This window comes from Bacteroidales bacterium (genome assembly GCA_031275285.1).
Classification (GTDB): Bacteria; Bacteroidota; Bacteroidia; order Bacteroidales; family UBA4181; genus JAIRLS01.
Window position 1 is genome coordinate 1 of the sequence record JAISOY010000102.1, and the last position, 50,492, is coordinate 50,492.

Annotated in this window: 40 protein-coding genes and 1 tRNA gene; 23 read left to right on the plus strand and 18 right to left on the minus strand. The window is 41.3% G+C overall.

Annotated features, from left to right (window positions below):
- Both LBQ60_10985 and LBQ60_10990 read left to right on the plus strand, forming a co-directional pair.
- The coding region (locus LBQ60_10985) for a glycoside hydrolase family 92 protein (protein ID MDR2038435.1) at window positions 1–1,163 on the plus strand (1,163 nt) is incomplete at its 5' end.
- A gap of 438 nt (window positions 1,164–1,601) precedes the next feature.
- Window positions 1,602–2,936 (plus strand): PQQ-like beta-propeller repeat protein, encoded by a 1,335-nt coding sequence (locus LBQ60_10990; protein ID MDR2038436.1) that lies wholly within the window; start codon window positions 1,602–1,604, stop codon window positions 2,934–2,936.
- Window positions 2,937–2,957: 21 nt separating this feature from the next.
- Here the strand turns inward: LBQ60_10990 and LBQ60_10995 are convergent, their stop codons facing one another.
- The 6 genes from LBQ60_10995 to LBQ60_11020 all read right to left on the minus strand — a co-directional run bounded on the left by LBQ60_10995 (window position 2,958) and on the right by LBQ60_11020 (window position 10,167).
- Complete coding sequence (locus tag LBQ60_10995) at window positions 2,958–3,509, minus strand: hypothetical protein (protein MDR2038437.1); 552 nt, start codon at window positions 3,507–3,509, stop codon at window positions 2,958–2,960.
- A gap of 67 nt (window positions 3,510–3,576) precedes the next feature.
- Window positions 3,577–3,870 carry a hypothetical protein gene (locus LBQ60_11000; protein MDR2038438.1) on the minus strand — a complete coding sequence of 98 codons (294 nt, stop codon included), beginning with the start codon at window positions 3,868–3,870 and terminating at the stop codon, window positions 3,577–3,579.
- A gap of 79 nt (window positions 3,871–3,949) precedes the next feature.
- The gene (locus LBQ60_11005) at window positions 3,950–7,084 is read right to left on the minus strand and encodes an efflux RND transporter permease subunit (GenBank protein ID MDR2038439.1); all 3,135 of its coding nucleotides are present in this window, start codon (window positions 7,082–7,084) and stop codon (window positions 3,950–3,952) included.
- Window positions 7,085–7,126: 42 nt separating this feature from the next.
- The gene (locus LBQ60_11010) at window positions 7,127–8,185 is read right to left on the minus strand and encodes an efflux RND transporter periplasmic adaptor subunit (GenBank protein MDR2038440.1); all 1,059 of its coding nucleotides are present in this window, start codon (window positions 8,183–8,185) and stop codon (window positions 7,127–7,129) included.
- A gap of 37 nt (window positions 8,186–8,222) precedes the next feature.
- Window positions 8,223–9,575: a TolC family protein gene (locus tag LBQ60_11015; GenBank protein ID MDR2038441.1), complete on the minus strand. Its 1,353-nt coding sequence runs from the start codon at window positions 9,573–9,575 to the stop codon at window positions 8,223–8,225.
- 4 nt (window positions 9,576–9,579) lie between these two features.
- A complete protein-coding gene (locus LBQ60_11020; protein MDR2038442.1) occupies window positions 9,580–10,167 on the minus strand; it encodes a TetR/AcrR family transcriptional regulator in 588 nt (195 codons plus the stop codon).
- 201 nt (window positions 10,168–10,368) lie between these two features.
- On the opposite strand from LBQ60_11020, the gene LBQ60_11025 reads away from it, so the two are divergent.
- The 5 genes from LBQ60_11025 (at window position 10,369) to LBQ60_11045 (ending at window position 14,933) form a co-directional block, all read left to right on the plus strand.
- A complete protein-coding gene (locus tag LBQ60_11025) occupies window positions 10,369–11,289 on the plus strand; it encodes a helix-turn-helix domain-containing protein (protein MDR2038443.1) in 921 nt (306 codons plus the stop codon).
- 514 nt (window positions 11,290–11,803) lie between these two features.
- Window positions 11,804–12,514, plus strand: coding sequence for a DUF6261 family protein (locus tag LBQ60_11030; GenBank protein MDR2038444.1), 711 nt, complete (start codon window positions 11,804–11,806; stop codon window positions 12,512–12,514).
- 169 nt (window positions 12,515–12,683) lie between these two features.
- The gene (locus tag LBQ60_11035; protein MDR2038445.1) at window positions 12,684–13,577 is read left to right on the plus strand and encodes an effector binding domain-containing protein; all 894 of its coding nucleotides are present in this window, start codon (window positions 12,684–12,686) and stop codon (window positions 13,575–13,577) included.
- A 10-nt stretch (window positions 13,578–13,587) separates the two neighbouring features.
- The gene (locus tag LBQ60_11040) at window positions 13,588–14,532 is read left to right on the plus strand and encodes a YafY family transcriptional regulator (GenBank protein ID MDR2038446.1); all 945 of its coding nucleotides are present in this window, start codon (window positions 13,588–13,590) and stop codon (window positions 14,530–14,532) included.
- Window positions 14,529–14,933 (plus strand): VOC family protein, encoded by a 405-nt coding sequence (locus tag LBQ60_11045; GenBank protein MDR2038447.1) that lies wholly within the window; start codon window positions 14,529–14,531, stop codon window positions 14,931–14,933. Before LBQ60_11040 ends, LBQ60_11045 begins: the two co-directional genes overlap by 4 nt.
- A gap of 245 nt (window positions 14,934–15,178) precedes the next feature.
- Here LBQ60_11045 and LBQ60_11050 read toward each other — a convergent pair whose 3' ends face one another.
- A complete protein-coding gene (locus LBQ60_11050) occupies window positions 15,179–15,613 on the minus strand; it encodes a VOC family protein (protein MDR2038448.1) in 435 nt (144 codons plus the stop codon).
- A gap of 208 nt (window positions 15,614–15,821) precedes the next feature.
- On the opposite strand from LBQ60_11050, the gene LBQ60_11055 reads away from it, so the two are divergent.
- Together LBQ60_11055 and LBQ60_11060 are read left to right on the plus strand one after the other, a co-directional pair.
- Window positions 15,822–16,586, plus strand: a complete 765-nt coding sequence (locus LBQ60_11055) for an AraC family transcriptional regulator (protein ID MDR2038449.1) — start codon at window positions 15,822–15,824, stop codon at window positions 16,584–16,586.
- Between the two features lie 69 nt (window positions 16,587–16,655).
- On the plus strand, window positions 16,656–17,123 hold the full coding sequence (locus LBQ60_11060; protein MDR2038450.1) for an AraC family ligand binding domain-containing protein: 468 nt from the start codon (window positions 16,656–16,658) through the stop codon (window positions 17,121–17,123).
- A 96-nt stretch (window positions 17,124–17,219) separates the two neighbouring features.
- Here LBQ60_11060 and LBQ60_11065 read toward each other — a convergent pair whose 3' ends face one another.
- The 3 genes from LBQ60_11065 to LBQ60_11075 form a co-directional block, all read right to left on the minus strand.
- Entirely contained in the window at window positions 17,220–17,615 is a 396-nt protein-coding gene (locus tag LBQ60_11065) for a PaaI family thioesterase (protein ID MDR2038451.1), read from the minus strand.
- A 2-nt stretch (window positions 17,616–17,617) separates the two neighbouring features.
- Window positions 17,618–19,741, minus strand: coding sequence for an alpha-L-fucosidase (locus tag LBQ60_11070; protein ID MDR2038452.1), 2,124 nt, complete (start codon window positions 19,739–19,741; stop codon window positions 17,618–17,620).
- A 79-nt stretch (window positions 19,742–19,820) separates the two neighbouring features.
- A complete protein-coding gene (locus LBQ60_11075; GenBank protein ID MDR2038453.1) occupies window positions 19,821–20,648 on the minus strand; it encodes a universal stress protein in 828 nt (275 codons plus the stop codon).
- Window positions 20,649–20,940: 292 nt separating this feature from the next.
- On the opposite strand from LBQ60_11075, the gene LBQ60_11080 reads away from it, so the two are divergent.
- Genes LBQ60_11080 through LBQ60_11090 form a run of 3 tightly spaced genes read left to right on the plus strand, consistent with a single transcriptional unit; the run spans window position 20,941 to window position 25,206 of the window.
- Window positions 20,941–22,212, plus strand: a complete 1,272-nt coding sequence (locus tag LBQ60_11080; protein MDR2038454.1) for a 2-oxo acid dehydrogenase subunit E2 — start codon at window positions 20,941–20,943, stop codon at window positions 22,210–22,212.
- Window positions 22,213–22,257: 45 nt separating this feature from the next.
- Window positions 22,258–22,698 (plus strand): hypothetical protein, encoded by a 441-nt coding sequence (locus LBQ60_11085; GenBank protein ID MDR2038455.1) that lies wholly within the window; start codon window positions 22,258–22,260, stop codon window positions 22,696–22,698.
- A gap of 36 nt (window positions 22,699–22,734) precedes the next feature.
- Entirely contained in the window at window positions 22,735–25,206 is a 2,472-nt protein-coding gene (locus LBQ60_11090; GenBank protein MDR2038456.1) for a dehydrogenase, read from the plus strand.
- Between the two features lie 72 nt (window positions 25,207–25,278).
- Here LBQ60_11090 and LBQ60_11095 read toward each other — a convergent pair whose 3' ends face one another.
- The gene (locus LBQ60_11095; GenBank protein ID MDR2038457.1) at window positions 25,279–29,787 is read right to left on the minus strand and encodes a translocation/assembly module TamB; all 4,509 of its coding nucleotides are present in this window, start codon (window positions 29,785–29,787) and stop codon (window positions 25,279–25,281) included.
- A 388-nt stretch (window positions 29,788–30,175) separates the two neighbouring features.
- On the opposite strand from LBQ60_11095, the gene purQ reads away from it, so the two are divergent.
- Window positions 30,176–30,859 carry a phosphoribosylformylglycinamidine synthase I gene (gene purQ, locus LBQ60_11100; protein MDR2038458.1) on the plus strand — a complete coding sequence of 228 codons (684 nt, stop codon included), beginning with the start codon at window positions 30,176–30,178 and terminating at the stop codon, window positions 30,857–30,859.
- An 8-nt stretch (window positions 30,860–30,867) separates the two neighbouring features.
- On the opposite strand, the gene LBQ60_11105 is transcribed toward purQ, so the two are convergent.
- Window positions 30,868–31,470 (minus strand): SIS domain-containing protein, encoded by a 603-nt coding sequence (locus tag LBQ60_11105; protein ID MDR2038459.1) that lies wholly within the window; start codon window positions 31,468–31,470, stop codon window positions 30,868–30,870.
- Between the two features lie 389 nt (window positions 31,471–31,859).
- Between LBQ60_11105 and LBQ60_11110 the strand changes: the two genes are divergently transcribed.
- Window positions 31,860–33,776, plus strand: a complete 1,917-nt coding sequence (locus LBQ60_11110) for a glycoside hydrolase family 127 protein (protein MDR2038460.1) — start codon at window positions 31,860–31,862, stop codon at window positions 33,774–33,776.
- 903 nt (window positions 33,777–34,679) lie between these two features.
- Here the strand turns inward: LBQ60_11110 and LBQ60_11115 are convergent.
- From LBQ60_11115 to LBQ60_11140, 6 genes are all read right to left on the minus strand, one after another.
- Complete coding sequence (locus LBQ60_11115; protein MDR2038461.1) at window positions 34,680–35,093, minus strand: hypothetical protein; 414 nt, start codon at window positions 35,091–35,093, stop codon at window positions 34,680–34,682.
- Between the two features lie 246 nt (window positions 35,094–35,339).
- Complete coding sequence (locus LBQ60_11120; GenBank protein ID MDR2038462.1) at window positions 35,340–35,801, minus strand: carboxypeptidase-like regulatory domain-containing protein; 462 nt, start codon at window positions 35,799–35,801, stop codon at window positions 35,340–35,342.
- A 122-nt stretch (window positions 35,802–35,923) separates the two neighbouring features.
- On the minus strand, window positions 35,924–36,100 hold the full coding sequence (locus LBQ60_11125) for a hypothetical protein (protein ID MDR2038463.1): 177 nt from the start codon (window positions 36,098–36,100) through the stop codon (window positions 35,924–35,926).
- 197 nt (window positions 36,101–36,297) lie between these two features.
- Window positions 36,298–36,636, minus strand: coding sequence for a hypothetical protein (locus tag LBQ60_11130; GenBank protein ID MDR2038464.1), 339 nt, complete (start codon window positions 36,634–36,636; stop codon window positions 36,298–36,300).
- A gap of 125 nt (window positions 36,637–36,761) precedes the next feature.
- The gene (locus LBQ60_11135; protein ID MDR2038465.1) at window positions 36,762–37,445 is read right to left on the minus strand and encodes a type III secretion system effector protein; all 684 of its coding nucleotides are present in this window, start codon (window positions 37,443–37,445) and stop codon (window positions 36,762–36,764) included.
- A gap of 44 nt (window positions 37,446–37,489) precedes the next feature.
- Window positions 37,490–40,747 carry a glycoside hydrolase family 2 gene (locus tag LBQ60_11140; GenBank protein ID MDR2038466.1) on the minus strand — a complete coding sequence of 1,086 codons (3,258 nt, stop codon included), beginning with the start codon at window positions 40,745–40,747 and terminating at the stop codon, window positions 37,490–37,492.
- A 202-nt stretch (window positions 40,748–40,949) separates the two neighbouring features.
- Between LBQ60_11140 and LBQ60_11145 the strand changes: the two genes are divergently transcribed.
- The 9 genes from LBQ60_11145 to LBQ60_11185 all read left to right on the plus strand — a co-directional run bounded on the left by LBQ60_11145 (window position 40,950) and on the right by LBQ60_11185 (window position 49,981).
- A complete protein-coding gene (locus tag LBQ60_11145) occupies window positions 40,950–42,095 on the plus strand; it encodes a glycoside hydrolase family protein (protein MDR2038467.1) in 1,146 nt (381 codons plus the stop codon).
- Window positions 42,096–42,255: 160 nt separating this feature from the next.
- Window positions 42,256–42,328: transfer RNA gene (locus LBQ60_11150), tRNA-Lys, on the plus strand.
- A gap of 490 nt (window positions 42,329–42,818) precedes the next feature.
- Window positions 42,819–43,481, plus strand: a complete 663-nt coding sequence (locus LBQ60_11155; protein ID MDR2038468.1) for a hypothetical protein — start codon at window positions 42,819–42,821, stop codon at window positions 43,479–43,481.
- Window positions 43,482–43,507: 26 nt separating this feature from the next.
- On the plus strand, window positions 43,508–44,128 hold the full coding sequence (locus tag LBQ60_11160) for a PorT family protein (GenBank protein ID MDR2038469.1): 621 nt from the start codon (window positions 43,508–43,510) through the stop codon (window positions 44,126–44,128).
- Between the two features lie 28 nt (window positions 44,129–44,156).
- A complete protein-coding gene (locus LBQ60_11165) occupies window positions 44,157–45,248 on the plus strand; it encodes a histidine kinase (GenBank protein ID MDR2038470.1) in 1,092 nt (363 codons plus the stop codon).
- A complete protein-coding gene (locus LBQ60_11170; protein MDR2038471.1) occupies window positions 45,249–45,971 on the plus strand; it encodes a LytTR family DNA-binding domain-containing protein in 723 nt (240 codons plus the stop codon).
- A 346-nt stretch (window positions 45,972–46,317) separates the two neighbouring features.
- Window positions 46,318–46,740 carry a DUF3788 domain-containing protein gene (locus tag LBQ60_11175; protein ID MDR2038472.1) on the plus strand — a complete coding sequence of 141 codons (423 nt, stop codon included), beginning with the start codon at window positions 46,318–46,320 and terminating at the stop codon, window positions 46,738–46,740.
- A gap of 72 nt (window positions 46,741–46,812) precedes the next feature.
- On the plus strand, window positions 46,813–49,236 hold the full coding sequence (locus tag LBQ60_11180; protein ID MDR2038473.1) for an ABC transporter permease: 2,424 nt from the start codon (window positions 46,813–46,815) through the stop codon (window positions 49,234–49,236).
- Between the two features lie 346 nt (window positions 49,237–49,582).
- Entirely contained in the window at window positions 49,583–49,981 is a 399-nt protein-coding gene (locus tag LBQ60_11185) for a hypothetical protein (GenBank protein MDR2038474.1), read from the plus strand.
- Window positions 49,982–50,492: the final 511 nt, after the last annotated feature.

A 50,492-nucleotide genomic window follows, 5' to 3' on the forward strand; every position in this document is an offset into this window, starting at 1 on the left:
CCATATTCAGTGGGTGGGATGTATTCAGAAGCCAGTTTCCATTACAGACAATCATTAATCCACGTATGGTAAATGATGAGATAAACTCATTGATAAACCTGGCCGAATTAAGTGGGAAAGAATATCTGGAAAGATGGGAAATAATGAACTCTTATTCCGGTTGTATGATCGGTAACCCGGCAGTTTCCGTGATCCTGGATGCATACCGGAAAAATATCCGAGAATGGGATAAAGATATGGCCCTGGAATATTGCTTGAATACCGTCAATAAATTTGGAAACGGGGATTTAGGATATACGCCGAACTCCATATCTCATACCCTTGAGTATGCATACTCGGACTGGTGTGTGGGTGAATTTGCCGGATTGTTAAATAAGAAAGATCTTGCAGAGGCCTATCTCCGGAAATCCCTAAACTATCATAACATATGGAATGACTCTATTCAATGGTTTGTAGGAAGGAAAAAAGAAGGAAAGTTTGGGGAATGGAGAGGAGAAACCAGTCATGATTTATATTGTGTTGAATCGAATCCGTTGCAGCAGGGATGGTTTGTTCCTCATGATATCTATGGATTTATCGATTTGCTGGGGTACCGGAAATTTATAAATAAACTTACAGCATTCTTTGATCATACTCCGGATGATTTTCTCTGGAATGATTACTACAATCATCCGAACGAGCCCGTACACCATGTACCGTTTATGTTTGCCTATACCGGAAATGCATGGCTCACTCAAAAATGGACACGTAAAATATGTTCGGGAGCATACGGAACAGATGTGATGGGACTTTGCGGCAACGAAGACGTAGGACAGATGAGCGCCTGGTACATTTTGGCAGCTATGGGGTTACATCCGGTGAATCCCGGAGATAACATATACATTCTGACCTCTCCGGTATTCGAGGAGATAAATATACAATTGGATCCGGACTTTTATACGGGAAAAAGGTTTTCGATTAAAGCCCTCAACAATAGTCCGGAAAATGTTTATATCCAACAGGCAACGTTAAATGGCGCACCTCTGGACAGGGCCTGGATCACTCATGATGAACTGGCAAAAGGAGGACAACTGGAATTTGTCATGGGACCTGCCCCCAACTATGAATTCGGGAAAGAAAACCTGCCCCCTTCATACGGGAAAAATAAATGGTCCGTAGATTGATCATCTTTACCATGGCTTGCACGCGTTTTTCCTAAAATCCACATTCATGTAAAACAAGTAGAGAACGTTGATTGGAACCGGGCTTACGGGTTCATTGAAAGTAATATGTAATTACTTATGTGAGGGCTTCGTCGTTCCGCTCTAAAATAGCTTTTTGGACAACCCTGTCCGGGTAGTGGTATGAACATATTGCAGGCCTTAATTATGCGCTGATATAAGGTGGTGTATTAAAACGAAAAAATATATTTTAAAGACGAATTTTATCCAATCTTAAATATTGAACTTTGAATCATGAACTTTCATGTATTCGTTTTCAGGGTTTATATTTTCGTTTTGAAGCCGAAGGTGAGTGTTTAATTCATCCTTCTTATTACTTTTGGGTAGCTATTATAGATGATCACGATATATTAAGCCATTAACATTAAAAGAAAACAACCCATGAAAATAAAGTATCTTTTTACAGCCATTGCAGCATTGTATATTTCTTCTTTTTGTCCGGTAGTAACGGCTCAGGATTGGCCCCAGTTCCTTGGTCCCGACAGGGATAGCAAGTCACCCCAGAAAGGTTTGTTAAGAAGCTGGCCTGAAAGCGGCCCCGAAGTATTGTGGTCGGTCGATGTCGGCATAGGATATGGCGGTCCCGTTGTCAAAAACGGCAAAGTATACCTGCTCGACCGGGATGATGAAACGGGCGATATCATGCGGTGTTTTGATCTTAAAACAGGCGAAGAACTCTGGAAATTCAGTTACGATTCCCCGGGATCCGTATCATTTCCCGGCTCACGAAGCGTGCCGGTTGTTGATGATAATCATGTTTATTCTTGTGGTCCTTACGGCGATTTGTACTGTATCAGCATCAACACGCAAAAGCCTGTTTGGAATAAAAATGTATGGAAAGACTTTGGCGGAGAAAAAATACCGGTATGGGCAATATCACAGTGTCCTTTTATTTATGGGGATCTGCTTATTATCGCCTCGCAGGCTCCGGATGCGGGTGTAGTGGCTTATAATAAACTTACCGGCAATGTTGTCTGGAAAACCCCTAACCTTGGGAATGAGACCTATGTAAGTCCTAAAGTGCTGAAAATTCATGGGGAAGACCAAGTCGTTATGGTTACTTCATCTACGAATCGTTTCGCAAACCGCGATGCGGCACTTACACCGGGTAATGTGGTCGGTCTGGACCCTCTTACAGGAAAGATCCTATGGAAATATTCGGAATGGGACTGCCATATTTCGGTACCATGTCCGGTTGCTGCCGGGGATAATAAGCTCCTGATCGTTGGCGGTTATGAGCGCGGTGCAACCATGATACAGGTGAATAAGAAAGCCGATGGTACATTTGACACATCTGAAATCTTTACTACGCTGGAATTTGGTGACCAGACAAAACCCCCTCTTTTCCACAACGGTTACTTTTACGCAATGTTCCGTACCAATCAGAAACGTGATGGTCTTGTATGCATGGATAAGGACGGGAAAATCATGTGGAAGACCGGACGAAACCCCAATTTCGACCGCGGCAGTATGATCCTTGCCGACGGTTTACTTCTGGCGACCGATGGTCTCAAAACCCTTTACCTGATAGAACCCGACCCGACCGCTTTCAAGGAGATATCAAAAGCGGATGTCCTTTCGGAAGGAGGTGCTAATACCGAAGGAATGTCAAGGGCCGGGGGAAGCACACAAAACTGGGCTCCGATCGCTTTGGCAGACGGTAAATTGTTGGTCCGCGACCAGGCCAGAATGGTTTGCGTAAAAGTTGCCGAATAAATTGTGACGCATTGGTACGGATCATAAACTTTTTTTGCTATACACCTTAAAGTATTGCATTACTGCCTCCTCCAGTTCCTCAAACGAACAATCCAGACCCCTGTTTGAGAAACAGACAGGGGTTCCGTAATAATGCAGCTTGAGTACCATGGAGCGCTTTTTAATGTTGGACGGTTCTCGGGCAATATACTTTTCGGGATTCCGTAATTTTACGGCAATATAATTGCGTTTCTTGCTTTCCGCATCGGGGACAATTTTAATATTTGTGATATCTTCCCAACGGATCACACCATAATTGTGTCCGGTAGAAATATCGTTCATCCCTCGTTTCGAGATGAAAAAACCGATGAAATTTTCCCTGTGCAGGTTGATGATCCCATAAAGGAAAAAGAACCAACCTCCTATTCCCACAAGTCCGAACAACATTAAAAAGAATTTCCTCGGACCCGGGATAAATCCCGCACTAAAGTAAAAGGCGGCGATAACGACCAGCAGATGTAAGACCAGCATGATATGCATCCCAATTGTTTTCTGCTTTTTTATCCTGAATGTTTTTACGGGTAACTGTTCCATGTCAATTTTTGATTTTTAAAAGTTCCGGATTCAAAGCTGACCTTGAATCCGAAACCTTGAAATTATATCAGATCATTTTTTCTACGTTCAGTACAAATGCACGTAATCCCTGTTGTTCGGTCTGGTTATCGAGCTTGTGGAGCAGGTCGAGCAGTTGGTCTACTTTTCCGTCTTCCACCATGGTCCAGATAACGCCGTTCAGGGTCGGCCATGCATGATCACCATAATGTGGTTCTCCCGTATTGGAGCCCCGTCCCGCTACATTGTCCCAATGTGTGAACCCGCGTATTTTGCAGTATTCCATAACAGCGATAATGGATTCGTAATAGGCCTGATTGAATGATATGAATATTGCTTTCATTTTATTTTTACTTTATCAGATGAATGGAAAGGTGCGAAATAAAGACTGCTTTCTGGCTTTCGCTAACCTTTCGTGTTTTTTATTTTTCTACTCCCAGCTGATGGAGTATTTCAAGCTGTATGTTCTTCTGAGGGTTCCTTTTTTCACGGATCCTGGCGAATATGCAGTACACAACAGGTATCAATACCAGTGTTACCAGGGTGGATATGGAAAGTCCCCATGCCACGGTCATCCCCATTGAACGCCACATTTCAGAACCTTCACCGCGACCGAGTGCCAACGGTAACATCCCCAAAACAGTGGTGAGTGTGGTCATCAGGATCGGGCGTAGACGTGATTTTCCGCCTGTAACCACGGCTTCGGCAATGCCCATGCCTCTTTCACGACACAGTTTGATATAGTCGATCAGTACGATACCGTTCTTGACCACGATACCCATGAGGATCAACAAACCGACTAATGCCATAACCCCCAGTGATGTCCCTGTTACGGATAGTCCCAGGAATACTCCCGTGAAGGCGAATGGTATGGAGAACATGATGACAAATGGGTCGACCAATGATTCGAACTGTGCAGCCATAACAATGAATACAAGAATGATGATCAATACCAGCAAGGTGAAAAGATCGGAAAATGTATCCTGTTGGTCTTCGTAGCTACCGCCGATATTCAAGGTGATATCGGATGGGATCTCCATTTGTGAAATCTCATTTTGTGCCAGTTCTACTATTTCGCTGAGCGCTACTCCCTGGCTGGCGTTGGCGGTTACAGTCACCACACGTTCGCGGTCTTTACGTTCTATGGTAGGAGGTGTCATCCGTTCTGCCACTGTTCCCAGTTCGCGCACTGTAATCCCTTTGCCTGCCGTATTGTACACCTTGATATTTTCGATGTCTTCTACTTTTGTCCGGAATTCCGGGGCGTAACGGATACGGATATCGTATTCTTCGCCGTCTTCTCGTAGGTAAGAAGCCACGGAACCATTCACACGGTTGCGGACATAACCCGAAACGGTAGTGGCATTCAGGCCGTTCAACGCCAGCTTTTCACGATCGAAATCAATCTGTATCTCGGGGATATAGTCGCCTCGACTGATGCTCACATCGGCACATTCCGGCAGGGCTTTCATCCGTTGTGCCAGCTCGTTGGCTACGGCATCGGAAAAGCTGAAATCGAATCCGTATATGTCCACTTCCACTCCGGTTTGTCCACCCATACTGCTCGATCCACCGGCTGTTACCTGATAGGTTTTCAGTTCGGTGTATTTTTCCAGGTCTTGACGCATCAGGTCGGCTATTTCGGTTAACCCGCGTTCGCGTTCTTCTATGCTCACCAACGAAATATTATAGCTGATAATGTGTGTGCCATTATCGCTCATATTGGCAAATGTATTGTCGGAATCAGCCTGTCCCAGCGAAAAGTTGATCACATTTATTTCCGGATATTTTTCCCGGAACTCCTTATTTACCTGCATGGCGATTTCCCGTGTAATGGATTGGGTAGTTCCGACAGGCAGTTCGAGCGATACGGAAAGGCGGGCGTTATCCTGTGTCGGGAAGAATTCTGTTTTGATCGTGGGTAACAGCATCAAGCTTCCGAAGAATGCTGCAAAAGCAATAGATACAACTGATTTCCGGTGGTTTACCGACCATTTCAATAGTCTGCCGTAACCGTTTTCCAATGCTGAAAGTGCTTTTTCAATAGGAGTGAAGAATAAGATATAAAGTTTTCCTTTTTTATTATCGAGGCGCAGCATCTTCGAACTCATCATCGGTATCAACGTAATGGCTGATGTGGTGGAGATGATCATAATGATACTGACGATCCAACCCAATTGGCGGAACATTTCTCCTGCCAGCCCCGAGATCATCGTCAACGGCAGGAATACGGCCAACATGGTAAGTGTAGAGGCAATTACCGATAGCATCACTTCTTTGGTGGCGTATATGGAAGCCTGCTTCGGGCTGCTGCCCCGCTGGATGTGTGTGGTGATGTTCTCCAATACCACAATAGCGTCGTCCACCACCATTCCAATGGCCAGCGACAAAGCCGACATAGAGATGATATTCAGGGTACTGCCGGTCACAAGAAGGTAAATGAACGCGCCTATCAATGATATGGGAATAGTGATAGCGATGATAATAGTAGCACGCCAGCGTCCCAGGAAAACAAAGACGACAAGTACGACGATCAACAGGGTGAACCCGATCGTTTCGATCAGCGAGTTCATGGTGTTCAGGATGTTGGTGGAAGTATCGATCACCACCCCGATTTCGATGTCGGAAGGAAGATCTTTCTGTAACTTCGGTAAAGCTTCATGTACCTTTTGTGCAATATCTACCGAATTAGCTCCTGATTGTTTCTGTATGATAATGGTAGCTCCCCGTACTCCGTTCGTATAGGATTCCTGGGCGCGTTCCTGCACCGAATCTTCCACTTTTGCCACATCACGCAGATAGATCGCATTTCCGTTTTTACTTCCGATGACGAGGTCGAGCATTTCATCGGCAGTCACAAATTCGCTTTGCATGCGCAACGAATAGGTGTTGGTGCCGAAATCGACGGTTCCTCCAGGGGTATTCCTGTTTTCTGCCGCTATGATGGATGATATGGTCTCGATGCTGATACCATAGGATTCCAATTTATACGGGTCGCAATAGACATTGACTTCACGCTGTGCAGCACCACTGATGGAAACAGTTCCCACGCCGCTGATGCGTCCCAGGGGATTGGCTATTTTGTCGTCGAGGATCTTGTACAAAGCGTTTGTGCTTTCGTCGGCGGTTGCCGAAAGGATAAGTATCGGGATATCGTCGGCGCCGAACTTAAAAAGTATGGGATTATCGGAATCGTCGGGCAACGATGATTTCACCAGGTCAAGTTTGTCGCGTACATCGTTGGTGGCTTCGGTAATATCGATGCCGTTCTCAAATTCGAGGGAGATCACCGAAATATTTTCCTTTGACTGGGAGGTGATGTGTTTCAGGTCACTTAGGCTATTTAAAGCGTTTTCCAGCGGTTTGGTCACATTCATTTCTACGTCGCTGGCACTGGCGCCGGCATAGGTGGTCATTACCATAATGGAATTTTCTTCCATATCGGGTAGAAGGCTTACCGATAATCGTGTGTAGGAGAATACACCCAGTATCATTATCGCCACAAAAACGAGGGCTGTGGTGACAGGTTTCTTTACTGCTCCTGAAGTTATACTCATGACTCTTCTTTTTAACTGTTTTTATTTTCCGGAACGGATACTTTAGTTGTTGTAATGGCTTGCCGTAAGATTTTCCGGCGTTTCATCAACAATTTCGACGCGTGTTCCCGTATTGAGCCTGCTTTGTCCTGTTATGGCTACTATTTCTCCGTCTGTCAGGCCGTCGAGTACTTCGAATTCAGTACCGATACGTTGTCCGAGTTCTACTTTCCGGTATTCGGCAACACCATTGTTGATGACATATACATAACGGTCGGCTGAGCCGGATTGCTTGCTCACAGCCCTGTCGGGAACGATCACACGGTTTTCGCTTCCATAGTTAAAGGTCACACGGGCGAACATTCCGGGACGTACACGTTCATCGCTGTTGCTGATCTGTACTTCGACAAGGAAGGTATGTGTATCGGGATCAATGCTCGGATAAACGAGTTTAACGGTTCCTTTGAATACTTCATCGCCATACACATCCAGTTGTATTTCCACGTTCATTCCCTTTTTAACCCTGGTATATAGCGATTCGGATACACCCACGATGATCTTTACGGGACGGATCTGTTCCACAATGTAGATGGGAGCGCCCATGGAAAACATATCTCCGTTGTCATAGTTACGCTGGGTGATGATCCCGTCGATCGGACTTACCAGCGAAGTATTTTCCATCAGGTTTTCGTATGACTGCCTTGAAAGGTCGTAGGCCAGTTTCTGTTTGTCCCAGTTCGATTTTGAGGTTCCACCTACCTGGTACAGCCGGTCGACACGTTCGAATTCCTGGCGGTCATTTTCCATCTGCAGTTTGGCCTGGTTCAGGTTTACAGCATCCATATCCACCAGCTTTTGTCCTGCTTTCACATGGTCGCCGACTTCGGCATATACTTTTTTAATACGTACTGAAGTCTGAGGGGCAATGTTATTGGTTACCTCAGCCTGTACGGTGGCATTGAAAGTTCCTTTCTGGTCAATATCGCGGGCAGACACATCGACGACGCGTACTTTGATCATCTCTTCGCTGTTATCACTGTCTTCAGTGACATTTCTTCCTCCGCATGATGTCACCAGGAGCGTAACGGAGAAAACGGTTATTGTTTTTACTAAAGTTTTCATTTCTATACTTATTAAATTATTATCAATTTTTCATTCTTCATTTTTCATTTTCAACTCCTGTTCCCATTATCTTTTCAAGACTTGATTTGGCTATCAGGTAATTATAGATAGACTGGTTGAGGTTGAGACGCGCTTGCGTCATCGATAATTGAGAGTCGTTGATATCTAGCAAAGTACCTTCACCCGATTCATAACGTGTCATGGTGATCTCATACCCTTTTTCCGATTCCTTAACGCCGGCAAGCGCCGAGTGGTACTGTTTGATACAGGTAGACATCTGGTCGAACGATTGTTTGAGGCTTACCTGAAGGTTACGTTCTGTATCGGTACGTTGTAATTCCAGTTGTCCGAGATTGATTTTTGCCTGTTTGATGTCCGAATTCCTTTTACCTCCTGAGAAAATCGGGATATTCAGTGAAACTCCCACATAGGAGTATGGATCCCACCTGTAATTGCGAAATTTGAAATCGTTATTGGTAGAATTCATCATGTACGAGAACTGGGCATTCAGCGTTGGGTAATTCTGTGCTTTCTGCATTTTTTCCGTTTCTTCCAGTTGTTTGATCTGGATATCCAATTGTTTCAGGCTGCTGTTATTTTCGAGCGACAAGCCGGCAGCAAGATCTTCCGGTCCCAGTTCATGTTCAAAATCAGAAAGAGATCCTTCGCATGAAATATTAATTGCCAGGTCAAGACCCATTACGGCTTTTAGTTGCCAGTTTGCCAGTATCAGTGAATTCTGGGCGTCATACATACTGGGCTCGGCATTTTTCACACTTACGTTGGCGCGTATCAGGTCGTATTCCGCCGAAAGCCCTTCTTTGAATTTCCTTTCAATGTCGACATAGTTCCTGACGGCATTATCGTAGGCATCCTTGTAAACCCCGTATGAATCGCGGGCCAGCAATACTGTGTAATATGACTGTTTTACCTGGTCGATCAGGTCGATACGTGATGAGCGTGCTTTTTCGACCGATAGCTCTACATTCTGGGCTGAAATTTTAAGGCTTTTCCACAACGATGGCGAAACCAGAGGCATAGAAGCTGCTACACCTCCCGACCAGCTGTTGTCGCGCCCGACTTCAATTCCTTCGGACACGCCCATTCCATCCATATACATTACTTGTTTTGACAGGGTGCGCTGGTAACTTCCCGTAAGGTCCACCTGTGGGAACAGCGATGCATAGGTTCCTTTTTTTGCATATCCCTGCTTGGTGATCTCTTGGTCGGCCACCTGTACGGTCAGGTTTTCGCTCATGGCGATTTTAAGGGCGTCATCGAGCGTAAGCTTTAGGGTGTCGTCCGGTGCCTGTGCGTATATCCCTATTGCAGGGAACAATGCCGTCAATGCGACATATACGATGGTTTTCATTAATTTTCTATTTTTCATGGCTTTATGAATATATTTTTTGGTTGATATTTGCTACATGATAGATATCTGAATATTGTTGCAATTCGGCAATTCCTTTTTCTGTGCATATTCCGCGCAGAAAAGTGAAAGTAAGTGCAGGCTGATAATTGTAATTGTTTTCAAATTGGATCAGAAATATGGAACTGATGACATCATAATTCTGATCGGGAAGGAAAACTCCTGATTTTTTACCTTCCTCGAAAAGGGTACGGCACTTCTCACTGAAATGGACTTTTTTGCTTTCCAGATATTTACAGGCATCATCGTAATTGACTATATTTTTGTAAAATGCAGGACAAAATGCATGAAGGAAATTGGATATATTGAGACTGACGAGAATGAGGTGTTCCAAAGGTGAACGGGATTGTTTCTCTACTCCGTTGATTGTTTTCATCAGATGCTCTGCCGATGTTTTCACCACTTCCAATACCAGTTCTTCTTTACTTTCGAAGTTTTCATAAATGGTCCTTTTCGAAATATTCAGGCTTTTTGCAACCTGGTCCATACTGATCCCTTTTATACCATACCTGGCATAAAGGGTACTTGCTGTATTTATAATTCTGTCTTTCATTTCCATGGTTAATTTGTTTGTTACAAAGTTCAGTGGAAAACATGGAAACCGAAATGGTTTAAACTGATAATAATTTGTCCATTTTTTCAATAAATGATTGAAATAGAGATGTTTTTGTTTGTAATTGATAATAATTTGTCCATTTTTGACTATTGTCCGGTTGCAAATAATTCTATTTCTTTGTAGATATAAAAAAGCAAAATGGAAGAGTGTAAAAGAGTGAATTATTCAGACTTTCTTAAGAATCTGAAATTTACCGATGAAGAAGTTAATACCTATAATGATGAGCTGACTGTAGTAATGATGAGGAAGCTGGCTGACGAACACACCACCCGTCACCTGATGCCTTTCCAGCTTGAAGCATTTACCGTAATGTTGGTGCAGGAAGGTGAATTTAATATGACCGTGGATTACATTCCTTACCGGCTTAAAAAGAACATGATCTCCGTTATAGTCGGTATTCATGTCACCAACAGCGTATATGCTTCCGAAGATTTTAAGGGCTACCATGTAGTAGTAAACAGGGAGTTTTTCCGGAGTGTTGTTAAAGATGAAGAATTTCCCTCACCAAAGATGCTCCAATCGCAAAGATTGAATCCTGTTTCCAAACTGGATGACGATGAATTTAACCTCCTTCTGGGAATTGTTGAAAGGCTCCGGAATAATATCCGCAGGAAAGAACACCATTCTCAGCATGTTCTCGTGAGAAACGAATTAAGTAACCTGACGGCCGAAATAAGGGAAATCAAATTGCGGAAACTATCTGAAGAAACTTCTTATCGGACTCCCAATCATTACGAAGAACTGACAATGCAGTTTTTCGAGTTGGTATTTCACAATTACAAAACGGAACACGAAGTTGCTTTTTATGCCAACGAACTATGTATTACACCTGTTTATCTTTCACGAACCATAAAACAGGCAACAGGAAAAACTCCCATTAAACTTATCGGTGAAGTTATCATGAGTGAAGCAAAGATACTGCTTCGCAATCTCAACCTGTCTGTCCAGCAAATATCCGAAGAACTGAACTTCTCCGATCAGGCCTCATTCAGCAAGTTTTTTAAGAAACATACGGGTAAGTCGCCGTTAGAGTTCAGGAAAGAAGCTACCGGGCAGTAATTTTGTATATCTTCAATGTCGGATATGATGGACCATCAGGGTTATCCGGCTTTTCTTTCCGGATTTCGAACATTTGGAAGACAACCGTCGATTTGATTCCTCATATATAGAGGTTGTTTGAGCTATTGTCTATATTGCGATAATCAATCAATATTCCCTATAAATTCCGAAGAGAAAACATATTCATCATCTGATTGTTCGGCGGCTTTATTGTACAATTTTATAAAAGTAACAGGATCCCTTTCCGAATATTCTTTTGCTGTATGAAAAAGACAATAGGCATAAAAATAAGGAATATAATGATGTCCGGCATTATTCCCGAATAAACGCATTGGAGCCTGTCAGCTTAGTCGGCAAATGGTTGAAAAGAGTAGTGTTTCGGTTAAATATAAGAATGTTTACGCTTATCTTTTAAAAGGGAAAATAAAAAAATCCATTCATTTTGTTTAACATTTAAGAATAAACCCGTATATTTGCTGCGATAGACAAATACAAACTATTAAAGCAACTTACCATGAGATGCAAACGAATCAGAACTGAAAATCTGCGTAATGAAGAATGGTTTCAACTTCACACTGAATTTAAGGATGTTGTTGAACAGTATACACCCCAAGCGCTGAAAATCGAACAACCATTCAACGATTTCCTGACCTTTTATACCAATGCCGGTGAAGCATTGAAAATCATCCGTAAAAATGCTGCCACCGAGCAGATGGCTGAGGCTGATAACGCGCGAGACAGCCTGTTCCGGGGATTTGCCGATTCCGTGAAATCCTACCATAACCATTTCGACGGCACCAGACGGGAAGCTGCCGGCCGCCTGCAGATCATTCTCGACCAGTACGGGGATATTGCCCGTATGCCCTACAATCAGGAAACAACTTCCATCAATAATTTCCTGCAGGATATCTATATCAGGGCCGACGAGGTGGACATCCTGAGATTATCCGACCTGGCCAGCCAGCTGGATACAGAAAATAAGGCATTCGATGCGCTGATGAAGGATCATGATGATGAAACAGCCGTCAGTACCAGTCAGCATATGAAAGAGGTACGTGTGGAAGCCGATCGGTGCTACTGTGATGTGCTCGACCGCATCGATGCGTTGATACTCATCAACGGGGAAGAAGTTTATGCGCCGTTTGTAAAAGACCATACCGTTTGTGCGGAACAATTCGAAAATATACTGGCACAACGTAATAAGGGACGTGTAAAAAAAGGTTGAAAGGCCGGCGGAGAATCATCGTTAATCTTTCATGTGAAAAGTTGTTTTTTGGTTGTAAGGTTTCATTTTTATCGGACGCATAAAAAATAAACAGATCATTTTCCTACTGACATACTGTTGTCACCCGGTGTCATTACTTTTGTCCAAAACCACTAAAAATAAAAGAAAAATGGACCTTAGATTATTTCACATGGGAGGCATTGCAGGCCTCAGCGATGAGCAAAAAAAGACAGCAGAAGATTTTATCAATGCGCAGATGTACGGTGTTGTGGCTACCAATCACCCTGATACGGGTGCAAGGTTGTCCTGCCTCAATAATATGCCCGGGCAAACGATGGGTAAGTTATATTTCGCGACTGATTCGGCAAGCAGTAAAATTGCGAATATATTGTCTGATCCCCGCTGCGAGGTGATGTACACAGATGGTAACAGTCAGATGTTCCTGAAAGGCAAAGCCGTTGTCGTGGATGATAAAGCGCTGAAAAAAGCAAAGTGGGTAGATTATATGTATGATTACTTTAAGGAAGGACCCGACGGGGCGCAGTATTGCCTGGTAGAGTTCATCCCTGATGAGGCCCGGATCATGCTGGCGGAGGAAGCGGTTTTTGAAACCGTTACACTGGAACCTGTCTCTATTATGGGCATTGCGGTACGGACATCGAACTTAGTACAACAATCCACCAATGACATAGGAAACCTCTGGAAACGTTTCTGGGATGAGGACATTATGTCCAAGATCCCCGGTAAGACCAGCAATGTTCTCTATGCTGTTTATACCGAATACGAGGGCGATGCGATGGCACCTTATACAATGGTGATCGGTTGTCCGGTACGAAGTACGGATAATATCCCCGAAGGGATGAAGGCCGTAGTGATAGAGGGTGGCCGTTATGCCAAAACCATTGTTGAAGGTAATTTATCGGAAGGCATCATCCAACAAGGCTGGATGAAAGTATGGCAATCAAAACTTGACCGGAAATACCAGGCGGATTTTGAGTACTATAAATGCGACGGATCTGATCCCGATCACGCAGAAGTTGATATCTTTGTGGGGATCAGGTAAAATATAACAGATGAACAGGCTCGAACGGATGTCAGCCATATTGGTAAAGCTTCAATCAGCTCCGGTAGTTACCGCTCAGGAAATCGCCGGTCAGTTCGGTGTGAGCCTGCGGACCGTCTACCGCGATATCCGTTCGCTTGAAGAATCCGGAGTCCCGATTTGTGCGGAAGCAGGAACAGGCTATTCACTGGTGGATGGATTTAAGTTACCGCCGCTGATGTTCACCGCAGAGGAGGCTATCTCCTTCCTGATGGCCGAGAAGTTGGTGCTTTACCAGACAGATGCAGACACCTCCGTAGTATTTCGCAACGGCATGGACAAGATACGGGCAGTGCTCAAAACGGTGGATAAGGATTGTTTGTTCGATCTGGATCAATATATCCGCGTCCCGACCATTCACAATGCACCTCCGCCTGTTCCTTCCAATGTATTACAGCCTGTGCTCAGGAGTATACTGGAACAAAGGCAGGTGGGGATCGTTTATACTGCGGGCTATAGTCATCAGACCACCATTCGGACTGTCGAACCGCAGGGGATTTTCTTTATGGGAGGCAAATGGTATATCCTTGCATGGTGTACCCTGAGGTCGGACTATCGTACCTTTCATCTGGGAAGAGTGAGCCGGATAGAAATATTGGATACCCGTTTTTCTAAAAAACATTCGCCACTGGATCAACTGATAAAGCGAATTTATTATTCGGAACCTGAAACAGAGGTAATATTACGGACACATAGGGATGCTGTATGCGATATGGGTATGTCGAAATATTCGTTCGGGTTTTATCATGAAGAAGCGGACGGGGAATATTTCAGTCAGGTATTCCGGGTAGATTCACTCAGCCAGTTTGCCAAATGGCTGGTATCATTCGTGGATCAGGTAGAGATCATAAGCCCTGCCGGGCTGGTCGACGAAGTGAAAAAAAGAATTACTGTATTAACAAGATCGATAAAATGAAATTCAAAGATTTATCCATTACTTTTCACACAGATAAGATCAAAGAGTGTGTGGATTTTTATAGTAAATATTTTCAGACTACTGTTGCCTTTGATGCTGGGTGGTATGTAATGGTACGGCTCGGGAGCGACAATACCGTACCGATGTACCTGTCTTTCCAGGGCAGCGATGAATTGACACGCGATACTTTTGCCGGGGGCATCACATTGAACATGATGGTGGAAGATGTAGATGCATGCTATGAGCAGCTGAATCGTACCGATATAGTTTTTTTCGAAGAAATCACGGACCATGAATGGGGCGACCGGGCTTTCAGCGTAAAAGACCCGATCGGTAACCTTGTTTATATATATTCCGAACGGGAATTGGCCGACAAATATAAGGATGCCGTTAAGGAATAGGTATTCCTATATCGGGAGGCAAGACACTATATAATTGATTATTGATAATTGTTTATTGATAATTGTTTATTGTTTATTACTCCCTTTGGTCATGAAATCGCTGTCGCTAAGTTGCACATTGCATATTTTTAAGTCACTCATATTATGAATGATGAAAATGATTTTGTGCAAATATCTGTTGGAATTCATATAAAATGACCGCTTTAGTTCAGGATTAGAGTATCTTGATCAGGCAATCTGTTCTATTATCCGATGGGTTGGTTATAAACGATCTCGAACTTAATTCCATCCGGGTCTTTAAAAAATAACGCGTAATAATCCGGTCCGTGTTCTTCATAGATACGTGGCGGACTTACGATCCTGACTCCCGGTATTTCTTTTATCTTTCCGTACAGTTCGTCAATATGTTGCCTGTTGTCAGCCCTGAAAGCGATATGGTGTATTGAACCGGGTTTACGGCGATGGACAGTATCGTTCCGGAAAGCTTCACGGGGAGAGCATATCCCGAAGTCCATCTGGGGATGCAGATATTCAACTACGTATAGATCGTTTTGCGGGATGGGTACACTGATCTTGTTTTCCAGGTCATAGCCCAATATAGGCATTAACCGGTCATAAAAAGGTTCTGCGGCCTTTATATCTTTTACAGTGATCTGAATGTGGTCGATGGGTATAAGCATGGCGGTTCCGGATTTATTACAATTTTATAACGTTGATTATGCTGATCTGATTTCCGATATTTAGATGTATTTTTGAGATAAGTAATATAAAACAATTACTGTCATATTTGCTGAGCGTAATCCATTCTATCAATGCGACTTAATGAAATGATAAATAGCACTGAGTGCTTAAATATATCCATATCATTTGAAAGGTAAAAATACAAATTTGATTTTTTATTCTGTCTGTTCTGAAGCGCTGGCTTTAAAATTTGATGCTGTTGTCGGAAATGATGTATCTCATAAATTCCCGGTACACATACATGATTCCCTGTGTATAGGCCTCATTACAAAAGGACAACGGAACATGGTACTGTCGGGAGTTCCCCGGATCATCCGTCAGCAGGAAATATTTGTCATCCGCCGGTATCAGTCCCATGCCATCGATCAGATGACACCACACGATTATATCGCCATAACAGTTAAGGGAGAAAATTTAAACAACTGTGCATTTGACAATGTCATTGCATCTGATACCTGTATCGATTTATTCCTTCAATTGTTTGATGCCATAAAAGATCATGAGGTACATAAACTTTCTGGGAAATGGCTTCGCTTCTACCAGTATCTGGTCGATACACACGGCATATCATCCGGGAATTTTCCTTTTGATGAGGGTTTTATCAAAAAGACCATGGAATACATTCATGATCATTATTCATCCCAGATATCGGTAAAAGATATGGCTGCCCATGCTTGTATGAGTACTTATCATTTTTGTCGCCTGTTTAAAAAGATAACAGGCTTGTCACCTCATAATTATCTGAGACAATATCGGTTGAGTAACTCTTATAGAAGCCTGCAACAAAAAAATCCTGTTTTCGATACGGCCATTGAAACCGGATTTTATGACAGCAGCCATTTTATCAGGACTTTTCAGGCATATATGGCAGTATCTCCCAAAGAATACCAGGAATCCGTCACCCGACAATAGCAAGAATTTACAATTGACAGGGAATCGACAGGCATACCTTTGTATCTGTAAATCTTAAAATTCAGGTATATGAAAAAGGGAATGTTTCTGTTATTAATGGTCGTGTCATTGGGTATATTTGTGATGGCACAAGGTAAAGATGCTATTAAAGATGAAAAAACCTTTCTGGAAAAGGTATTGTCCGGCAAAGTTTATTTTAAAGAAAAGCATGTTGAGGTTACTGCGTTGGCCTGGAATCCTCATCCGACATTCAAGGGAGTTTATCTCAAAAATTTAGTTACCGGGAAAGATACCGGCGATCAATTAAGCTGCCATATCGTAAAAATAGAACCGAATTATGTATTGGATACCCATTTGCATGACGGAAAAATTGAAATTCATGAAGTGGTCGGAGGAAATGGAATCATGTACCTTGAGGATGAAAAGATACATTATTCAGTCGGAAGAACTTGTGTAATTCCTGCAAATACTTTACATAAAGTGGTAGCAGGTAAAGACGGTTTATACCTGCTGGCAAAATTTACCCCGGCCTTATGATGGTTGATCCCAAATATGAAATAGGGGTTGCATTATAAACAACCCCTATTTCATATTCAATAATTTCTTCGCAATTCTGCGGATTTCCGTAAGGTGCTAACCCTTGTTTGGTTTTCTGTATACCGTACCTTGAAAGGAGGCGATCAATTCATCCTGTTCATTGGTTACATTTACCTGATAGGTAGCCACGGTCCGACGTAAGGATATTTCTGTTGCTTTTGCGAACAGTATCCCGGATGATTCTGCTTTGAAATATGAAATATTGGAAGTCAGCCCCACTGCGACTTGTTCATATGAATTCGAGGCTGCTGCCAGAGCAAGATCGGCAAGGGTATAAACAGCTCCTCCCTGGACAATCCCTACTCCGTTCAGGTGGTAAGGCCGGATTTTCATTCTGGCAATGGCTGATCCTTCGGAGACTTCAACCAGTTCTATTCCGCAATGTTTAGCGAAAATATCGTTATCCATCAATTCTTTCACATTTTTACCCATATTCATTCAAACTTTAGTACCAGATTAGGAAGATTAAGCGTTTCATGAGGAGTAACCGGTTCGCTCAGTTTCCAGCTGATGGGGAAATATTTTCCTTTCCTGAGTACTACCGGAGCCAGCTTTTTTACATACAAATACTGGGAGACATGATTCCCGATCCCCATTTGTGCTTCCTTCTGGAAATTATTAAAACATTTTACCAGTAATTGGTTTTTACCTTCTTTCAAATTTAATAATACCAGATCCTGCATATACTCTTTTTTATACGGATTATTATGTAGCATTTCTGTTCTTCCGTTCAGTAATACCATTATTCCGTCGGAAGATGTAACAGAAACCAGTATTTGTTGATCCTTAGGAGAAGTTATTTCCTGCAACAAGTACCAAGCCTGTCTTAAACCACCGGGTTGAACATATATTTCATTGTTTTTCCAATTGGTCCTTTCCCACATTTTCCCGGTATTTCCCCAGGGAACAGCCAGATCGATATTGTCTTTTTCACCATGAAGTCCATCTATCCCAGACCATAACGGACCTTGCAGATAAATAGGCCCCCACGCCAGTCCGGTAATATTACTGTTTAATTTCACCTGTTCACCATCATCCAGTCTCACAGTAAAAGTCTGATCACCTAGTTGCAGGTCAATAGCTTTTCCCTTTTCTTCGTCCGTATAATATAATACCGGAATACTTTTTACCTTTTTAGCAGGATTGATGGTCCATTCTTCCTTGATGGTACTGCGGTAACGTGAGTTATAATCGATCCCGCTATTGCTGTAATACTTGAACGCATTGTGCTGGTTCAGTTCCATACCTTTTGAATATGGGATAATATTGATCGGAGGCACTTCATAGGTTCCGTTAAAAGCGATTTCAATCACTTTTATTTCTTTTCCGGGATCTACGGAAGCAGGTAATTCTATGGAGATCCCTTTATCTTTTTTCTGGTAGGAACAGGATATATGTTCACCGAGTACCGATACCTGTTCGATGTCACCTTTTAATCCGGGAAGTAATATGTTATCGCCTTCCGGGCGATTCAGGACATGCAGGAATAATTTATTGTTTTTTGTGGTAATACTCCCCCATTCAAAAGGAACATGAAAAGGATCGGGTAAGGTTCCGTATATGGCTTCACCGTTTTTTTCCAGCCAGTTGCCGATGTTCAGCAATACCTCTTTTTCAAATTCCACCACTGATCCGTCTCCGCGTGGACCTATGTTCAGCAGGTAATTTCCACCGCGGCTGCAAACCCGTATCAGGCTGGTCAGCTTTTCACGGGTTTTATTGGTAACACTGCCGCGTTCCTGCCATGAGCGATATCCCCATGTTTCATGAAAAAAAGAAGCAGGTGATTGCCAGGGAACACCAATGATATAACTCGGTTCCTGATTGTCGCCCATGACCATAAAATCGCTCATATCATTACCCAGGCGGCTTCCAATCATACAGTCGGGCTGGATGCTGTGCACCCATTTTCGCATTTCAAGGCTTTGCTCAAAGCTTTGCGAACCCATATCGAACCATAACTCCGAGATCGGTCCGTAACCGGTCAGCAATTCCCCGATTTGTTTTTTGTTGAACTCAAAATGTTCGGGGGTGATGTAATCCGAATTATGACTGGATATAGGCGATGCCTGCGGATAATGCCAATCGATCAGGGAAAAATACAATCCGAATTTCATGTTGTGCCGGGCACATGCTTCTGATAGTTCTTTCAGGACATCCCGTTTATATGGGGTGGCATCTACGACATTAAAATCCGTATATTCCGAATGGAACATACAAAATCCGTCATGGTGCTTGGATGTAATCACGATAGAATGCATCCCGGCCCGTTTGGCCAGTAATACCACTGAATCGGGATTCCATTTGACAGGATTAAAGCGTTTGGCCACCTGTGCATAGGTGTCGCTGTAAATCCCGGCATGGGCCTGGATCTGCTCACTTAAACCGCGTGTTACTTTCTTGCCGTCCCACATTCCTCCCAGTTCGGCATAAATACCCCAATGAATGAACATGGAATATTTCCGGTCTTCCCATTGTTTCAATGCTTCAGGAGAAATTTGGGCAAATGTGGACACCGGAATGAATACAATACAAATAAAAAAACAAAATTTATGCATAATGCTGGAAAATGAACCCCCTTGAAATGATGATATATGTTGATAATTATTTTACTGAATACCAAGTTAAAGCATGATATCAGGTAAGTCCTTTAAATTCCGATAATCTGTGAAAACACATAACAGGTATCTTATCGGTATTGGTGATCAGTTTTTCTTCCCTCAAGCCGAACAGGAACTTGCTGATGGTCGGGACATCTTCCATCTGGGTCATGATGATATCGGCATTTACCTCTTTAGAAAGGCTGATAATATCCTCTGCCTTGTTCTTTTTTTTGTCATGGGTAATGAAATTCACTTTCACGTTCTGGTCTTCCAGTACCTTGGTCGTTAAGGTGATGTTGACTTCCATATTTTTTTCCTTGCCGGTGCCTTTTCCTGAAGGGGTAACGATATGCATAACAGCGTCAGGATAGAACTGGCTGAAATATACCACCCGTTTCAGTTTCGTATCATGCTGGTTCAGGAAGTTGATTGGAAAGACAATATTTTGGAAAACTGTATTTTGGGGAGCATCCTGTACCACAACAAAAGGGATAACGGTTCCCGACAGTATTTTGATGGTGCGGATCCCTGTATAGCGCCTGATCCCCTTAACACCACCTGTTTTCAGGATAACAAGTGTCGGACGCAGTTCTTTTGATATGTTTTTGATCATCGCGTACGGACGGCTGCCTTTGCGGATCATGAATTCCGGACGGATGCCGAATTTCTCCATACATTCTTCAATGACAAAACAAAGCTTTTTCTCAATCTTCGGAATATCAGCATCTTTACTGCTGATGTGTAAGATCAATAATCTCTGGTTCATGGCTTTTGCCATGTATGCACCATGTTCCAATGCCTGATAGGATAATGGAGTAAAATCAAATGGAATAATAATCAAGTCACTGTCAGATATTTTCATAATAAATTATGATGATAAAGTTAGATGCTTCCGCCAATCAAAAATAGGATAAATTTTTCTTTTTCAATCAAGAAAGTGTCTGATTTTTGCTTTGTAGTATCATGAAAATAATTGGCAACTTGTAATTACAAGTAAATAATTTCATATATTTGTATCCGCATAAAACAGTGTATTTGAAGAAGAAATGTAATTTTTCCATTGACAAGAGTGTATAAAATGCCTGTTTATTAGATGTATCTGATTCTTTAAATCATCAACTTGTAAAGTATTGTAAAAACATAAACAAAAAATTATGGCAACACCCGTTATGATGCCCAAACAGGGACAGAGTGTAGAAAGTTGTATCATTTCACAGTGGTACAAGAAAAAGGGAGATGCGGTAAAGGCCGGAGACCTGCTGTTTTCATACGAGACCGATAAGGCTTCGTTTGAAGAAGAAGCCAAGGTAGACGGGATATTACTGGAAATATTTTATAATGAAGGGGATGAAGTCCCTGTTCTTTACAATGTGGCAGTGATCGGTAGCGCCGGTGAGTCAACGGACGAATTTCGTCCGGGAGGGACATCCGTAGCCGACTCTGCACCCGTTGTCGCGTCGCCTGTTGTATCGGCTGCACCGGTTTCAGAAAATACCGCTACACCTGTCGCAGGTGATACGAAGATACGGGTTTCTCCGCGGGCACGTTCAATGGCAGAAAAGAAAGGGATTAACTTATCTACACTGAAAGGAACCGGTCCGAACGGCCGTATTATTGTACGCGATGTGGAAGCCCTGACAGGTAATGTCGTGGCAGCTGAACCGGTTCAGCCTGTCGTAGCCAAAATGACCCCTGCTGCTCCGGTGGTGGAGTACAGCAATGAAGAACATGAAGTGAAAAAGCTCAGCAACATCCGGAAGCTGATCGCAAAGGCGATGCACGAATCATTACAGAACAGTGCGCAGCTGACCCACCATATGGGGGCTGATGTCCGTAAACTGCTGGCTTTTCGTGAACAGGTGAAGAAATCGCAAAAAGCGGATCCGAATTATCCGAACATTACCCTGAATGATATGGTTTGCTGGGCGGTGATCCGTGCACTGGAAAAATTCCCTGAAGCAAACAGCCAGTTCCTGGGTGACAGCATCAAGACGTTCAAACAGGTACATCTCGGTCTGGCAGTGGATACGCCCCGCGGATTAATGGTTCCTGTGCTGAAAAACGCGGATAACCTTTCACTCAAAGGCTTATCCAACAACCTGCGTACTCTGGCAGAAGCCTGTCGTAAAGGAAATGTTGACCCGGAATTGCTGAAAAGTACCATGGGGAGTTTTACCGTATCCAACCTCGGTAATTATGGTGTTGAAGTGTTTACACCCATCATCAATGTTCCACAGGTGGCCATCCTCGGTGTGAATACCATTGTGCACCGTCCTGCAGACATTGGGGGAGGGGTGATGGCATTTGTTCCCTATATCGGATTATCCCTGACCTATGATCATCGTGCCATAGACGGCGGCCCTGCCACCTTGTTCCTTAGGGAAATCAAAATGCAGATAGAAAATTTTGATGTAGCTATTTCGTGATAACAATGTGATATTAATAATATCATCTCCTCAATCGGGACTCGAATGATAAAATACATTTTTGTTATAATTTTCTTATGTGATATGTTTAGTGTATATGCTCAAAACGAGAAAATAATAGAATATCCACATAGAAAAGTATCTGTTAATTGCAAACCCAAAGAACAGTGTGTCATTATTCGAAGTCGGGATGAATTTTATGAATTTTGTGATGATGGCGGTCGATCAAAGATTAATTTTTTTAGGGAAGTACTCTTATCCATCTCAGTTCTTGTTGAATTCTCTGCTGTCAAGGACGTACGTTATCAAGTTACTCAAGATCAACAAACAAAATGTATAAATTTTAATGTGGATTTTAATGGTACACCCGGAAGAAAAGGAGGCCAAGGGGTTCGATTATGGATAGCTATTCAAAAACCTATCGGTAATTATGAAGTGAAATTTTTTTCCAATGGAAATTTTTGTCATCACATAATGGTCAATTAAACATTTCAAAAATATTATTGTATAAAAATAAAAAAAATGCCTAAAAGTCAGTTTATCAATCCAAAGAACTTGCGTAAGCCGGGATTTATCGAATTTGGAAAAATCCCCGTTAACCAATATAAAAAGAAAATAGCCGAAGAAAGAACGAACTATACCGATGATGATTTCCTCCGGATTTATCATGATATGGCTGTCATCAGGAATTTCGAAGAGATGCTTAACTCCATAAAGATCTCCAACGAGTACAATGGTGTAAAATACAACCATCCCGGCCCTGCTCACCTGGGTATCGGTCAGGAAGCCGCTGCTGTGGGGATGGCTTATACGCTGGGTGTGGAAGATTATATTTTCGGATCGCACCGTAGTCATGCCGAAATTCTGGCCAAAGGGATGTCTGCCATTGCCAAGTTGAATGACAAGGAATTGATGGAAATCATGACGACTTTCCAGGGTGGGAATATCCTGCGTGTTGTGGAAAAAGGGTTCAAAGGCACAGTAAAAGAACTGGCTATCCAGTTCCTTATTTACGGGACCATGGCTGAGATCTTTGCCCGTTCTACCGGATTCAACCGTGGTCTGGGTGGTTCTATGCATGCATTCTTCACGCCTTTCGGGGTGTATCCCAATAATGCTATTGTCGGTGGTTCCGGAGATATTTCTGTCGGCGCGGCCCTGTTTAAAAAGGTCAATCAAAAACCGGGCATTGTCGTGTGTAATATCGGGGATGCATCCATGGCCTGTGGTCCCGTATGGGAAGGGCTGACATTCGCTACCATGGATCAGTACAAACAATTATGGGAAGGCGAACATAAAGGCGGAATGCCGTTGATCGTAAACATCATGAATAACCAGTATGGTATGGGCGGTCAGACCACCGGTGAAACGATGGGGTATGAAATTGCCGCACGTATTGGTGCCGGTCTTAATCCGGAAATGATGTATGCCGAACGTGTTGACGGATATAATCCGTTGGCCGTGATCGATGCATACCGACGCAAACGTGAAGTACTGGCTGCCAAAAACGGCCCGGTACTGTTGGATGTGCTCACTTACCGTTATAGCGGACATTCACCGTCGGATGCTTCATCATATCGTACTTCGGAAGAAGTGGAAGCCTGGAAGGAATTTGACAGTATTATAGCTTTCGGCAAAGAACTGGTAAAAGCTAAAATCGCTACGGAAGGCCAGCTGGAAGAAATCCGCGGATCCATTACGAAACAGATCACTGAAGTATTGAAAATGGCAACAGACGATGCCATATCCCCATTGCTTGATATGAAGGCAGATCCGGAAGCCATCGGAAAAATGATGTTTTCAAACGGTTCCTTTGCCAGTCTGGAAGAAGGGAGAAAACCGGATGTGCTGATGCCGATGGAGGAAAACCCACGTGTGAAACAAATAAAAAATAAAGAACGTTTTTATCTGGATAAAGACGGCAAGCCGGTATCCAAGATGAAAATGTACCAGTTGCGGGATGGTTTGTTCGAAGCCATCGTAGACCGCTTTTATAAAGATCCAACTCTGGTGGCTTACGGTGAGGAAAACCGGGACTGGGGCGGTGCTTTTGCAGTATACCGCGGGTTAACCGAAGCCCTGCCTTATCATCGTTTGTTCAATTCGCCTATTGCCGAAGGCGCTATTGCAGGTACGGCCATTGGTTATGCGATGTGCGGCGGCCGGGCGCTGGTCGAGATCATGTATTGCGATTTCCTTGGCCGTTGTGGCGATGAAGTGTTCAACCAGTTACCCAAATGGCAGGCCATGAGTGGTAATGTAATCAAGATGCCGGTGGTGATCCGGGTATCGGTGGGATCCAAATACGGGGCACAACACTCACAGGACTGGTCATCACTGGTGGCGCATATCCCGGGCTTAAAAGTCTGTTTCCCGGCTACTCCGTATGATGCCAAAGGATTGATGAATGCGGCCCTTCAGGGTACCGATCCGGTTATCTTTTTCGAGAGCCAGCGTATCTATGATGTCGGTGAACAATTCCACGAAGGAGGTGTTCCCGAAGGATACTATGAAGTCGCTTTCGGTGAACCGGATATCAAACGTACCGGAAAAGATGTCACCATCCTGACCATTGGATCGACACTGTATACCGCTTTGCAGGCAGCGGATGAGCTGAAAGCGAAATATAACCTGGAGGCGGAAGTGATCGATGCGCGCAGCCTGGTACCATTCAACTATAGCCTGGTATTGGAATCCGTCCGTAAAACCGGGCGTATTGTGCTGGCCAGCGATGCATCTGTCCGTGGCTCATTCCTGAATGATATGGCGCAAAACATCACCCAGCTGGCTTTTGATGATCTTGATGCTCCTCCGGTAGTGGTAGGATCCCGTAACTGGATCACTCCGGCGTACGAGCTGGAGCAATCCTTCTTTCCCCAGAAAGAATGGATCATTGACGCTATCCATGAACGGATCATACCGCTAAACGGACACACTGTGACGACCAAATGGAGTAATGAAGAAATGATCCGTAGAAGTCGGTTAGGCGTGTAACGAATGATTTCAAAAATAAGAAAGAGGGATTTTCCCTCTTTTTTTGTATCTGTAAAAATATCAGTCAACTAATCACTCTTCAATGGGTGGGGTGGTGGTATCTGTATCCTGATCATCCTGTTTTTCCTCTTTTTTGTGTTGGGTATCGGATTCGGATTTTTTCTTTTTCTTACGGCCAAAAAGATCTTTTATACTATTAAAATCTTCCCGGAACAATATACCGAGCCCTTGTGTATAATTTGCCTGGACAAACTGGTAATGTTCATTGGAACGGTTAAAGGCTTTGAACCTTAATTTTCCGCTTTTGCTTAGCTTGGTATCGAATGTAAAATCGCCGACAACATTAGAAGATGATTCGGCGGTCTTCATGCCACCGACTTCATACCCCATATGGAAATTCCAGGTATCGGTGGAAATGTCCATCCCGATATTCTGGCTCTCTAATCCGGGATAATAGGAAAGATCCACATCAAAATTATTGCTCCATTGTGAGATCATATGACTCAGCTGATTGGTCAGGAATTCCGATGCGGTAGCCATCCCCATGGTTTCAAGGCCTGAAGAGCCTGAAGATCCTCCACTCGTTTGATCGGCCAGATTAGGATCAGCATAAAAACGGTTTATTACCAGCAGAGAAAGGAACTGGCGGGTCATTTCTTCTTCTGAGTTGGTCGCCGCACTGAGGAAAGCCCGTGCTTCCTGTTCGGCATTAGGCATTTGGATATCAAAACGGATATTGGGATCCGTAAGTTTATTGGTTATATGCAATATACACTCTACCGGGACAGAACGATTGGCTAAACCTTCATAAGAACCCATCAGATCGCCCAGGGGCGGTTTGGTTGCATATTTTGCTTTAAGATTGACCAGGGCATCCGTAGGACTTCCGTTCCATGTGATAACCCCTCCCTTTTCAAGCGTGAATTTTTTATTGATGAAGTTTCTTAATGTAAAAAGATAGTCGCCTTGTTCTATGACATAAGAACCGGACATATCAAAGCGATTCTCGGAAATGTTGAAGGTCAGGCTGCCGGATCCCCTGGCTTTCATGATATCGCCGATCTTCGAGTCGAAAATGAGTTGTACTTCAGCATCGGGAGTGACGTCAAGCGACATATTGATGGTCATCTTCTGATTCGGCTCGGTTTCATTTTCGGCAGATGCCGTATTCCTGCGTCTTCTGAACTCATATAATGGTCTTTTCGGGCGCGGAGTATGGTCTACGAATGAGATAAAATTGGTACGTGCAACTTCGCCGCTTGATGACAAAGGAATATTGAACTGGGTATTTTTTTCGGTTTGTGCAGTAATATCCAGTTTTACATCATTTGGAATTCCGGAAATACGGATACTGCCGCTGGCAAAAGCTTTTCCATAGAAGAGATTATTATCACGTTCCTGGGTATTCAATATTTCCATATTGGTAGCACGGAGTAACAGGTCGAAAGAAAGGTCTTTGAAGTTCTTCGTGGTAATGTTTCCGTTTAATGTAGTGAGGTTTCCTGATCGGTCAAATATCTGTATATTGTTGAATAATACAGAATTATTAGCGATCTGGGATACTCCGGAAAAATTATATCTCGTTTTGGTATAGTCGAGTGTCAATGCCGTACGATGTAATTCTAACTCACCGTTCAGCAATGGTTGGGCAATTGTTCCTGTAAGCTTTGCCCGGGCAGAGAGCATTCCGTCAATGTCCGTAAAAATATTCTCAATATACGGCTGGATGACTTTCGCAGACATTCTTTCTACCTGTACATCAAAATCAAGGTTCTGATTCCCGATGTAGTAATTTCCACGTACATATAAGGTCCTTACATCATTCAGCAGGGATTCCGTTTCAATACGGACGCTTCTGTTGAAGCTGTTCCACCGGGCAGCCAGTTTCGTTCTTCCGAATAATCCTCCATTCAGGGAAAAATCCTCAATATGTAGATCCGATACAAAAACAGGGACCCGGTACAGGTTGGATAATGATGCTGTACCATTGGCAATTCCTCCAAGGGCGAGCTGATCAAAACGCAAAGTAGAATTTAAAGCTGAAAGGTGCAGATCTTTCACATTTATTTGTAACTTATCTTCTTCCCGTTCAGAAATGATTCCTGATATCAGGATTTCCTGCCCATCTTTCAAAGCACGGAACTGATTGATCTTTACCGCTGTTGAATCAACGCTTATTCCCTGATGAGCGATTCCCCAGGTCTCGCCTGACAGGATGATCTGTCCCGGTTCACTAAATAAATGGATGGACGGGACCAAACGTTGCGGCATAGCAATGAAGAATATTTTCGATCGTAGGTTACCTTTGTTGAGTATGGAATCCCAATTATTCCAGCGAATATCAAGGGTAACACTATCTGCCCTTGCGTTTGCCAGTAAGGTCAGGTTCTCGAAAGAAAAATTTTTGTTGATCCTGAAGATTTCGCTTCCTGCTTCCAATGAGAATATAGAATCCTGGGTAACTCCACTTACTTGAAGTCCCCGCCAGTGGCTTCCATCCAAATACATATAAGGCACTTTCAACACAAACTGGACATCTTTTTGTGCCGGATTATATATTCCTTCCAGACGTGTTCCCCTGGAAACACGAAACTCGTCAAGAAAGAAATGGGTAAGTTTTTCCGTATCTTTAAATTCGGCTTCAAACCGGAATCTATTGTGAGACAAACTGTCTGCATTGATGGAACGTGGTCCCCACGCCGGAGCATAATTTTTAACGAGTGACAGGAAAGACTCAGGCAGCTTCAGGAACTGGTATTGTCCCCATATTTCAGCATCCAGAATATCCGACCGTAGGATGAATCGGTTGGTGTCCCGGATGGCTTTTGTAAAAAGGAGCAGATCATTGATTTCTATTTCCCTGCTTTTCCGGCGGATCAGAGAGTTTTTCAACTCAAGGTCACCCATGATATTATCGATGTTGGTACCAGAAAATGCTCCTTTGATGCTGAACGCTGCAAATGAAGAGGTGTCGGTATCATTTAGTCTGAGATGATACAACCTTGCCCTTTCAACTTCAGCCCAGAAGTCAAATGCAGGAACGGCCGGATCAGTCAGGTCTACTTTTCCGGAAAAATCCATTTTGATATTGGGTTCTTCAATACTTAACTGACCATCATACGTCCTGTTGTTAATGGCTCCATTAACGGGAATATTTTTGTAATTATAACCTTTCAGATGAATTGATTTTATAAGCCCCTCAATAGACGCATGGATGTTACCCAGGTCAGAAGCCGAACCTTCAACCATCCCGTTCAGGGTAACTTCACCAATGATCGTTTGTTGCAGCAGATTTCCCAAATGAAAATTCTCGGTTTTAAGTTCTCCCCGGAATGTGAAAGTGGTATCGGCTTTCGAATCTATACTTGGCTTTATGGAAACATCAGTGGAAAGATTTCCCAGATTCGTGGAAAAGGTCCCGTATGTGACAAAATCATCGAAAAAGCCTGTGAAATTTCCGGTAAACCCGATTGTCTTCAGTTGCAACATTGTTTCCGGAAGGGATACATGGCCTTTTTTCGAACGGGGTAACTGGATGCGTTCTATATCGGAAGGACAGGTAAGGAGGTCATAGATCTCGGTAAATATAAAAGTCGAACGGATATCCGGCAATCCTTTCAGGTCAAAATCGAACAGTATCCTCGTCATCTCTCCGGCACGGATTTGTACGTCTTTCCCCTTCATATTCTGAATGGTTCCCGTAACCTGACCCTGCACCAGGGCATAATCAGAATAAAGGCCGAATGCCGGGACAAAGTTGGACAGATCACAGAAATTCACCCTGGAGGGCTGGATATCTATACTCATCTTTACTTTAGAGACAAACCTGCCACTGCCGAAATCTTTAAATGAGTCAAACAGGAAAGAAGCATCTTTAGCGGTTATTTCCGATTCCTGGGTGATGATATGTACATTTTTAAATGACAGGTTATTCCGGTTGACAAAAAAATCTGCGGACATGGATTCGACAACCAGTCCACATTTTTCTGTACAGGATAATTTTTGAATATGAAAATACACGCCTCCTTCCTCTTCATCACCCAGGCGAAAATCGGAAATATCCAGATTAAGATCGGTCACATCGATATTCGCATAATTCATTCCGAACGGACGGTCGAACGATTTAGTGGGGTTGGTGAATGAAAAATGGCAATTGTTTAATTCTATTGCCTGCATTCCAAAAATCCACCGGGGCTTATTTTCAGTAGAATCTTTGGATTTTAACCGGTCTATAATAAATTTTATGTTTATTTCATCCCGTTCCGGGTCTATAGCCAAACGGATATCGGCATTATTCAGGACAACTTTCCGGATTTTGATGTTTTTGGATGAGAATGCAAAAAAGCCTAAACGCCCTACCAATTCAGGTGCTTTGAGGATCGTATCCCCACGTAAACCCGTAACGCATAAATTAGTCAGTGTGACCTTATTGAATCGTGATATCCGGATGTGTTCAACGGAAACCTGATTGTCCAATTTTTCAGATAAAAAGGAAGTTACGCGTTGAGCAATTATATTTTGTACACGTTCGTTGTTGACCACAAAAAAAATGACTGTTGGTAATGATATGATTACCAACAAGACAATAAGTAATATTTTATGTGTTTTCCTGATATCCTAATAATTTATATCTAAGTGATATACAAATATCAAACCGTTTTATGGAATATATTATCTACCCCTTATAAAAAATGTACAAAAGAAAGAAATTAATTGATTGATTAAAAATCTGATGCTTACATTTTTCGAAGAATTTCTTGATAAAGATACAGAATGCACTTAGTTTTACAGTTGCTTGAAATACAATATCATCGAAATAATTGGATAAATGTGCCGATAAACAATTCATTATTATGTCTTTTCCCGGATCAGGGGTGATAAGATGGGGGATCGGCAAAACATCCTTTGAAAAATATTTGTTCGTCCGGCAGAAAACATGTAGGTTTGTAACAGTAAAAAAAATAGATATATGAAGTTTGGTGTAGTAAATTTTCCGGGAAGCACAGGTTTTTCAGATACTTTGTACGCATTGAACCATATCCTGGAACAAGATGTGGTACAATTATGGTATGAAGATACTTCCCTGCCTGATATAGATGTTGTAGTATTGCCTACCGGCGCCTCATTCGGTGATGCTCCCGAGCCCGGGATGAAAGCAGCAAAATCGCCGATCATGGAACCGGTTAAACGATTTGCAGAAAACAGGGGGTTTGTGCTGGGCATTGGTAACGGATTCCAGATTTTATGCCAGGCAGGAATGTTAAGTGGAAAACTGATTACCAATGAATCCCAGACATTTGTTGGAAAAAATGTATTTACCAGGCCTGATAATACTGCCACTCCTTTAACGAGGCTCCTTTCCAAAGGACAGTTACTGCAGTTACCCATAGCACATGCTTTCGGAAGGTACCAGGCAGATGCGGAAAATATGCGGGAATTTCATCAGAACGGACAGATCCTATTGCGTTATTGTAGCGAAGACGGTAAAACAACATCAGCTTCGAATCCCGACGGATCCATCGATAATGTTGCTGCTATTTGCAACAAACATATGAATGTTTTCGGCATTATGGCATGTATTGAACGTGCTGTTGATCCTGATCTGGGAAATGTCAACGGCTTATTGCTTTTCCAGAGTTTATTCAGGTTTTAGTCCGATAATTATACTGTTTCCCCTCTTGACTTTTGTCCAAGGTAGCCGCCGTGGTGGCGTTTGGCATATTCAGCCTTATTGAACCCGATCCGTTTCATCATCTGTACGACAAGTGCGTCGCCGATAACACTCATGACAGTGGTGGAGGTGGTAGGCGAAAGTCCTAATGTGCATACTTCGGATGGGTTTCCTGTAAAAATACATACATCTGCTTTTTTTGCCAGTTCTCCCTCAGGATTTCCGGTGATAACAATAATAGGAACCTGTTCCCATAGTCCTTTTGCCAGAGCTACTAATTCTATAATTTCACGGGTCTTTCCTGAATTGGAAATCAACAACAAAACATCATTTTTACAAAGGATGCCCAGGTCGCCATGTTGTGCATCGGCAGGATGAAGCCATACGGCAGGAGTACCAGTGGAACTGAATGTTGTGGCTATACTTACGGCAATTTGCCCTGCTTTACCCATACCACTGACCACTACTTTCCCCCCATTCTGATGCACTGATCGATAAATCAGATCAATGGTCTGGTCATAAGCATCGGTGACCGGGATATTCATAATGGCTTGTGCTTCGTGCTGAAAAATATTTTTTATATCATTTTGCATCTCAGTGAATTTTATTGGTTAAGAAGGCAGCATGATCCATGATTGGATGACCTTGCAAAATTAGTAAAAAGCCACTATTTTACAATAGTTCGAAACAGATCGGTTGATTGTCCCGGTATACGGAAAAACACATCTGGTAGTACCGGTTTTAACTTTTTATGATCTTTTTTGTTATCTTTGAGTGCCGGCAATTTATATTGGTGATCATTTCAAAAAAGGAGGCGTGCCGGAATAAAGCTCGTCGAAGATGAAATGTAACGGGATTATTTAAGATTCACCGGTCAAAATAATGAGATAACTGCTGTTATTTAGATAGTTGAGAGTAGGCAAATTAAAATGCGTAAAGTATTTTCTATTTTTTAGTATAACTGTAATACCATTTAACACTCATGAAAGGATATCATGTTTCTTTTTTTAAGTTCATTGCATTTCTAATGATCATTTCCTGTTCGGTACATGCCCAGAAGATCCGGGTTCCTTTTGCCGTTCCTGATAAGATCGAGTCAGGTGATCCATCATCTATAAAGCTTGGCAGTTATCTGGGAGGACGGATAGATGCCTGCATCGAATCGCGAGTGAAAGGACAGGATGTGAATCATCTGGTGATCCCGTTTTTCAACAAAACAGAAACACGGCGCTGGCAAAGCGAATTCTGGGGTAAATGGATGCTTGGTGCAGTTTTGTCCTATCGTTATACTCATGATCCGGTATTGCTCGATTCAATAACAACTTCGGTGAACAAATTATTGGCTTCCCAACTACCGAACGGATATATCGGGAATTATTCAGAAGAGGCCCAGCTGAAGGAATGGGATGTTTGGGGCCGTAAATATTCCTTGCTTGGGTTGTTGTCTTATTATGATCTGACGGGAGATAAAAAGGTACTGGATGCCTGCCGCAGGGCTGCCGACCATTTGTTGGGCCAAGTGGGGCCGGGCAAATTAAATATCGTGACTACCGGAAATTATCATGGTATGGCCAGCAGCAGCATACTGGAACCTATCATATATTTATATCAACGGACAGGAGAAGTACGTTATCTGGATTTCGCCAAATACATTGTCGATCAGTGGGAAACCGAAGCAGGGCCGCGCCTGATCAGTAAGGCAGAATTGGGAATACCCGTTGCGGACCGCTTTCCGCATCCTAAAACCATACAGAAATCATGGTTCAGTCCGTTTAACGGTCAAAAGGCTTATGAAATGATGTCCTGCTATGAAGGATTGCTCGAATTATATAAAATCACCAATGAACCACGATATTTATCAGCTGTGGAAAAGACCGTCCGCAATATCATTGATACGGAGATCAATGTCGCCGGGTCGGGAAGCGCTTTTGAATGCTGGTATCATGGTAAGACGTTGCAGACCAGGCCTACTTATCATACTATGGAGACCTGTGTTACTATGACCTGGATGAAATTATGCCAGACATTATTGTCGCTCACAGGAAATCCTGTTTATGCCGATCAGATAGAAACAACCACATACAACGCACTTCTGGCTTCAATGAAAGACGATGCATCACAGATTGCAAAGTATAGTCCGTTGGAAGGTCAGCGGCATCCTGGGGAAGAACAATGCGGAATGCATATCAATTGTTGTAATGCGAACGGGCCGAGAGGTTTTGCTCTTTTGCCCCAGTTTGCAGTGATGACTTCACAGCGTGATATGTTTATCAATCTTTATGCAGATTTCTCCAAGGAGATAGTATTGGATAAAAAGAAAAAGGTCAGGATAAAACAACAGACGGATTATCCGGAGAAGGGAACTGTCAGGATAGAAATTGATCCTGACCGGGTGGAGTCATTTGTCGTTTCTTTACGTATTCCTGCCTGGAGTAAGGAAAATACAGTATCCGTGAATGGCGAAAAACTGGATGGAGTGGTCTCTGGTACTTATTATAAGATCGACAGAAGCTGGAAAAAAGGTGATGTGATTACATTGGAACTCGATGTCCGGGGCCGGGTGATGAAAGAAAATGGTTATGCTGCCATAGTAAAGGGACCTGTCGTTTTGGCCCGTGATACCCGCTTTGCCGATGGATTTGTGGATGAAACCGCCCGGATCGACTCAAAAGACGGTTATGTACAGCTGCTTCCGGTGAACAATGTGAACGGGATATGGATGTCTTTTACTGCACCATTGGTATTAGGGACTGATCTGGAAGGGGAAGGTAAACTTCCGCGGCAAATCCATTTTTGTGATTTTGCATCTGCAGGGAATACATGGAAAAACGATGTTCGTTACAGGATATGGATACCTGAAACTTTAAATGTAATGAACACGACCTATCAGCCGTATTGACTTATAAGAGAGGGTGTATCACAACGTGATTTCACCCTCTCTTTATTCGGATACCTATCTGAGAACAAATCCGAATATTCAATTCTCAGAGACTTAATTTCTATTTTGAGACATCCTCCTTTTTCTTAAAGTAACAAAGGGTAGAAAAGATAATGATAAGTTGTCGAAATATACCGCAGTTGCCTTAGATTGCTCAACTTTCATCTGCTATATTTCGCTCAACAGGAGAGACTAATCCTATTTGCTGTGTTTGCGTTTTCACTAACGAACAAAACCATATGATTCTTAAAATACTCTATTCAATCACGCTTTTCATTCTTACCATCCTAACAATGTCGGTTTGAAAAATAATAATAGTAGTAGTATACTAACAAAAAAATAAATATTAACCACTATTTTATTAACTAATAAATATTTATCGGATTTCATGCTAAATTTTTCAATAATTTTTGCACATCTTTTTTCTCTATAAAGCAATCCACATACAATAATAAAAAAGATTGGCACAAAAGCTCCTATTCGAAAAGTAAAGACATAGTAATTTCTTGTTATAGACACAAGAACTAAAAAATTAAATGTAAGTAAAAAAGACATTAAAAATATTGCTGGAGACTTTACGTATTCTTGTCCCTTTGATTTTTCAGCTCTCTTATAAAAGCTATAAAAAATATGATCAAGTATCATTTTATATTATTAAAATATGGATGATTCATCATTTGATTATTAGAAGACTTTAAGCCTTTTAATGCTCTTTTGGGCAATGTCTTAGAATGTTCTTTATTTACTGACACAGTCGAATAAGCTCCTAAAAATGGTATTCCTAATGGATTGATACATGCCCAAGTAGATAATGTTGATCCAATCCCAAATTCTGTTATCGAGTAAACGACCGCTTAACAACAACTACATATCCAGCTTAACTGAGGGCTTATTTGTTCGTCGTAATTTTATATCTTGATATTTTAATTTATTTTGGTTGACAATAATTATTTCATACTCCCCATCCATATAGCCATTTGATATTGTTTTGAGGAAGCTGGCTTCTTCGCATTTTAATATTATGAATTTATTATTTGTAATTTCCCATTCTCCATTACAGTTTGGGTTGGCATCCTGAGATTTTATACTAAATGAAAATGTACTATCTTTATTAAGAGTCAACAGATATTGGTATCTGAAACCATGGTTTTTACCTTGGCTATAATAAGAACCACTAATATCCTTATATCTTACTCTCTGACTTCCACATGCTGTAATCATGCAAACCACACATATTATTATAAAATTTCTATTGATCATAAAAAAATCTAAAATCATCTATCCCCATTCTATTTAGATCATAAACATAACCATATTATTCACACATTATATACATAAGAGTTAATAGAGTAATATTTCTCTTTCAGTGGATCCGGCACCATCCCTCTGAAAATTGTGGAGCCATCATCCTTGCTCTGTAATCCAGCCATCCTGTTCCCGGTTGCAGTTCCTTTCCGTTGAATTTATACATAAAGATATTGCATCATTAGAAACAAAAACCTCAAAGAACATATTGTTTTAATATCACTTTTGTTTTTTCTTATAATAAGGTATAAACTCTTGTGTATAACAAGCATTATCTGTCTTAAATATACCTTTCTCAAATGCTTCTTTATGTAATTCTGGTAGCCTCTTAAATCTTTTCATTCGAAGCCTGTCTACCTTCTTCAGATTTACAAAATCATCTGTAGCGGTTAGCATCATTACGATCTCAACTTCATCACATTTATCTAAAAGTTCTATAGTTGCCGGATCTATTCCAACAGACACAAATAATATTTTTTTCACGGAAACAAGGATATCTATTTGGAAAAAACCATTTAAATCTGTTCTGCCAACTTTAACTGTGTCATTAATCACAATTGACACGAATGGCAAAGTTTCCAAATTATCATCAATTACCCTTCCTTTAATAGTTCTATTCTGAGAATAAAGACTACATGTTGAAACACTAAGCACAATATAAATAATTAATGATTTCTTCATCTCGTTATCTTTTTTATGGTCTATAATTATGAGTGTAATTGTACTGATTGGGTCCTGCCAGGATTCCCAGTCCGACGATCATATGATAGGCGTTGACTTCCATCACCGGACCTGTTGAATGGTTAACGGTTATATTCTTCAAAGAATACGGGTGTTTGCGCTTCATTGTTCACAAAGATCTCAAGATAACCGCTTTCGGTGATCACTATCTTATCACCGGATAATTGCTGTATCCTGTTGATCCTGTCATCCACAGGAAGAATGCCGGTATGGGCTTTCACTAAATTTTTTTCACTCATAATATTACAACTAAATTCTCAGCATGGACACATGCGCTTTTATATCCATCTGCCAAATTACAAATTTGGCTATATTTCAAGCGACAAAACATTTGCCGGTTAACTTTCATCTGCTATATTACGCCCAACGGAGCAAACTGCAAATTGGGCGGTTGTGTAACAAGCACTTGTAACTATGCCGAACGGGGGCAAGCGATTTAACTTATCCCGTTAACTTGCACATTGTAAAGTTTCCTTTTTGTAATATTAATGAAAATAGACCAAAAATCACTTCCTCCATCCATGACATTAATAATATCGCTGGATAACTGGGTTTTATCAAAATACGATTTCTTAAAAAACTTAATATAAACTACAATTTCATCGTCATTTGTCATAAAACCAACATATTGACGAACATATTTTTTCAACGTTCTTTTATCAATTGGAGTTTGCCTTTTAAAGATAGAATTAATATTGTCTCTTAATAAAGCCTCTGATAATAATATATCTTGATTAGAGGGTGTATAACGTTCTTTTTGATTTTCAATGGACATAAAGACAAAATGGCTTTTATCAAAGATATAACCTTCAAAATTCTTGCCCTTAATATACCTCGATTCTTGACAATACGCCGAAATCAGGAATAAATTGAAAAGTATTAATATGCAATATTTCATAACTATCGGTAATTGATTGGTAAATTGTTTGCATCTAGTAACCGTGTTCCTATGGGAAGGGATGGGCTTGATGATTGGTCAACCCCATAATGTGTTCTTAACGGGATTCCCATCTGATCACGAACAATATTCTCTCTGTAAACCGCTCTCCACTCGCGTTTAGCTACACCATTATGCATATACTGATATGTTGCACCAGTTGTTACATTTGTGTAATCATTACCGAAATGCAATAACCCCTGATTAGAATCACTTGCATGACCCATTTCATGAATTAAACCTATATATGGAGGGCATGAAGTACCTCCAGATAAATTTACCCCACCACTCTTAGAATTGGGATTCCAAAAAATATTACCACCAGAACCATTTGAACCTAATATATTCCCTGTTGCATTTTGATATTCAGATAAATTTGCACCTGCATTAACCGTACTAAAAGGAGTATAACTGTTTTTACTCCCCTTTTGTAAGATAAAATTATTGTCAGAGCCTTGTAATTCAGAAAGTATATTTCTTCCCTCAGCCGAACCGCTCCCGACTTTATCTAAAGCACCCACTGCATGTTTAAGAAGCCCTTTTTGATTTCCTTGATATTCGCTAACGCTTCCATCTTTGTTATATAGAACACCATTTTGATACAGTACTGTTTCTTTACTTAGCTGATACGACCCAATAGGATACATCAGTTTTGGGCATATCCAAACATATTTCTCTTACATATAAGAGATCAGAAGCACACCAGTTGTACCGGTCCTGTCAGGCCGGAAGCCTGTGCCTGGGAATCATTTTTCCACGGGCTTTTATCGGAATAAACCACTCTTTCATTTTCAGGAAGTTTGGAATCTCCCAGCAATCTGTTCACCCATGTATTCACCACTTCCACCTCAATCGTGTTCTCTCCCTTTTGGATGTATGGTGATACATTGATACGGTAAGGAGCGGTCCAGGCGCCGCCGGCATATTTTCCATTGATCTTTACTTTTGCCATTACATTCACCTTTCCGAGATCAATATATGACTCTTTTCCCTTGGGCATTTCCTCAACGGAAAATGTTGTTTTGTATACCGCTGTTCCTGAATAATACCGGATCCGTTCATCTTCATGTTTGGACCAGTCCTGTAATTTTACAAATGTAACCGGTTCGGAAGGACCTCTTTTTACAGCATCCGATTCGAATTGAACTTCCCAGGGCTTGTTGATGTCCACCACCAATTCCGGTTTAGGATAATTTTTTTCAATCTCTTCGGCTGATGGTTTTCCTTTCTTACGGAAAACAATGAATGCGCTTTCAAGTGACTCCAATTGTATCGGTACGATCGTGCTTTCTCCTGATTGTTCAAAAGCAGGTAATGGCCGGATCGATCCGGAAATAGCATCCCACAATTCCGGCTGCATGCCTTTTACGCGGAACTGGGCATTTATTGTTATTGGTTTTTCGCTTTGGTTGGAGAGGAAATAAATATCCCCGCCGCCGGAAAGTGTCCGGTGATTATACAAAACCGGATCATTGTCCGCAAACCTGCAATCAGGAACAACGTTCAACAAACTGAATACTTCCTCCATTGGCATATCGTTGAGTATCATTCCCTTTCCGTAGCTGCGTTGTTTTGCAGACAGGTCGCCCCACATTTTTCCTGCCAGGGATTGAACTTGTTTATCTGCTTCGGGATATCCCTGCATACTTGGGGAACGGCTTGGTGGAGGACCTAGTACTACAGCTCCTTCAGTGATCAGTTGTTCGATTTTTTGTAATACTTCAGGACGCATGGTTTCCAGTTTCGGTAATACCAATACACGGTAGGAAGTTCCGTGGGGCAATACTAATTTCCCGTCTTTGACGGAAAGATCACGTACAATTACTTCGGCATTGATATAATCGAAGGAATAGCCTTTGGGTATCTCAGGATCACGCACACCTGTCATTTTCGGAGCATCTTCTCCGATAAAATAAGCAACATCGGCTACGTTCAGCCCTTGTTGCAGCATATAGTTACAACGTTTCAAATATTGGATGAACAGGTCAAGATGGTTGTACCAGATATTTTTCCGGTTGAATTCGTTCCCGAACCATGCGTCTACGCCCGGATACCTGTCTTCATATGCCTGTTGGATGTATACATGCAATAATGTATTGTTGATCCCTTCGGTGAATGACCAGTCACCACGGCGCTTCATGACTGCAGGGTATCTGCTGTATGCATTTCCTCCGCATGTAAACGACTCGGCAGATACTTTGGTTTTCCCGTAAATATGTGCACATGATGAGGCTGCACGGTTTTCTATATCACCCAGATTTCCTTCGCTCCAGAATTCACCTCCGATTTCGTCCGACTGGCCGCCATATTGGAGGAATTCTCCCGGAAATCCCCAATGCCCGTAGTTTTCCAGCCATGTGGTTAATCCGTGTTTATTACTGATTTCGCGCAGGCCACCTACATAATCGTAAGAAACTTTATCGGCTACCAGGCGGCGAAGATCCCAAAGAAAACGATCAGACAGGTCAGGACTGCCGATTGTATGTCCTTTGAAAACAGGTAAAAACGGAACAGGGTCATATCCGTATCTTTGTTGGAATTCACTCAGGAACTCATCCGTAAAATTCTGTCCTCCGGTTTCATAACTATCTTCTACTACCACTTTCCATGTTTTGCGGTCTTCGGCAGGAACCCGTTCCAGTATTTTGCCAAGGAAGGCATCGAAATGATCTGCGACGTGTTTTTTGCTCATTTTATCTACTTCCAGTCCAACACCTTCAGGTGATGCCGGCGCATTGGTCACGCCGGTAGGCGCCATTCCCGTCCGCATAATGATCCATTCGCCTTCAGGAACATCCCAGGTAAGCGTTCCGTCAGCCGCCATATATTTTGTGAGATCTTTTACCTGTTGGGGAGGGACCAATGCAGAAGCATCTTTGATTTCGGACTGTGCATCCCAAAGATAGTCATGCCAATACGGAAGAGGTGTCTGGAACATTTTTGCCAGGGATTTTTCCGCATAACGTTCTACCATAGGAGTGGATGTAAGAACCATGTCAGCAATACCGCTGTCTTTGCGTATATGATTGAAAACGATCCTGTATTCCGAAGATTTGGTTTCAGGAAAAGTGACAACAATTGGGGCATATGGTTCAAAACCCACATTCAGCGCGGGATTAGTCCGGTTTATATTGAATTTTTTGATGGTTCGGAATTCGTTTCCTTCCTTAGCCTGAAGTTCTGCATCAGCATAAATATTTCCTGCCGGATAAATCACCAGGCTGCGTGCCGGAGATGCTCCCGTTAAAGTCAACCCGATATGGGAATCATTATCCAACAGGGTATATTTCGCATTACCTTTCGAGGATTTCATTTTGTTGTCGGAAAAATAAATGCGTGCATTCGAAGCATTGAACAAATTGTTCTGATATTGCTGGTCCACAGGCCATGCAACTACTTTTACATCCTGGAAGTCAGTGGTCGGTTGTGCCAGTTTTTGTTCGAACTTTTTCGGCCCTTTTACCTTTATCTCAGAGGAAGCCAGATAGCGCATCGCCTGTTCCGGTTTGATCCATGGGCCACCCGATTGACTCCATCCGGGACAATTGAATATCCCTATTTCAATGCCCAGTTCGGTGGCAGTTTTTAAAGCCGTATGCATGATCTCCCACCATTCATCGGTAAATAATTTTACATTTCCGTAAGGATATTCCTGCTGGCTCAATCCTATATTTCCGATAAAAGCCCGGTTGATCCCGACTTTTTTCATGGACTGGAGGTCTTTGACGACCGCTTCCTTTGAAATATTATCGTTGATCCAGTACCAGTATATGCTTGTCTGGACACTTTCTGGCGGTGAGATAAAATCACGTTCTATGGTTGAGAATTCAGCCGAGGATGAAGAACATCCTGATAAAATAATGATGGATGTGGTTAAAACTGCAAAAAAGGCTTTCATAAGTACGAATATTTTGATATCCTGACAAAGAAAGTCAAATTTTTTTTTCATGATGGATTATTTTACGCAACCGATTGCATGAAGTATTTTTCACCGGATTTTGTTTTTATTCTGCTTTTTAATATCTTTATATCCTTGGTATATTTTATAAGCACTCAATGCTATTTATTATTTTCTTAAGTCGCATTGATCGCATTGATTACAGTTATTAAATGTGACATTAATTTATTGGTATTACTTAATTATTCTCTTGATGATAAGAAATAGAACACGTTTGTTTGTCTTCAGGATATTTTTTGGCGGGTTGTTGTTTTTTCCTTTCATACTTTCAGCCCAACAGAATGAGTTAACAAAACAGAAGGCCGACTCGGAAAATCCCATATATAAAAGATTGGGAAAGGCATATCGGGCTCCTGCTATTGCCATGGATGGTTATTGGTTGTGGGGAAGTTCGGTTGTTAAAGATGATGTAGGAAAGTATCATATTTTTGCTTCCCGGTTTCCTAAAAGTCTTCCGTTTCATCCGGGCTGGATGGTGGCTTCTGAAATTGTTCACGGTGTTTCGGATGTTCCTCAGGGTCCGTATGAGTTTGCAGATGTGGCACTACCTCCGAGAGGAGCACAATACTGGGACGGGAAAGCAACACATAATCCACGGATATTAAAACATAACGGGAAATATTATCTGATCTATATCGGGACCACCCATCCTTTCGAAGAACCAACTTTTGACAACCTAGCATTAAACAGCAAATGGAGCATCGTTGCCCGTAGTAATAAGCGGATCGGGTTGGCTGTGGCCGATACTCCATATGGGCCATGGAAACGTTTCGATGAACCGGTACTGAAAACCAAGCCAAATACTTTCTATAGTTTTCTGACTTCAAATCCTTCCCCGATCATTCAGGAAGACGGATCTGTAATGATGATATTTAAGGGCAGGGGACATAAGGAACCATGGGGACATACGCATATGTCTCTGGGAATGGCTTATGCTCCGTCTATTGAGGGACCATACCGCGTGATCAACAATGACCTGCCGATTTTTAATGTGGAAAAACAGGGTGAAGCTGAAGACCCGTTCCTGTGGAAGGATAAAGATGGCTACCATATTGTTTTTAAGGATCAGGTGGCTAAGTTTACCGGAGAAAGAGGAGCCGGCGTATTGGCTCATTCCACAGATGGAATCAACTGGACCATTGATAAAGATCCCAAAGCCTATTCCCGTACTTTGGAATGGGAAGATGGGAAAATAGAAAAGCAGGGGCAACTTGAACGCGTTTTCATATTGTTTGAAAACAACAGGCCGGCTTTCCTTTTCTTTGCTACTATGGATGGACCGGGAGGATTTAATAATGCTAAGGAATCATGGAATATGGTGATCCCTCTTACCGAATAATGATGATAGGGTATAACGGATGATGAAAAAATGCTTTTTACCTCAAAATCATTAGTAAATAAGTACTTCAGGGAGTAAAAATGTAAAAAATACAAGTTTTTATGTGTCGGGGTTTGGATTTTTCCAAAAAGCCCTTACCTTTGCACCGCCTTTGAAAAATGATTCGCTAGCTCAGTAGGTAGAGCACATCCCTTTTAAGGATGGGGTCCTGGGTTCGAGCCCCAGGCGGATCACAAGAAATGAATTAATAATAAGAGCCTTGCAATATTTGTTGTGAGGCTTTCTTGTTTTATATTACTGACAAAAGATGAAATATCAGATCAGGGGATGAAAATAAAATATTTAATGGTAATAAAAGGATCATGTCAGATTGCATATAATCTTGACAGAGAAGTATAAAAGGAGCAAAGCTTTCCGATATGCCATTTGAATCCATGAAACCAACCCTTGGTTTGACCTGCCTGTATCTGCTCAACTGACAATGACCTTATTCCGGCTATTTCGCTTATCCTTGCCAATCTTAATGGGTGTAGAATCCATAAATGATATTCCTGTGCATTATCCCAATTATAACCGAGTTGTAGTCCGATATCCATCTTTGGTATAATAAATCCTGCGTTTCGTATAAAATCCTAAAACAGGACTTGTGGCAGTCATACATTTGCTTCGCCGTTCGAGAAATACAGGACGGGATTTGTATATAATATCATTATTGAATTTCACATGACAAAAAAGTTTTTCGGAATTTACCTGTTTTTATTGATAACAGGTTCCATCTATGCCACACCTCGCTATGGTTGCTATTTTACAAAAGGCGCTTTCACGGAAATAACCACTTTCGATGGAAATTACTATCCCACCGTACAAACATATTCGGTGTTGCAGGTCGATACTCTGGCCGGTAGCTTGACTTCTACCATCCGCTTGGCAACAACAAAAGGAAATGACGAAATGATTGACACCATCCGTTTTGTCTGCGATACCGACGGTACATTCATTTCGCCGGATATAAACTTTACCGGGCAGGGTATATACGTGGAATATCCGGCCATCTTGCATCCGGGACGGATATTAGAGGCCAGGGTAAATCCAGAAAAGGAAGGGAAAACATCGAAGTCCGGGATTAAAATTGGTAAACGGAAGGTCTTGGCTATTGATGATAATGTGTCAACCCCGGCAGGCTCATGGAAATGTGTCAAAATAAGTTATTCGTTGAACATAAAAGAAAAAGGAGGTGGACTTCCTAAAAGACTTACCGTTATCGAATGGTTTGTCCCCGATTTTGGAATCGTTAAAACCGAAATATACAGGGGTGACTCTTTGGAAAGCCGTAGCTTGCTGACTGTTATAGCCGACGGAGAGAAAAAGAGGTTCGATGTTATTTGAGCACAAATGAAATTGAAGAATTGTAGATGAGAAAGATATTTCTTATAGTGATAGTAGCCATACTTGTCATTACTGCTGTGCAGGGCGGCACAGGAATAAAAGCCGGGTTCGGATATTCCAATGTCGGAAACGGGAGTGCCTATGTAATAAGAAAGATGAACTACAAAGCCGGAGTCAGTGGTGATTATGACTTTTGTCGATGTTTAAGTTTTCGATCCGCAGCCTACTTTTCAAGCAGAGGTTATGATTACAGGGTAAATGAGACTGTTGTCAGCAATAGGATTTATTATCTTGAAATGCCCGTAATGTTGGTCGGAAAGATACATTGTACCCCTTGCATGAGAGTAACCGTCAGCGGGGGTGGTTATTTGGCCATGGGCGTCAGCGGGTTGGCAAGAATATCATGCAGGGGTTATGTTTACAATAAAGATATCTTTGAAGATGTAATTGTTGAAGGACATCCGTATAAATTGGCCGAAAACTTCGATTACGGCCTGGCTGCAGGTGTCGGCGTGGAATTGTATTTTTTGGAAATAGGGTTGAACTACGATCTTGGGTTGCGGGATGCATACCTCATAACCAATGGCGATACTGCTGCCTATTTGCGAAACGGCAATCTTTGGTTAAGTTTGGCATTAAGATTTTAATAATTTTGGCATTCCGAATTTAAACGTCATGACACCTTCCTTATCCGCTTCTATCATTAATGGTAATTTCCTGTCGAACTTCCTTGTTAAGGATAAATACAGGATATACAGGCATTTATTTCTGTGGTTATTTTACTTTATTATAGTGTTTGTCTTGGTAAGAGCAGGTAGGACTACACAAAAATATGAACAAAACGTTGAAATAGTCAGTGATATAGTTTCATTCCTGTTTTTTATGGGGATGATCTATTTCAACATTTATGTGCTGGTACCGCGGCTGTTATTTCGTAATCGTTTAGCCCTGTACATTATTGCCGTATTGCTTGCTATTATGGTATTTCTTGGGTTGAGCATATTCTGGGAAAAAATATGCTTTGAATACTTTCACATTACCCCACAGGAGCCGGATATGAATTGGCTCACCAGACTGTTGGCGTTAGTGATTATTTTTGCAATTTTCCTGATGCCCATTACGGCAGCAAAACTTTTCCAGCGCTGGGTGCGCGACAGTTCGCGTTTGCACGAACTCGAAAAGAATACCATCAAAACAGAACTCGATCAATTGAAAAATCAGATCAACCCGCACTTCCTGTTCAATATGCTCAACAATGCCAGTGTGCTCACGCATAAAGATGCTGATAAAGCATCACTGGTGCTCACTCGTTTGAGTGATTTGTTGCGTTATCAGCTATATGACAGTGCCCGGGAGAAGGTATTGTTATCGGCCGATATTCAGTTTTTAACAGACTTCCTGAACCTGGAGAAGGTTCGTCGCGACTGTTTTGAGTTCTCTGTAGATACTGAAGGTGAAATTGGTTTTATGAGGGTACCCCCGCTTTTGTTCATTCCTTTCGTAGAAAATGCCGTCAAGCATAACCTCGATGCAGAAAAACATTCATATGTGAAGTTGCATTTTAAAGTAACTGGTTCCCGGTTACATTTTACCTGTATCAATTCCAAACCGGAAAAGCAGACTACAAAGGCAGCAGGGGGATTGGGACTTGCTAACGTACGTCGACGCCTGGAATTGTTATATCCCGAAAGTCACAATTTAACCATAAATGATGAGCCCGGCATGTTTCGGGTGGAGTTGGAAATCATAAATAAGAACGATAAATAGATGAACTGTATTATTGTTGATGATGAGCCTTTGGCACGCGAAGGCGTTCAAGCCCTTATCGAGAAGTCGGGCCGGTTGGATTTGGCGGGAAGTTTCGGAAGTGCAGATGCAGCAGCGATGTTCCTGTTAAAAAATCCGGTAGATTTAATATTCTTGGATATACAGATGCCCGGCACCAATGGGTTGGATTTTGCCAAAAGTATTTCTGACCGTACTTTGGTGATTTTCACAACGGCATATTCCGAATATGCGCTGGACAGTTACGAAGTAGATGCTGTCGATTACCTGGTGAAGCCCCTCAAATGGGAACGTTTTCAAATAGCGGTGGATAAGGCGATATCATACAACTCCCTGTTAAAAAGTGAAATACGCGATGAAGTGGAGGTGTTTTCAGGTGATTATATATTTGTTAAGGCAGATCGGCGGACCTACAAAATATTATTCAGGGACATTCTATTCATCGAGGGATTGAAGGATTATGTGGTGATACATACCCACGACCGACAGATCATTACAGCGATGAACCTTAAAACGATCCATGAGCAATTGCCGCAGAAGACGTTTTTAAGGACAGGTAAGTCATATATTGTAAACGCCATACATATCGATTCGTTCGATAATAATGATGTGTATATCGGCAAACATGAGATAGCAATCGGCAATGCTTATCGGGATTCTTTTATCGAAGAGTTTATGAGCCGTAAAACAGGGAGCAGATTGTAGACATCCATCATTACTTCACCGTCCTTTGCCCATCTGATTAAATATATTTGATCGTTCAAAACTATGATTTAAATGCATACAAATCATGTGCAGATATGCACATGATTTGTGCTTTAATGCACCATGAGGCCTTATATGGCTGTATTTTAATTGGCTGATATTTAAACTTGTATGTATTTGGTATGGTTTTGGATATTTGCTCTCCAACTGTTTATCCAGGTCAATCATTTTGTTCTATGGTTATCATTTTAAAAAAACATCCGGTAAATGACCGGGTAATTATAGGGATTGATCATACGAATGCGGACATAATGATAAAAACTCATCAACGATAAATTCAATTATTATGGCAACAAGTTATTTTGAAGATAAAGCACTTGAACCCCGGGATAAGGATATGGAAGTTGCGCTTGGTTCAACTTACCGTTTATTTGAGGAAATTTTCAGGTATCTCGTCGATACATATGAAGATATCCATCCGGAATGGAAGCATTACGGTAAAAAAATAGGATGGCAACTAAAACTATTTAAAGGAAAAAGAAACATCATGTTTATTGTTCCTTTTGAGGGACATTTTATTGTTTACTTTTCTTTCGGAGATAAAGCAGTTCAGCAGGTGATGGAAAGTAATCTGTCGAATGAACTGAAAACTGAATTACAAAATGCAAAAAAATACATGGAAGGCCGGGGAATAAACCTTCCCATAACAGAGAACACTGAAAATATTGATCATATAATAAAATTAATAGAAATAAAAATCAACAGTTAAAGTTGCATTACTGTAACATCACAAGTATAATACCGGGCGTTTAATTTACCTGATAAAGTAAATGTTGTAAAAATGAATAAGTTAGACACAATACTTGCCTTTAGGAACCTTAAGAAGAATAAGTTATCAACAGTGATCATGATATTTTCGATAATGGTTGGAATTTTTACATTTATTGTGCTATCGGGTTATATTGGCTATGAAAGAGATTATGATAAGTATGTAAATAATCATGAAAATATTTATCGCATTTATACTGAATTTTGTTCCCCCAATGGACAGGTTCTAACCAAACCAAAGAGTGAGAGAGGCATAGGGGAGGCTTTAAAAGAAAAATACCCTGAGGTAAAAAATGCTGGATTCGTTGGAAAACTTGCCAGTAAAAATTTTAGGATTGATGAAGAGATATTTTCTGAGGAATACAGTTTTTATGCTTCTAATTCAATATTGGACATATTTAATGTCACAGTCCTGCATAGCAACGATCATTCCAGATTGTTAAACGGGCCATACAAAGTCTTGCTTTCAGAGAGTATGGCACAAAAATTTTTTGGTAATGACGATCCCCGTGGAAAGATGATCTTTATGTATCCGGCATTTAATGTCGAAATTCAAGGCGTTTACACAGATTTTCCTGAACAATCACATTTCAGGCCACAAATGCTTTTTTCTTTCAATGAGGGTATGCATTTGCCTCCACCGGTTCTAGATAAATGGGGTACTCCTGACTTCTATACATACCTGGAACTAACAGATGACGCAGATATTAAAAATGTTGAGAATAATATTCATCAATTAGTAATCAGCGAAAAAAAGCAGTCTTTTGAAAACACAGGTACAGTTCATAAATATCATCTTCAGCCTCTGGCTGAAATCCATACAAAATCACATTTAAGCGAAGAATTATCAGTAAATATCCAAAACAGTTATTTGAATATCCTTTTAGCCATTAGTATTTTAATTGTTATTCTTGCTGGCTTTAATTATATATATTTCGCCAATACACGTATGGCGAATAATTCATTGAAGCTTGGGATCCAAAAGTTATTGGGTGCTGATAACCAGAATTTTCTTGTTCACTTTGTTTTTGAATCTTTTGTCATTCATGTAATTGCCCTGATCTGCTCAGTTATTCTGGTGGTTTTGTTGAAAGGATACCTGCTGAATCAACTCGGTTTTTCACTGGACTTTTCTTTCGCCAATCGCAGTTTTTGGATTGGCTTTACTTCAATCTTTCTGGCCAGTATTTTCCTTAACGGATTTGTTCCTTTTTATACCATAAACCGGAACAATTGCCTGCAATTAATTACTAATACCGGAAATAACCATTCAAAGAATACTTTAAGGATTGTTTTAACTGTTGTACAATTTATTGTAATCATTGCAATCATTGGTATGATTATCGGAGTCGATAGCCAGATTAATTATTTGATCAACAAGGATAAAGGTTACGATATTAATAACATTATCGCGATTGCAGTGCCAAAAAATATTAGCAGGCAATCACGGCTTGTTAAAGACCTTGATGCCTTTGATATCGATCTGATGAATCATCCCGGAATCGAAATGATAACAAGTACCAACATCATTCCCGGTGATTTCCCCCCATACAACTATAGTTTCACAGAGGTAGGTAAATCATTAGGCGGTAAAGCAGGGATTATCATTGCTGATTCAAATTTATTAAGCAATTATAACATTCAACTTTTAGCTGGTAGAAATTTCACCGACAATGATAGAACAGACCGTCATTCTTGTATTATAAATCTGAAAACCCTGAAAAACCTTGGATATGAAAAAGCCGAAGAAGCAGTAGGACGACAACTGTCATTAGAGGAAGAAAGTGGAATGTTTTCATATACTGCTGAAGTGATCGGGGTTTGCTCAGATTTTGACTTTGTTTCCATGTTCGAAACACCACATTCACTCATATTGGTTAATTGGACGGATATGCTTTGGGGATATTATATTATCAAAGTAAATGATAATTATAACAAAGCTGACCTGATTCCATTTGTTAAAGAAAAATACGATGCAACCTTTGATAATTTTCCTTTTCAATATTACTATGTCGACGATTATTTCAACCGACAGTTCAATGGAGAAGTTCATCTTAATTTGATCCTGAAACATTTTGTCATATTGGCTTGTATCATTGCTTTCATAAATTTATTATCAGTGACCTGGTTTTCTACAAGTTGCCGGACAAAAGAAATTGGGATTCGGAAAGTTTTCGGAGCTACGACTAGTGAAGTGGTTGTTTTATTGAATGTCTCAATTATTAAATGGATTGCATTGTCTTTCTTAATCGCCATACCCATCATCTGGATTTCACTCGACGAATGGCTGAAGTCTTTTGCTTATCAGATAAAAATGGATCCTGTGATACTTTTATTGCCGGGAATTGCAGCATTAGCTATTGGTTTTATAACTATTTCATTCATCACTTATTCTTTAGCAAAAAAGAATCCCATCGAAACAATTCATATGAAATAGAGTTTTGTATACATAGTTACATAGTATAAAATGTCAAACTAAACGTACATTTCTTTTATTTATGCGAGTTTTTCCATGGGTTATACCCACGGTTATTCATATTGAGGTTCTTCAGACCTCCTTTATTCAGCCCTTTATTCGCATTATTTATATATTTTTATATCTTGGTAGAATAACTTTCAGGGTTAATGTGTTAAAAATGACAATCATGAGACTAAAAATATTTATCATAATATTTTTGACTTTCATATCTGGAAATATTTTTGCTGACTCCTGGAGGTGGGCAGATTAACTTTTTATATGCATTTTGTGGGATCTTTTAAAGATAAATGAAAATAAATCAATTATGAAAAGTAATAAGGTGATCATCTTTTTTACATTGGCATTTGTTTCTTGTGTACAAATGAAATCTCAAACTCAACTTAAAAAGTTTGCCAATGAAAGAACATGCCATTGTATAGATTCACTTACAATGCAGAAAACTGTGATACCTCCAGTAGATTCAATAGCAAAATGTTTTTATCGAGGTGTTTCATATGCAATAAATAAAGAATACAGCAAAAAAGGGAAACTTCGTTTGTCCGGGAAAAAATTTTACGTAGTCTCAAGAGATTTATTGTCTTCCTTACAGGAAACTTTAAATTGTGATGCTTATCAGTATTATGTAGACTCGACAAATACAGTTATCATATTTAAATTTGACAGGCAAAGAACGGATTTGGATAATAAAAGGGATAAGAAATGAAATCAAACACATTGACTTATCAGGTTTATAGGAAATTAAATGTGCATAAATATGGAAATTTTATATAATAATTGAATCTTGGTTGAATACCCAAGTATATCGGTAAATTAAAAATAAGCAGATTGTGAGATAGAGCCTTTCAAAGCGAAAGCTATAATTCGCAAGCTCAGCAGGTAAAACATATCCCTTTTAAGGATGGGTTCTTGAGTCCGAGCCCTAAGCTGATTACAAGAATATAAGGATAAAAATACATAAAGCCGCAAGTTTCAAAAACTTGTGGCCTTATTTTTGTAAAAACGTGATAGGAAAATAACAGAAAAAAGCTAGTTTATGACAGGGGTTTGTTATAAAGTCATTCCGGATTCATTTTCGAAAAAATACCTTTAGCATATCAGTAAGCTGTAGATATCCGTCAGGAATAAGGGGATATATCAGGATTTTCTATTTTTTATAACTGTTGTACTCTTCATCAGTTACCGGCTTAAGCCATACGGTAGGCCCATTTTCTCTT

What these genes read in the sequence shown, in the direction of transcription:
- LBQ60_10990 (MDR2038436.1), top strand. Translation starts at nt 1,602, where the DNA reads ATGAAAATAAAGTATCTTTTTACAGCCATTGCAGCATTGTATATTTCT.
- LBQ60_10995 (MDR2038437.1), bottom strand. Translation starts at nt 3,509, where the DNA reads ATGGAACAGTTACCCGTAAAAACATTCAGGATAAAAAAGCAGAAAACA.
- LBQ60_11000 (MDR2038438.1), bottom strand. Translation starts at nt 3,870, where the DNA reads ATGAAAGCAATATTCATATCATTCAATCAGGCCTATTACGAATCCATT.
- LBQ60_11005 (MDR2038439.1), bottom strand. Translation starts at nt 7,084, where the DNA reads ATGAGTATAACTTCAGGAGCAGTAAAGAAACCTGTCACCACAGCCCTC.
- LBQ60_11010 (MDR2038440.1), bottom strand. Translation starts at nt 8,185, where the DNA reads ATGAAAACTTTAGTAAAAACAATAACCGTTTTCTCCGTTACGCTCCTG.
- LBQ60_11015 (MDR2038441.1), bottom strand. Translation starts at nt 9,575, where the DNA reads ATGAAAAATAGAAAATTAATGAAAACCATCGTATATGTCGCATTGACG.
- LBQ60_11020 (MDR2038442.1), bottom strand. Translation starts at nt 10,167, where the DNA reads ATGAAAGACAGAATTATAAATACAGCAAGTACCCTTTATGCCAGGTAT.
- LBQ60_11025 (MDR2038443.1), top strand. Translation starts at nt 10,369, where the DNA reads ATGGAAGAGTGTAAAAGAGTGAATTATTCAGACTTTCTTAAGAATCTG.
- LBQ60_11030 (MDR2038444.1), top strand. Translation starts at nt 11,804, where the DNA reads ATGAGATGCAAACGAATCAGAACTGAAAATCTGCGTAATGAAGAATGG.
- LBQ60_11035 (MDR2038445.1), top strand. Translation starts at nt 12,684, where the DNA reads ATGGACCTTAGATTATTTCACATGGGAGGCATTGCAGGCCTCAGCGAT.
- LBQ60_11040 (MDR2038446.1), top strand. Translation starts at nt 13,588, where the DNA reads ATGAACAGGCTCGAACGGATGTCAGCCATATTGGTAAAGCTTCAATCA.
- LBQ60_11045 (MDR2038447.1), top strand. Translation starts at nt 14,529, where the DNA reads ATGAAATTCAAAGATTTATCCATTACTTTTCACACAGATAAGATCAAA.
- LBQ60_11050 (MDR2038448.1), bottom strand. Translation starts at nt 15,613, where the DNA reads ATGCTTATACCCATCGACCACATTCAGATCACTGTAAAAGATATAAAG.
- LBQ60_11060 (MDR2038450.1), top strand. Translation starts at nt 16,656, where the DNA reads ATGAAAAAGGGAATGTTTCTGTTATTAATGGTCGTGTCATTGGGTATA.
- LBQ60_11065 (MDR2038451.1), bottom strand. Translation starts at nt 17,615, where the DNA reads ATGGGTAAAAATGTGAAAGAATTGATGGATAACGATATTTTCGCTAAA.
- LBQ60_11070 (MDR2038452.1), bottom strand. Translation starts at nt 19,741, where the DNA reads ATGCATAAATTTTGTTTTTTTATTTGTATTGTATTCATTCCGGTGTCC.
- LBQ60_11075 (MDR2038453.1), bottom strand. Translation starts at nt 20,648, where the DNA reads ATGAAAATATCTGACAGTGACTTGATTATTATTCCATTTGATTTTACT.
- LBQ60_11080 (MDR2038454.1), top strand. Translation starts at nt 20,941, where the DNA reads ATGGCAACACCCGTTATGATGCCCAAACAGGGACAGAGTGTAGAAAGT.
- LBQ60_11085 (MDR2038455.1), top strand. Translation starts at nt 22,258, where the DNA reads ATGATAAAATACATTTTTGTTATAATTTTCTTATGTGATATGTTTAGT.
- LBQ60_11090 (MDR2038456.1), top strand. Translation starts at nt 22,735, where the DNA reads ATGCCTAAAAGTCAGTTTATCAATCCAAAGAACTTGCGTAAGCCGGGA.
- purQ (MDR2038458.1), top strand. Translation starts at nt 30,176, where the DNA reads ATGAAGTTTGGTGTAGTAAATTTTCCGGGAAGCACAGGTTTTTCAGAT.
- LBQ60_11105 (MDR2038459.1), bottom strand. Translation starts at nt 31,470, where the DNA reads ATGCAAAATGATATAAAAAATATTTTTCAGCACGAAGCACAAGCCATT.
- LBQ60_11110 (MDR2038460.1), top strand. Translation starts at nt 31,860, where the DNA reads ATGAAAGGATATCATGTTTCTTTTTTTAAGTTCATTGCATTTCTAATG.
- LBQ60_11115 (MDR2038461.1), bottom strand. Translation starts at nt 35,093, where the DNA reads ATGATTTTAGATTTTTTTATGATCAATAGAAATTTTATAATAATATGT.
- LBQ60_11120 (MDR2038462.1), bottom strand. Translation starts at nt 35,801, where the DNA reads ATGAAGAAATCATTAATTATTTATATTGTGCTTAGTGTTTCAACATGT.
- LBQ60_11125 (MDR2038463.1), bottom strand. Translation starts at nt 36,100, where the DNA reads ATGAGTGAAAAAAATTTAGTGAAAGCCCATACCGGCATTCTTCCTGTG.
- LBQ60_11130 (MDR2038464.1), bottom strand. Translation starts at nt 36,636, where the DNA reads ATGTCCATTGAAAATCAAAAAGAACGTTATACACCCTCTAATCAAGAT.
- LBQ60_11135 (MDR2038465.1), bottom strand. Translation starts at nt 37,445, where the DNA reads ATGTATCCTATTGGGTCGTATCAGCTAAGTAAAGAAACAGTACTGTAT.
- LBQ60_11140 (MDR2038466.1), bottom strand. Translation starts at nt 40,747, where the DNA reads ATGAAAAAAAAATTTGACTTTCTTTGTCAGGATATCAAAATATTCGTA.
- LBQ60_11145 (MDR2038467.1), top strand. Translation starts at nt 40,950, where the DNA reads ATGATAAGAAATAGAACACGTTTGTTTGTCTTCAGGATATTTTTTGGC.
- LBQ60_11155 (MDR2038468.1), top strand. Translation starts at nt 42,819, where the DNA reads ATGACAAAAAAGTTTTTCGGAATTTACCTGTTTTTATTGATAACAGGT.
- LBQ60_11160 (MDR2038469.1), top strand. Translation starts at nt 43,508, where the DNA reads ATGAGAAAGATATTTCTTATAGTGATAGTAGCCATACTTGTCATTACT.
- LBQ60_11165 (MDR2038470.1), top strand. Translation starts at nt 44,157, where the DNA reads ATGACACCTTCCTTATCCGCTTCTATCATTAATGGTAATTTCCTGTCG.
- LBQ60_11170 (MDR2038471.1), top strand. Translation starts at nt 45,249, where the DNA reads ATGAACTGTATTATTGTTGATGATGAGCCTTTGGCACGCGAAGGCGTT.
- LBQ60_11175 (MDR2038472.1), top strand. Translation starts at nt 46,318, where the DNA reads ATGGCAACAAGTTATTTTGAAGATAAAGCACTTGAACCCCGGGATAAG.
- LBQ60_11180 (MDR2038473.1), top strand. Translation starts at nt 46,813, where the DNA reads ATGAATAAGTTAGACACAATACTTGCCTTTAGGAACCTTAAGAAGAAT.
- LBQ60_11185 (MDR2038474.1), top strand. Translation starts at nt 49,583, where the DNA reads ATGAAAAGTAATAAGGTGATCATCTTTTTTACATTGGCATTTGTTTCT.